General features: G+C 41.1%; 44 protein-coding genes, 1 other RNA gene and 1 pseudogene (1 of these 46 running past the window's edge). 33 read left to right on the forward strand and 13 right to left on the reverse strand.

Annotated features, from left to right (window positions below):
- The first annotated feature begins 526 nt into the window (after positions 1–526).
- The 5 genes from petA (at position 527) to NH454_RS16920 (ending at position 4,262) form a co-directional block, all read left to right on the forward strand.
- Positions 527–1,117 (forward strand): ubiquinol-cytochrome c reductase iron-sulfur subunit, encoded by a 591-nt coding sequence (petA, locus tag NH454_RS16900; RefSeq protein ID WP_054554178.1) that lies wholly within the window; start codon positions 527–529, stop codon positions 1,115–1,117.
- Positions 1,117–2,382 (forward strand): cytochrome b N-terminal domain-containing protein, encoded by a 1,266-nt coding sequence (locus tag NH454_RS16905; RefSeq protein WP_135923447.1) that lies wholly within the window; start codon positions 1,117–1,119, stop codon positions 2,380–2,382. Before petA ends, NH454_RS16905 begins: the two co-directional genes overlap by 1 nt.
- Positions 2,379–3,116 carry a cytochrome c1 gene (locus NH454_RS16910; RefSeq protein ID WP_135923448.1) on the forward strand — a complete coding sequence of 246 codons (738 nt, stop codon included), beginning with the start codon at positions 2,379–2,381 and terminating at the stop codon, positions 3,114–3,116. The genes NH454_RS16905 and NH454_RS16910 overlap by 4 nt, the downstream gene beginning before the upstream one ends.
- 79 nt (positions 3,117–3,195) lie before the next feature.
- The gene (gene sspA, locus NH454_RS16915) at positions 3,196–3,822 is read left to right on the forward strand and encodes a stringent starvation protein SspA (protein ID WP_054554181.1); all 627 of its coding nucleotides are present in this window, start codon (positions 3,196–3,198) and stop codon (positions 3,820–3,822) included.
- Entirely contained in the window at positions 3,822–4,262 is a 441-nt protein-coding gene (locus NH454_RS16920; protein ID WP_135923449.1) for a ClpXP protease specificity-enhancing factor, read from the forward strand. The genes sspA and NH454_RS16920 overlap by 1 nt, the downstream gene beginning before the upstream one ends.
- Positions 4,263–4,325: 63 nt before the next feature.
- Here the strand turns inward: NH454_RS16920 and dolP are convergent, their stop codons facing one another.
- The 4 genes from dolP to NH454_RS16940 are packed head-to-tail and all read right to left on the reverse strand — an operon-like array spanning position 4,326 to position 7,785.
- Positions 4,326–4,892 (reverse strand): division/outer membrane stress-associated lipid-binding lipoprotein, encoded by a 567-nt coding sequence (gene dolP / locus NH454_RS16925; RefSeq protein ID WP_135923450.1) that lies wholly within the window; start codon positions 4,890–4,892, stop codon positions 4,326–4,328.
- Complete coding sequence (locus tag NH454_RS16930) at positions 4,892–5,479, reverse strand: SIS domain-containing protein (RefSeq protein ID WP_135923451.1); 588 nt, start codon at positions 5,477–5,479, stop codon at positions 4,892–4,894. Before NH454_RS16930 ends, dolP begins: the two co-directional genes overlap by 1 nt.
- A 30-nt stretch (positions 5,480–5,509) precedes the next feature.
- Positions 5,510–5,881 carry a YraN family protein gene (locus NH454_RS16935; protein WP_135923452.1) on the reverse strand — a complete coding sequence of 124 codons (372 nt, stop codon included), beginning with the start codon at positions 5,879–5,881 and terminating at the stop codon, positions 5,510–5,512.
- 26 nt (positions 5,882–5,907) lie between these two features.
- Positions 5,908–7,785: a penicillin-binding protein activator gene (locus NH454_RS16940; RefSeq protein ID WP_253039721.1), complete on the reverse strand. Its 1,878-nt coding sequence runs from the start codon at positions 7,783–7,785 to the stop codon at positions 5,908–5,910.
- Between the two features lie 61 nt (positions 7,786–7,846).
- On the opposite strand from NH454_RS16940, the gene rsmI reads away from it, so the two are divergent.
- Positions 7,847–8,704 carry a 16S rRNA (cytidine(1402)-2'-O)-methyltransferase gene (gene rsmI / locus NH454_RS16945; RefSeq protein WP_135923454.1) on the forward strand — a complete coding sequence of 286 codons (858 nt, stop codon included), beginning with the start codon at positions 7,847–7,849 and terminating at the stop codon, positions 8,702–8,704.
- 42 nt (positions 8,705–8,746) lie between these two features.
- Positions 8,747–9,098, forward strand: an RNA gene (gene rnpB / locus NH454_RS16950) — RNase P RNA component class A.
- 496 nt (positions 9,099–9,594) lie between these two features.
- On the opposite strand, the gene NH454_RS16955 is transcribed toward rnpB, so the two are convergent.
- Together NH454_RS16955 and NH454_RS16960 are read right to left on the reverse strand one after the other, a co-directional pair.
- Positions 9,595–11,241, reverse strand: a complete 1,647-nt coding sequence (locus NH454_RS16955; protein WP_253039722.1) for an MASE1 domain-containing protein — start codon at positions 11,239–11,241, stop codon at positions 9,595–9,597.
- A 17-nt stretch (positions 11,242–11,258) separates the two neighbouring features.
- A complete protein-coding gene (locus NH454_RS16960; protein ID WP_253039723.1) occupies positions 11,259–11,804 on the reverse strand; it encodes a hypothetical protein in 546 nt (181 codons plus the stop codon).
- A 145-nt stretch (positions 11,805–11,949) separates the two neighbouring features.
- On the opposite strand from NH454_RS16960, the gene NH454_RS16965 reads away from it, so the two are divergent.
- The 7 genes from NH454_RS16965 (at position 11,950) to NH454_RS16995 (ending at position 21,075) form a co-directional block, all read left to right on the forward strand.
- Positions 11,950–12,588 carry a response regulator transcription factor gene (locus NH454_RS16965; RefSeq protein WP_135923457.1) on the forward strand — a complete coding sequence of 213 codons (639 nt, stop codon included), beginning with the start codon at positions 11,950–11,952 and terminating at the stop codon, positions 12,586–12,588.
- A 268-nt stretch (positions 12,589–12,856) separates the two neighbouring features.
- A complete protein-coding gene (locus NH454_RS16970; protein ID WP_253039724.1) occupies positions 12,857–14,335 on the forward strand; it encodes a S41 family peptidase in 1,479 nt (492 codons plus the stop codon).
- Between the two features lie 4 nt (positions 14,336–14,339).
- Complete coding sequence (locus NH454_RS16975; RefSeq protein ID WP_253039725.1) at positions 14,340–15,026, forward strand: response regulator transcription factor; 687 nt, start codon at positions 14,340–14,342, stop codon at positions 15,024–15,026.
- A 14-nt stretch (positions 15,027–15,040) separates the two neighbouring features.
- Positions 15,041–16,339: a histidine kinase dimerization/phospho-acceptor domain-containing protein gene (locus NH454_RS16980; RefSeq protein WP_253039726.1), complete on the forward strand. Its 1,299-nt coding sequence runs from the start codon at positions 15,041–15,043 to the stop codon at positions 16,337–16,339.
- Between the two features lie 78 nt (positions 16,340–16,417).
- Positions 16,418–17,557, forward strand: coding sequence for a type 1 glutamine amidotransferase domain-containing protein (locus NH454_RS16985; RefSeq protein WP_253039728.1), 1,140 nt, complete (start codon positions 16,418–16,420; stop codon positions 17,555–17,557).
- A gap of 626 nt (positions 17,558–18,183) precedes the next feature.
- On the forward strand, positions 18,184–20,304 hold the full coding sequence (locus NH454_RS16990; protein WP_253039729.1) for a methyl-accepting chemotaxis protein: 2,121 nt from the start codon (positions 18,184–18,186) through the stop codon (positions 20,302–20,304).
- Between the two features lie 249 nt (positions 20,305–20,553).
- A complete protein-coding gene (locus tag NH454_RS16995) occupies positions 20,554–21,075 on the forward strand; it encodes a hypothetical protein (RefSeq protein WP_253039730.1) in 522 nt (173 codons plus the stop codon).
- Positions 21,076–21,085: 10 nt separating this feature from the next.
- Here the strand turns inward: NH454_RS16995 and NH454_RS17000 are convergent, their stop codons facing one another.
- Positions 21,086–22,651 carry an MASE1 domain-containing protein gene (locus NH454_RS17000; protein ID WP_253039731.1) on the reverse strand — a complete coding sequence of 522 codons (1,566 nt, stop codon included), beginning with the start codon at positions 22,649–22,651 and terminating at the stop codon, positions 21,086–21,088.
- Positions 22,638–23,267 (reverse strand): response regulator transcription factor, encoded by a 630-nt coding sequence (locus NH454_RS17005; RefSeq protein ID WP_135923462.1) that lies wholly within the window; start codon positions 23,265–23,267, stop codon positions 22,638–22,640. The genes NH454_RS17000 and NH454_RS17005 overlap by 14 nt, the downstream gene beginning before the upstream one ends.
- Positions 23,268–23,517: 250 nt before the next feature.
- Here NH454_RS17005 and NH454_RS17010 point away from each other — a divergent pair, with 250 nt between their 5' ends.
- From NH454_RS17010 to NH454_RS17020, 3 genes are all read left to right on the forward strand, one after another.
- Positions 23,518–23,760 carry a DUF465 domain-containing protein gene (locus NH454_RS17010; RefSeq protein WP_135923463.1) on the forward strand — a complete coding sequence of 81 codons (243 nt, stop codon included), beginning with the start codon at positions 23,518–23,520 and terminating at the stop codon, positions 23,758–23,760.
- Positions 23,761–23,942: 182 nt separating this feature from the next.
- On the forward strand, positions 23,943–26,189 hold the full coding sequence (locus NH454_RS17015; protein ID WP_253039732.1) for a S46 family peptidase: 2,247 nt from the start codon (positions 23,943–23,945) through the stop codon (positions 26,187–26,189).
- Positions 26,190–26,328: 139 nt separating this feature from the next.
- Positions 26,329–29,007 (forward strand): M14 family metallopeptidase, encoded by a 2,679-nt coding sequence (locus tag NH454_RS17020; protein ID WP_253039733.1) that lies wholly within the window; start codon positions 26,329–26,331, stop codon positions 29,005–29,007.
- A 45-nt stretch (positions 29,008–29,052) separates the two neighbouring features.
- Here NH454_RS17020 and NH454_RS17025 read toward each other — a convergent pair whose 3' ends face one another.
- Together NH454_RS17025 and NH454_RS17030 are read right to left on the reverse strand one after the other, a co-directional pair.
- Positions 29,053–30,879, reverse strand: a complete 1,827-nt coding sequence (locus NH454_RS17025) for a metallophosphoesterase (protein WP_253039734.1) — start codon at positions 30,877–30,879, stop codon at positions 29,053–29,055.
- Between the two features lie 51 nt (positions 30,880–30,930).
- Positions 30,931–33,687, reverse strand: coding sequence for a TonB-dependent receptor (locus NH454_RS17030; RefSeq protein WP_253039735.1), 2,757 nt, complete (start codon positions 33,685–33,687; stop codon positions 30,931–30,933).
- Positions 33,688–33,903: 216 nt separating this feature from the next.
- Here NH454_RS17030 and NH454_RS17035 point away from each other — a divergent pair, with 216 nt between their 5' ends.
- From NH454_RS17035 to NH454_RS17045, 3 genes are all read left to right on the forward strand, one after another.
- The gene (locus NH454_RS17035; protein WP_253039736.1) at positions 33,904–34,467 is read left to right on the forward strand and encodes a sigma-70 family RNA polymerase sigma factor; all 564 of its coding nucleotides are present in this window, start codon (positions 33,904–33,906) and stop codon (positions 34,465–34,467) included.
- Positions 34,468–34,503: 36 nt separating this feature from the next.
- Positions 34,504–35,385: a FecR domain-containing protein gene (locus NH454_RS17040; protein WP_253039738.1), complete on the forward strand. Its 882-nt coding sequence runs from the start codon at positions 34,504–34,506 to the stop codon at positions 35,383–35,385.
- Between the two features lie 71 nt (positions 35,386–35,456).
- Positions 35,457–38,321: a TonB-dependent receptor gene (locus tag NH454_RS17045; protein ID WP_253039739.1), complete on the forward strand. Its 2,865-nt coding sequence runs from the start codon at positions 35,457–35,459 to the stop codon at positions 38,319–38,321.
- Positions 38,322–38,420: 99 nt separating this feature from the next.
- Here the strand turns inward: NH454_RS17045 and NH454_RS17050 are convergent, their stop codons facing one another.
- Complete coding sequence (locus NH454_RS17050) at positions 38,421–39,881, reverse strand: Gfo/Idh/MocA family oxidoreductase (protein WP_253039740.1); 1,461 nt, start codon at positions 39,879–39,881, stop codon at positions 38,421–38,423.
- Between the two features lie 277 nt (positions 39,882–40,158).
- Between NH454_RS17050 and NH454_RS17055 the strand changes: the two genes are divergently transcribed.
- Genes NH454_RS17055 through NH454_RS17080 form a run of 6 tightly spaced genes read left to right on the forward strand, consistent with a single transcriptional unit; the run spans position 40,159 to position 46,865 of the window.
- Entirely contained in the window at positions 40,159–41,424 is a 1,266-nt protein-coding gene (locus tag NH454_RS17055) for a D-tagatose-bisphosphate aldolase, class II, non-catalytic subunit (protein ID WP_253039741.1), read from the forward strand.
- 19 nt (positions 41,425–41,443) lie between these two features.
- Positions 41,444–42,565: an SIS domain-containing protein gene (locus tag NH454_RS17060; protein WP_253039742.1), complete on the forward strand. Its 1,122-nt coding sequence runs from the start codon at positions 41,444–41,446 to the stop codon at positions 42,563–42,565.
- Between the two features lie 17 nt (positions 42,566–42,582).
- Positions 42,583–43,506, forward strand: coding sequence for an ROK family protein (locus tag NH454_RS17065; RefSeq protein WP_135923470.1), 924 nt, complete (start codon positions 42,583–42,585; stop codon positions 43,504–43,506).
- Positions 43,484–44,653 (forward strand): N-acetylglucosamine-6-phosphate deacetylase, encoded by a 1,170-nt coding sequence (gene nagA, locus NH454_RS17070; protein ID WP_253039743.1) that lies wholly within the window; start codon positions 43,484–43,486, stop codon positions 44,651–44,653. Before NH454_RS17065 ends, nagA begins: the two co-directional genes overlap by 23 nt.
- Positions 44,654–44,662: 9 nt before the next feature.
- On the forward strand, positions 44,663–46,357 hold the full coding sequence (locus NH454_RS17075; RefSeq protein ID WP_253039744.1) for a GMC family oxidoreductase: 1,695 nt from the start codon (positions 44,663–44,665) through the stop codon (positions 46,355–46,357).
- Entirely contained in the window at positions 46,350–46,865 is a 516-nt protein-coding gene (locus NH454_RS17080; RefSeq protein ID WP_253039745.1) for a hypothetical protein, read from the forward strand. Before NH454_RS17075 ends, NH454_RS17080 begins: the two co-directional genes overlap by 8 nt.
- A 20-nt stretch (positions 46,866–46,885) precedes the next feature.
- On the opposite strand, the gene NH454_RS17085 is transcribed toward NH454_RS17080, so the two are convergent.
- The gene (locus NH454_RS17085) at positions 46,886–48,217 is read right to left on the reverse strand and encodes a sugar MFS transporter (protein ID WP_240704494.1); all 1,332 of its coding nucleotides are present in this window, start codon (positions 48,215–48,217) and stop codon (positions 46,886–46,888) included.
- 157 nt (positions 48,218–48,374) lie between these two features.
- On the opposite strand from NH454_RS17085, the gene agaR reads away from it, so the two are divergent.
- From agaR to tatA, 3 genes and pseudogenes are all read left to right on the forward strand, one after another.
- Positions 48,375–49,139 carry a transcriptional repressor AgaR gene (agaR, locus tag NH454_RS17090; RefSeq protein ID WP_135923474.1) on the forward strand — a complete coding sequence of 255 codons (765 nt, stop codon included), beginning with the start codon at positions 48,375–48,377 and terminating at the stop codon, positions 49,137–49,139.
- Positions 49,140–49,467: 328 nt separating this feature from the next.
- Positions 49,468–52,290 carry a TonB-dependent receptor gene (locus NH454_RS17095; RefSeq protein WP_253039746.1) on the forward strand — a complete coding sequence of 941 codons (2,823 nt, stop codon included), beginning with the start codon at positions 49,468–49,470 and terminating at the stop codon, positions 52,288–52,290.
- Positions 52,291–52,366: 76 nt separating this feature from the next.
- Positions 52,367–52,516, forward strand: a pseudogene (gene tatA / locus NH454_RS17100) (twin-arginine translocase TatA/TatE family subunit); the annotation flags it as partial.
- A gap of 19 nt (positions 52,517–52,535) precedes the next feature.
- On the opposite strand, the gene NH454_RS17105 reads toward tatA, so the two are convergent.
- The gene (locus NH454_RS17105) at positions 52,536–53,609 is read right to left on the reverse strand and encodes a mechanosensitive ion channel domain-containing protein (protein ID WP_253039747.1); all 1,074 of its coding nucleotides are present in this window, start codon (positions 53,607–53,609) and stop codon (positions 52,536–52,538) included.
- Between the two features lie 122 nt (positions 53,610–53,731).
- Here NH454_RS17105 and NH454_RS17110 point away from each other — a divergent pair, with 122 nt between their 5' ends.
- From NH454_RS17110 to NH454_RS17125, 4 genes are all read left to right on the forward strand, one after another.
- Positions 53,732–54,697, forward strand: coding sequence for a YihY/virulence factor BrkB family protein (locus tag NH454_RS17110; RefSeq protein ID WP_253039748.1), 966 nt, complete (start codon positions 53,732–53,734; stop codon positions 54,695–54,697).
- A gap of 218 nt (positions 54,698–54,915) precedes the next feature.
- Positions 54,916–56,535 carry a HAMP domain-containing sensor histidine kinase gene (locus NH454_RS17115; RefSeq protein WP_253039749.1) on the forward strand — a complete coding sequence of 540 codons (1,620 nt, stop codon included), beginning with the start codon at positions 54,916–54,918 and terminating at the stop codon, positions 56,533–56,535.
- Between the two features lie 126 nt (positions 56,536–56,661).
- Complete coding sequence (locus NH454_RS17120; RefSeq protein WP_253039750.1) at positions 56,662–57,504, forward strand: pirin family protein; 843 nt, start codon at positions 56,662–56,664, stop codon at positions 57,502–57,504.
- 9 nt (positions 57,505–57,513) lie between these two features.
- Positions 57,514–57,671: the 5' portion of a glutathione S-transferase family protein gene (locus NH454_RS17125; protein WP_135923481.1), read on the forward strand. The gene runs 814 nt beyond the window's last position; only the first 158 of its 972 coding nucleotides appear in the window; it begins with the start codon at positions 57,514–57,516; its stop codon lies off the right edge, out of view.

Below are 57,671 nucleotides of genomic sequence, written 5' to 3' on the forward strand. Positions count from 1 at the left end.
TGATAGCTGATAGCTGATAGCTGATAGCTGATAGCTGATAGCTGATAGCTGATAGCTGATAGCTGATAGCTGATAGCTGATAGTAAAAACCCTACCTTTTTTCGTTCGATATTTAACCGCTGATAGTAATTACAGCGTATTACAGTAAAAAAACTTCACGATTTAGCGAAATTAGCTTAAATCCATCAGTTAATTGATGAATTTTTTTGCTACAATTGGGGGGCAAGTAATGTGAGTGAGTTCAACAACAGCTAATACAGAATTCTGTTTCCTCTTAGTGAGGTTGATCTTGGTCAGTATATTGTTTTTTTATATGCGTTATCATAACCAGCGGCTTCATGCTCGAGCTGGCCCTAATTAATCAACTATTAAAATGGGTTTATTCGAGCATGGGACTGTGAATAACCTTGTTTTAATCAAGGCTTTTAATTATGATCGCGTCTATTTTAAAATTTCTAAAAATTAACCTGCTGTAACTGATGTTCTCAATATGGCAAGTGTTGGGAATCATAGTGGAGATAAGTGGATGAGCAATGCGCCTGTAGACAATGGCCGACGTCGCTTTTTAACCATAGCTACCTCTGTTGTTGGTGGTGTTGGTGCGGCTGGGGCTGCTGTTCCTTTTATTGCGTCTTGGAATCCAAGTGAGCGAGCTAAATCTGCGGGTGCGCCTGTAGAAGTAGATATCAGCAAGCTTGAGCCAGGACAATTAATACGTGTTGAGTGGCGAGGAAAACCTGTTTGGGTTATTAATCGTACACCAAGAATGCTTGAACAGATGAAAGAACATGAAGGTCAACTTCGTGATCCTGCATCTGAAGAGCCTCAACAACCTGAATCATCAACAAACGAATACCGTTCTCAACGTCCTGAGATCTTCGTTGCTGTTGGTATTTGTACGCACTTAGGTTGTTCTCCTAGCTTCCTACAAGGTGGCTTTGGTGAAAAAGTAGAGGGCACAGACGACGGTTTCTTCTGTCCGTGTCACGGTTCTAAATTTGATATGGCGGGTCGTGTATTCCAATCTGTACCTGCACCATTAAATCTAGAAATCCCTCCGTATACCTTCCTTGATGACACGACTATTTTAGTCGGTGAAGAAAAAGGAGTGGCGTAATGTTTGGTAAAATTATTGGTTGGATCGACGATCGTATTCCAATGACACGTGTTTGGAACATGCACATTGCACAGTATCCAGCACCAAAAAACTTTAACTTCTGGTACTTCTTTGGCTCTCTAGCCATGTTAGTACTTGTTAATCAAATCGTAACTGGTATCTGGTTAACAATGAACTTCGTACCGTCTGCTGAAGGTGCTTTCGCATCGGTAGAATACATCATGCGTGATGTTGAATACGGTTGGTTACTACGTTACCTTCACTCAACAGGTGCATCAGCGTTCTTTATCGTTGTATATCTGCACATGTTCCGTGGCATGATCTACGGTTCTTACCAAAAACCACGTGAACTTCTGTGGTTATTCGGTATGTTCATCTTCTTAGCGCTTATGGCTGAAGCTTTCATGGGTTACTTATTGCCTTGGGGACAAATGTCTTTCTGGGGTGCACAGGTAATCATTTCACTATTCGGTGCGATTCCGGTAATTGGTGATGACTTAACGCTTTGGATCCGTGGTGACTACGTAATTTCAGGTGCAACGCTTAACCGCTTCTTTGCACTACACGTAATTGCACTACCTTTAGTTATCGTTATCTTAGTATTCTTACACATTGTTGCACTACACGAAGTGGGTTCAAACAACCCAGACGGTGTTGAAATCAAACGTAAGAAAGGCACTGTAGCTGAAGAAGACAAGCCTAAATTTAAATTCCACGAGTATTACACCAACAAGAAAGACATTGTTGATGCAATCCCGTTCCACCCTTACTACACAGTGAAAGATATTGTGGGTGTGGTTGGTTTCTTAATCTTATTCTGTTGGGTTGTATTCTTTATGCCTGCGATGAATGGTTTCTTCTTAGAAGCGCCAAACTTCGAAGCAGCTAACCCTCTGAAAACACCTGAGCACATTTTCCCTGTTTGGTACTTCACGCCATTCTATGCGATTCTGCGCGCTATCCCAGATAAACTAATCGGTGTTATCGCGATGGGTGCATCTATCGTAGTGCTTGCGTTACTACCTTGGATTGACCGTGGTTCGGTTCGTTCTATTCGTTATCGTTGTGGCTTACACAAGTTAAACATTGCTCAATTCGTGGTAACGTTCGTTATCTTAGGTTGGGTTGGTGCAACTCCACAAACTGATTTCAAAACGCTGTTATCACAAATCACGACTGTGACATACTTCATGTTCTTCGTATTGTTATTTGTTTACAGTAAGAATGAGAAAACTAAGCCATTACCAACGAGGTTGACGAAATGATGAAAAAGCTAATTATCGGTTTATTCGCATTGTTGCCATCGTTGACAATGGCAGCGGGTCCTTCGGTTCCTTTAATGGATGCCAACATTGACCTTAAAGACAATGCGTCTTTACAGCGCGGTGCTAAATTGTTCATGAACTACTGTCTTGGTTGTCACCAAATGCAGTATCAACGTTATGAGCGTACGTTCCGCGACATCGGTATTCCTACTGAGATTGGTCAAGAGCAACTGATTTTTGATGGCTCAAAAGTAGGTAGCCACATCAAAAACGCGATTGATAAAGATGACGCAGCTAAATGGTTTGGCGCAGCGCCACCAGATCTTACGCTTGTAGCGCGAGTTCGTGGTACTGACTGGATCTACACTTACCTGAAGTCATTCTACAAAGATGAATCTCGTCCGTTTGGCGTAAACAACGTTGTTTTCCCATCGGTAGGTATGCCGCACGTTCTTCAAGAACTACAAGGCTTACCAACACCAATCACTGAAGAAGTGGAAGAACACGGTCACACTGTGACTAAAGTTGTTGGCACTGAAACAGATGGTTCAGGTGAAATGAGTGTTGACGAGTATGACCAAGCTGCTCGTGATTTAACTAACTTCTTAGCTTACGTTGGCGAGCCGTCACGTTTAGAGTCAGAAGCGTTAGGTCTTAAGGTAATTGGTTTCTTAGTGATTCTATTTATCTTGGCATTCATGCTGAAGAAAGAATACTGGAGAGATGTTCACTAATTCTGGACGTTTTGAAAGGTAATTTTGTGATAGGGGCTTAAGCCCCTATTGCTGTTTTTGTAATATAATGGAGGTAGGCATGGCCGTAGCTGCCAATAAGCGCCCTGTAATGACCCTGTTTTCTGGTGCTAACTGTATGTATAGCCACCAAGTACGTATTGTACTTGCTGAAAAAGGTGTAAGTGTTGACATTCACCTGGCTGAAAAGGATAACCTGCCAGAGGCACTTCATGAAATTAACCCTTACGGTACAGTACCAACACTGATCGATCGTGAGCTTGGTTTATATCAGGCAAACATCATCATGGAATACCTTGATGAACGTTTTCCTCATCCTCCACTAATGCCAGTATATCCGGTTATGCGTGGCCGTAGTCGTCTGATGATGCACCGTATTGATACGGATTGGTATAGTCTAGCGAATAAGATCACTAGCGGTAGCAGCGAAGCAGCACAAGCACGCAAAGAGCTTACTGAAGCGTTACTTGCAATCGCACCTATCTTCTCTGAAGCTCCTTACTTTATGAGCGAAGAGTTCAGCTTAGTTGATTGTTACTTAGCGCCGTTATTATGGCGTTTACCTGAGCTTGGCATTGAACTTAATGGTGCTGGTGCTAAAGAGCTTAAAGAATACATGTTGCGTTTATTTGAGCGTGAATCATTCCAAGCTTCATTAACTGAAGCAGAGCGTGAGATCCGTTTATAATGACGCCTAATCGTCCTTATTTACTACGCGCTTTCTTTGATTGGATTGTTGATAATCAATGTACACCTCACTTAGTGGTGAATGCTGATTTTCCTGCTGTACAAGTACCAACACAGTTTGTTCAAGACGGCCAGATCGTTTTAAACATCAGCCCATCAGCGGTCACGCAATTTGCTATGGATAACCAGCAACTGAGCTTTAATGCTCGGTTTGGTGGTCAACCTATGCAAGTGTATGTACCTATGGGTGCTGTGCTCGCAATTTATGCACGTGAGAATGGTGAAGGGACTGTATTTACTGCAGAAGAATTCATCGAGGACGAAGACGATTTTGCTCCGGTATTAGAAAGTGTAGACACGCCTGACGATGTAACGCCAGATGATGAACCACCAACTAAACCAGAGAAGAAAAAAGGTGCTCACTTACGAGTGATCAAATAGCCTTATTAAAATCGAAAAACCCGCTTATAAAGCGGGTTTTTTATTATCAACTTACAGTTCGTATTATAGATATTCAAACACTTTAATTACACGCTCAACACCTGATACGTTTCGTGCCACATCAACCGCCAAGTTGGCTTCTGTATCACTCACTAAGCCCATTAAGAAAACCTCTCCATTCTCTGTTATGACTTTAATGTTGTTACTGCTGATATTCTCAGTGGTGAGTAATTGGGTTTTCACTTTTGAGGTTAACCATGAATCGTGTGTTTGTGTGCTCATGCCAATATTAGAGCTGATGCGAATTTGGTTATGAATTTTACGAATACCATCAACGCCTTCAATTGCACGTTGTGCTTGCTCTTTCATTTCTTGGTTAGGCACTTGACCAATCATTAATACAATACCGTTAACGCTAATAACGTTCACGTTAGCAAATTTGTGTAAACGTTCAATTTCACTGATAGCGATTGAACTTTTAATTTCGATGTTGTTATCGTCAATTTGTGAGCCAATTGTACGACGATCATTTGCTGCTGTGACTGCGCCTGCAGTGCCTGCAACAACTGCTGCAGCACACCCTTGTAGTAATAATACGGTACTAATTACAAGTAGAGACTGTTTTAACATTAATTTTCTTCCTGTGGGAATAAGGTTAAATCAATAAGCTCACTTAAACAGTGTAAGTTCACTAAATGTGATTCAACAATACGACTAGGGCGCTTTGATGGCACGCGAATTTCAACATCATTGGGGCCCAATAATCCAACTAATTCACCGCCGTCATCACCGACTAATACTATGACTTTCATATCGCGAGTAAGTGCCGCCTCAACCGCAGAAATAATGTGTTTTTCATTGCCATTAATCGCGATAGCTAAAAGCAGGTCACCTTGCTGGGCAAACGCACGAATTTGCCTTGCAAAGGTTTCGTGCTCATCTGTTTGGTTTGTCGAGCCTAAATTAACCTGCTCTTGCGCGAGCGCAACAGCTGGTAGGCATGGACGCTCAGTTTCATAAAAGTTAATTAATAGCCCAGCCATATGTTGAGCCAGCATGTGGCAGCTTGGCGTGCCGCAACAAAGCAATTTATTACCATTAATTAGACTTTGCGCAATGGTAAATGCGGCTGATTCGAGGGCGCTTGGCAGTACTTCACCTGCGGCAATTTGAACTTGAATATTTTCGGTAAAGATCTTTTTTATTGTTTCTTGCATAACCTACCAATTAAGCTGACGCCATAAGCGTTAGTAAACATTTTTAAACCAGTTAATTGCACTGTTAGTCTCGCCGGTAATGGCCAGATAATCTAATCGCATAGCCTGGTTTGATATTTTTTTCTCTGCAAGATAATGGGCAATTGTTCGCCTTAATCGTTGCTGCTTTTGTTTGCTGAGTGCAACGTTAGCACCCCCTCGAAGGGTGTTTTTTCTAAACTTCACTTCAACAAACACTAAAGTTTGTCCATCACGCATAATGAGATCAAGCTCACCATACTTACACAGATAGTTACGCTCAATAGCAACTAATCCATGCTGTATTAAATACTGTTCGGCCTGTTTTTCATAATACAGGCCTTTTTCGCGGCTATTTTGCCACAATTGCTTAAACCACGACATAGCTTCATCCTTGAGCATGCGTTAATTTAATCAGCTGAGTTATACCTCGATACTGATTGCATAAATAAAGGAATAGGTTGTTCTGTTGGTAAATCAACAGCGATTATTTGCTTATTTTTGTATTGAGCCCAGTCTAGGCTGCGGGTTACATAGCCATTACTGGCAATGCTAAGGTCACCGCTGATTCCTGTAAAGCGTTTGCCTTGTACCATACTAAGTTGTTTTACTTCACCCAGCATACTGGTTGCATCGAACGCCATAGCAAAAAGGCGTTGGTTGATGTCAGCATGTTCAGGCCACAAGCTATCATATTGTTGGCGCAAGTTATGTTGTTGAATTTGACCTTCGAGCATCCAAGGAAGCTCAGTAAAATAAAGGCCATCTAAATCGCCTTTATCGGTTCTATCAATTTGTTTACTGTGACTTTTTGAGCTGGCGTAAAGCGGAATGCGGTCAGCAAAAGTACTTACGTTAACGTCTAAATAGGGTTTAATTAAACGTGTTTCGGTGGCATCACCTAAAATATAAATTACATCTATATCGCTACGAGAACGGGTTTCACTTTCAACTTCTTGCTTAAATAATGATTTAACAACATTAATGCGCTCTTTACTTTGGTCTACCTCAAGCAAACCGGTAATTGTTTTAGGCATATCTGCTTTATCAGAGTAAAAGCCAATTTGCGGTTTTACTTCGCTGTAACGCTGCCATTGAGTGTTAAAGTATTCAACCAAGCGCTGACCATTATTATTATTAGGTGCAAGTAACATGGGCTTTTGGTAGCCCGCAGTTAAAAAGCGTTCTAAAGCTTGTTGAACTTCATGTTCAGGGTTAAGAGCAAAGAAAAAGTGCTGCTGTGAGATCCGTTCGCCATCAAAGCTGTTTAAGTGCATCACCGGGTAATCAACCAGCGTTTGTGCCGTATTCAATTTTTCAATATTACTTTTAAGCAATGGGCCAATAACAAAGTCAGCTTTAAACTCGCTTAACTTAAGTGCTATCTCTTCTGCCGGTAATGATTCATCAATAAATAGGGTTTCTGTTATTGCTCTGTTATCAAGTGCCGCAAGCACGCCTGCTTTTAATGCGTCGCCCAAACGTTCATTGGCACCCGATTGCGGAATAAGTACCACTAAACGATTTACTTCTAATGGTTCGATTTGCACAAGCTCTGTGACCTTTTTTGGCAAAACTTCTGCCGCAGGGTGGCCAGGGTAACGGCGTAACCAGTTATTCATTGCTTGATGAAGTTCTACCGGTGCACCTAAATAAACTTGATGATAAAGCGCTAAGTTAACCCAACCTTGTTGTACAACAGAACCTCGGTTAAAGCGCTCAAGAGCATAGGATGAAAGCTGAGTAAGGCTTTGCCACAAATCTTTATTTAAATTAGCGACAGTAAAATTGTTTTCACTGCTTAATATTGATGCTGCAAAGTAAAATGGCATAGCTAGTTTAGGCATACCTTGAGAAGCATATACCCGTGCTGTTAAATATTTGTGCCATGCTTGATGCTCAGGCTGCGTTAACTGAGGCTCAAGCTGTTGTAGTTGTGCTAGCGCTAAGTCGCTCTTACCTTGTTGCTCTAGGGCAAGGGCGATATAAAGTTTGTTTTGAATTTGATCGACACTTGGCGTGCTTTCAAGTTCAAGGCAGATCTTTTCTAACAGTTCCCAGCGCTCTTCGTTAATTGCAGCATCGCGAGCAGTATAAAGAAGTTGGATTTTATCGGCACCTTGGCGGAGCAGTGCCGTTTGATACATTGATTGTGCGTCGGTTAGTTGTGATAGTCCAAGCTCAGCTTGGCCTGACTGATTTTCTGAAGTATTTAGTTGTTTTTCGGTTGTGCTACAAGCCGATAACCCCGACAATACAATTAATAGACTAACAAGTTTAAGTCGCACAATGATTTCCCAATACGTTAACGCGATTTGCTTATATTACTGACTGACGCAGGAGACCTCAATGTTAAATGAGGACAATTCAGATAAAATCGGCACTCTTTACATTGTTGCCACGCCTATTGGTAACTTTGATGACATCAGCCAGCGTGCCATCCAAACCCTATCTGAGGTTGACTTAATAGCCGCTGAAGATACTCGTCACACAGGAAAGTTGTTAAGCCACTTTAATATCAAAGCAAAAACCTTTGCTTTACATGACCACAACGAGAAACAAAAAGCGCAACAAATTGTCGACTGGCTAGAGCAAGGAATGAACATTGCGCTGGTATCTGATGCCGGCACGCCACTGATTAGCGACCCTGGTTATGCGGTGGTCAATTTATGCCGTGAACAAGGCGCGCATGTTACGCCAGTGCCGGGAGCGTGTGCTGCAATTACCGCTGTATGTTGTTCTGGTTTACCGACAGATCGTTTTCAGTTTATTGGTTTTACACCTGCAAAGAGTAAAGCAAGGCAGACCTTTTTTATCGAAGCGGTTAACTCAGGTATTACTAGCATCATGTATGAAAGTACCCACCGCATTATGGCGAGCCTTGATGATTTAGAAGCAGCGCTCGGTGCAGAGCAGCCAGTGGTATTTGCTAAAGAGCTTACCAAAACCTTCGAAACTTTTTTCAATGGCACGGTTGCCGAGTTAAAACAGTTTTTAACGGATGATCCAACTAAGCAGCGCGGTGAAATCGTATTGATGTTACCGGGTAAAGCAAAGCAAAGTGACGACATTCCAGAAGATGCACGCCGCATGCTCGGTTTACTCGAAGCCGAAATGCCACTGAAAAAAGCCTGTGGTGTTGTGGCTGAGTATTTTGGTTTGAAGAAAAACGCACTTTATAAAGCAATTATTGACGAAAAAGACTAATTCTTTACTGCATAGACGTGCGCGCTCAGGTATACTGCGCGCCGAGTCAGCCGAGATAATCGCTGCCTGCAACGAAAATGCGCAGGGGGAGGAAAGTCCGGGCTCCACAGGGCAGGGTGCCAGCTAACGGCTGGGGGGCGCGAGCCTACGACAAGTGCAGCAGAGAGGAGACCGCCAACTTCGGTTGGTAAGGGTGAAAGGGTGCGGTAAGAGCGCACCGGGCCACTGGTAACAGTTGGTTGCAAGGTAAACTCCACCCGGAGCAAGACCAAATAGGGTTCCTTATGGCGTGGCCCACGTTGGAACCGGGTAGGTTGCTTGAGCCATAGAGCGATTTATGGCCTAGACGAATGATTATCCACGACAGAACCCGGCTTATTGGCTGACTCACCAAATCATATTAAAGCCCGTAGTGAATGCTACGGGCTTTTTGCTTTTTAGGGCGGAGAAAAACCACTCCGCTCATACAAAACAGCGGCTTACTGGCTGACTCACCAAATCATATTAAAGCCCGTAGTGAATGCTACGGGCTTTTTGCTTTTTAGGCGGAGAAAATCCACTCCGCGCATATAAAACAGCGGCTTACTGGCTGACTCACCAAATTACATAAAAAGCCTCGCAGCAATGCGGGGCTTTTTGCTATCTACATGGACACAAAATTAATAAAATCCACTCCGCGCATATAAAACAGCGGCTTACTGGTTGACTCACCAAATTAAAGAAAGCCCACAGTGAAAACTGTGGGCTTTTTGTTTTCTAAAAGAAAATCCACTCCGCGCATACAAAACAGCGGCTTATTGGCTGACTCACCAAATCATATTAAAGCCCGTAGTGAATCTACGGGCTTTTTGCTTTTTAGAGCTGATTGCTATTGTGGCCTAACCATTATGCTAAATAGTGAAATTTATCATTATTGTTAAACCACCACATTCACCATTTTTAAACTGAGTTTTACCTTTGAGTACTGAGACACGCTCGACGATCCCTAATACACCAAACCCGCCTTTAGAATTTGAGTTTTTATGTTCAGGCAGGCCTATGCCGTTATCACAAATAATTATCTCAAGTTCATTTTCTTGGTAAGTAATATCGATTGAAAACTCAGTGGCTAGAGAGTGTTTAACAGCATTGGTTGATGCCTCTTGGCAAATGCGAAAGATGGCGATTTTAAAATCATCATTTAAGCTATCTATCGGTCCACTTATTTTGCATTGATAAGCTATTCCAGCTTCATTTAGGTGCTCAGAGAATAACTCGCTTTTTAATGCTGCTTCTAAACCTAATTCGTCTAATAGACGAGGTCTCAGCCAGTGCATTAACCTGTATACCGAGTCATACATATGGCTTGAAACGTTTTGGAGTCTTGTAATTGTCGATGCTAACTCGTTATGGTTGGCTGTTTTCTTTTCTAATATTGCAATATTTGTTTTTAAAGCTGTCAGGTTTTGACCTATATCATCATGTAATTCTTGTGAAAGCTGGCTTCGCTCAGATTCTTGAACATTAACAACTTTAGTTGCTAAGTTTTGAGTTAACGTACTAAGTTCAATTAATTCTTTATTTTGCTCTAATAATGCGGATTTAGACTTATTTAATTCAGTAACAAATGCACTGAGCAAAAGAGCCAGAACGCTGTAACTTATTATGTAAAGTTGCGTAGTCAGGAGTAACTCGGTTTCATTCACACCATAGACGTTAATGAGTAAGGATATAACAGTTACACTTGCATAGCTCAGAGCCCCTAAGGCCCCGTATCGATAGCTAAACCATATCAACGGAAATATAGCGAGCATTCGCAAGAGGTAGAGTGATTTAGGTTCAAACAGGTAAACCCCAATGAAAACAGTGAGGCAAAAACACAGCTGCACTAAAAGCGTACTAACCTCTTTAGTTATGAGTTTATTTAATTGCTGGTAAATTGTTTTAGCATGAAACGCGAAAAGCAACATGATAAGTGTCGTTATGATACCGCCAAGTTGATGGGCTAACATCATTTCAAAACGATCTTCATCAGCAATAAGCCGGTACTTATTTTGGCTATCACTCGGTAAGATAATGAGCATTGATCGTATAAAGCGATATGAAATTGCAATAAATAATACTGTAACAGCACTTTTAACAGTTTGAATATCTAATCGAACTTTGAAAAGCTTTGCCAGCAGAAGAGGAGTAAGAATCAAAAACTCTCGGCATGCAGAGCTAACAAGTCTATAGGGGATATCATCAAGAGGAACATCATAAAAATACCAAACATAACTGATTTGTCCTAATGTAAAACCTACAGCTAATGCAGGCCAATAACGTAAAGGAAAAAACAGATAACAAACTACTCTGAAGCCAACCGGAAAGTACCAACTAACAAAGTCCTCGTACACTACATAGTTAAAAGAAAGCAAATATAGGCTGTTTTCGATAACTGGTGCTATTAAAACTATTAAGCACGAAAACAGTACAAACTTTACTATGTCACTGCGCTGTGTGCTCTTCAAATTGAGGGCTAGCGGAACAAAGTAACTTTTGTTGAAAACTCTATCCATGAGTAAGCATAACCTTTTTATAATATGTAAACTTGCGTCGTATCAAACTGTTGTTTGGCGCTAGGGTTACACAAAGTATAACGTTGTGTAACTTGAATTTCAGCTTTATTTCCAATAAGTTGTAATAAATGCCCTTTTGCAATATCTGACATATTACGCTTATGCTTTACAATTACTTCACGACCTAAAGCTCCTTGCAAGCGTGGTTTCGGGAAAGCTGTTTTGGTTACCGGCTTGATATGCTCGCACTGAGTAAAATAATCTAAACATTGCTGTTTTGCTTTATTGATGGTCTCATCGTTGCTTTTGATTATGTCTACATTTTTAATGAAATGAACAAACGCGGCATTTCGTGAAGTAAAGTTAGCCGTAACATTAGCTAAGGCTTTTGATTCTGGCCATTTACGCATGACTACATATTTATTTTTACCTGTTTTGACTAGGTTAGTAGACCCTTTTGTCATTTTACTTGTCCACTCAATACGATAATTTGACTCACCAATGCAATGTAGTAATACGGTGATGTTGTGAAAGTGGCTTGTTTCCCCTGCGATCTTCTTCATGGCTATTTCCTTGTCATTTTGGGTAAGCTTACAAGGAGATAAACAATAAAATTATTTCCACTTTTCTTAGGCTTATAAGAATTTTTCTTACCTGAGTGCGTTTTTACCGCGTTATAATGGGGATTAATCAATACATGGAGTTGTTATGAAATTTGCACTTATTGACGATCATCAAATGGTAAGAGAGGGTTTTAGGGCTCTCATCGAAGAGGAAGATCCTGATTGGCAAGTTAGCTTTGAAGCAAGTAGCTACAATGAGTGTCTACAAAACTTAGGTGATATTGATATAGATTGCTGCGTTATTGATATTTCGCTACCAGATAGAAATGGGTTAGAAGTAGCTGAGTTAATAGGCGAGAAGCTACCAGGTGCTAGGCGTATAATTTTGAGTATGTACGAGGAAAAATCTTACATTCAAAGAGCGTTAGACATAGGTGTTGATGCTTATCTATCGAAACGAGATGCAGCTGAAGAGTTAATAACAGCAATACATTCTATCTTTAAAAACCAACTATTTTTAAGCCCTTCAATTAACACGCATTTCTTAAAACCTCAAAAAACTGACAGTGTATTAAACAAATTAACGCCAAGAGAATTAGAAGTTTTTAAGCTACTTGCACAGGGCTTTAATGCGAAACAAGTTTCACAACTGATTGATATAATGCCTAAAACGGCTCATGTTCATCGTGCAAGCATTATGAGTAAACTGAACTTAACTTCGCAAATTCAAATTACTAAACTAGCTCTTGAAAAAGGGGTAATTCTTATTGATGAAATAGGCTAGTTTTAAGACGCTATTAAATCTCAAAAAACATACTGTTTTTAACTAGTTAGTCATATATACCAGGCTTAAACTCATTCCAAAGCGATGGAGCAATGACACATTAGCCTTACAGTTGAGCTCGAAGGACTGTCATATCAGTGCTAAGAGCTGCACTTGCCAGAGTCTTCCTAAATAAAATCTTCTGCTGAACAATCCGCTTAAATACTACGACAAAGTCTTCACACTAAATTTGATAAATTCACTGTATATCTATAAAGCAGGTTATTTCATGAAGACGTTAATATTATTTATTTTGACATTAATTTTTCTTAGTGGCTGTAAACAAAGTCATTTAGATATTTTCCCTGAGCTCTCAGGTGAGCGGTTGCTGTTGCAAGAGCTTTCGGTCGCACAAATGAAGGCTGATATAGATGCTTTGTTAGAGGGGGTGATCAAGCGCCATCCTGACATAGAGGAATATGCAAACCTAGCTGTGCTAAGAGCCAAAGCTGAACAGCTTAAAGCAAGCCTAAACAAGCCACTTAATCGCGTGGAGTTTTATCGAGTGGTCGGTAGCTTAACGTCCTATTTTCAAGATGGACATTCATTTCTCATATGGCCTTATCAAGAATTAAATAAGCTGCGTGAAGCAGGGCATAATACGTTTCCACTTGCTGTAAGTGTTAATGAGAAAGGCAAGCTGCAGCTTAAACACGCGTATAGCTTAGGTGAACAGCGTATTCCTATCCTGTCAGAAATAATCTCAATTAATGGTGTAAATGCAGACCTTCTTTTATCACAGCTGGCGCTCTATGCTGGTGGCGAAACCGCTTTATTGCGTGAGCACGCTGTGGCGATGAGGTTTGGAATCGCTTTATGGGCGCGCTACGGTTGGTTAGATAACTTTGAGGTTCAAGTTTCCACCCCTGAGGGGATTAAAGCCTTTCACTTTGAATCTCAAAAAAAGTGGCCTAAAGTAGATGAAAAAGCACAAGGATTTGTTGCCAGTTACTCAGATAAAGCACATTATTACAAGCAGTTGTCTAATGATGTTGGGTTTATTTATTTAGGCCATTTCGATATCGAGCCACGTGAGTTTGAGCGCTTTATTGATCAAACATTTAGTAAGATTAAACAGCAAAACGTGAAGCAACTGATTATCGATATTCGCGATAATCCCGGGGGCAATACAGATACTGTTACTTATTTATCACGGTATTTAGCTGACAAACCTTTTAGGTTAATTTCAAAGCTTAAAGAAAAGTTAAATGAAGAGAATAGAGGCTGGTTCAACAACAAAGGAGAAGTTGGTGATATTGTGGTAACTGATTGGGATGATTGGGAATCACCAATAAATAAAGCGCAGCGCTTTGATGGCGACACCTTTTTATTAATTGGGCCTGTGACTTATTCAGCATCAATAGTGCTAGCCACCACTTTAAAAGACAATGGATTTGCAACTTTGGTAGGTGAGACAACCGGCGGGTATGCTAATCAGTCTGCTCAAGGGAATCTGTTTAACTTACCTAACTCAGAGTTACGTGCATATGTAACAACAAGAATGCTAGTTAGACCTAATGGCGAATTGGCACGTCGTGGTGTTACACCACATTACAGTTTAAGCGACTACAATTTAAATGCCTGCAAACATGTGCAAGCAGATAATGCCTATGCATTTACTAATGCTAACCAACAAGATAAAGCACTTAGATTAATCGGCTTGCTACTAAGCGGAGAGCTTCAACAATGCGAACAAGAAGTTGAGTAACACGATGACACATCGCACTAGTTCAGTATTAGTCGTAGAAGATACACATGATATCGCTATTCAGCTTTGTGACTTTTTAGAGCAAAAAGGTTTTTTGGTTGATTATGCCGCAACAGGAAAGCATGCGATTAGGCTTGCAGCAGAACATAATTATGATGTGATTGTGCTAGATTTAATGTTGCCAGATATGGATGGTATACAGGTTTGCAAAGAAATTAAGCAAACCTGCGATACTCTAGTGCCTATTTTGATGTTAACTGCTCGAGACAGTATAGAGCATAAAATTGAAGGGTTCGGGTCGGGAGCTGATGACTACTTAACAAAGCCTTATGTTCTTGAAGAGGTTTTTTTACATTGCCTCGCTCTTACCCGTCGCAATAAGCTTCATCAAACAAAAGTGATGGAAATAGGTGAGTTAAAAATAAATATTAGTACCAAAGAGGTTGAACGTCAGGGGCAGGAAATCAAACTATCAAGTAAAGACTTTGAAATATTATGTCTTATTGCTGAAGCCTATCCTAATGCGGTGAGTAAACGCCATATCGTTGAAAAAGTGTGGGGTTCAGATGCACCAGAAACGGATGCGGTTAGAAGCCATATGTATACCTTAAGAAACGCCATAGATAAGCCATTTGATACCCCGATAATAAAGACGGTCCATGGTATTGGCTTCAGACTTATCGCTAAATGACCAAAAGAAATGCAATGAAGCACAAAGCAAACACTCATATTTCTAATGCAATTACTAAACTGGTGTTTGCGATCACGCTGACATTAACACTCCTTTACAGCATCTTCGTACTAGGTTACTCCTGGGTGATTGAAGATAATATCTTCAATCGTCTTGTCGCGCAGCAGGCCAGTAGCATTAAGCACAATTATCACATGACTGGAAAAGTCGATGTATCAGATAAACAAATATATCAATTGTTTAAAGGTTGGCAGCAAGTACCCACAGAGATAAGAGAAATAGTGAAGAGTGAGCCAAATCGTGTTGAGTATCGTCTTGCTGATGGAAAAACTTACCACCTGACACGATTTTATTTAGGTGACAATGAGTATGTGCTGCTTGCTGATGTAGCAAGGTTTGAAGTAAGCCGAGATTATTTTAAAGGCATGCTTGTGTGGTTGGTTGGGTTTAGTGTTATTGCTTGTTGTTTGGTTGCCTTGTTAGGCTGGCGAATGGGACGGAAAATAGCAAAGCCGCTCGAATTGTTAGCGTACACAGTGAAAAAATTAGAAAAAGGAGGTGAAGCAGCGTTTCAGCAGTCTATTAAGCATATGCCAAATAATGAAGTTGGCCAGTTGGCTGATGCGATTGAACATAGCTTTAAGCAACTTAATGATGCACTCGCCAGAGAGCGCGACTTTACTAAAGATATAAGTCATGAAATTAGGACACCAATCAGTGTGTTGCAAAATGCCCTTAGTTTAGGCTCTGATAGTGCCACACTAGCAGAGCAGCAAAGCGATGAAATATACTTTTCTGAGCAGGCTGTAAAACAAATGCGCAGTGCAACCCAAAAGCTAACCCAAACAACAGATGTGTTGTTAGCGCTTGCACGAAATGAATCTTCTATCGCGCAATCAGTGTCACTCAACCGGCTTATCGAAGACTGTGTACTGAATCATTTTGCATTGAACCATTCGCAAAAGGGTCTATCGCTTGAGCTTGAAATTGATATGCCTAATGACGAGGTGATTATTGCCAACCGTAATTTGCTTGAAATCTTAGTGAACAATTTGCTGTCGAATGTCGTTGCTCATGCAAGTGAAAAAGATGTTCAACTGCGCATTAGCAAATCAAGTATTCGAATGACCAATTACTTTGCACACCCCTTACCGCTAAACCTTACATCAAGTGGCAGTAAAGCCGCTAATAGTACAGGTATTGGCCAAGGTTTAAGTTTGATTGAGCGTATTTGCACGGCATGCGGATGGACTATGAATGTTGAAATAGACACTGAGCAGCAACGTTTTTCGGTAGTTATCAATCTTAAATAGTAAAAATAAATCAACTTTCTTCACAAAAGCGCGACACACCAGAACGTAAAATTTATCTCATCAACTAGGAGATATATTATGAAAAACGTTCTGATAATCATAACTTGCAGCATCATCATGCTTACGAGTGTGTTGTTACCTTCTCAGTCAAAAGCAGCCACATCAGTTGAGGTGCAAAAGCCAAGTAAAAAAATAGCGATGTTAATTTCTGGCCACGGACATAGTGACCCTGCTTTATCTTACGACCTAGAGGAGTTGGTGCAAAGTTATCTTATTTTTCACCGCAATAATGTCGAAATAGACATTGTTTCACCTAAGGGCGGTGCAGTTTTGGTCAAAAATAATAAGGATAAGCTTACTCATGTTAGCGAGTTCAAAACCAAAACGTCAGGACTTGATAAGTTAGCTAATACCTTATCTGCAGAGCGTGCAAGTGACAATGACTACGATGCGCTGTTTATTGTTGGTGGGGATGGCGCTGTATTTGACTTGCCTTTCGATGTAAATACTCAACGCTGGATCACCAAGTTCGCTAAGACTAATACGCCGATTGCCGCTGTATGCCATGGTCCAGCTGCGCTCGTAAATATACAACTGGATGATGGTCGGTATTTTGTTGCTGATAAATACGTAAATAGCTTTACATATTTAGAAGATCACGCTTTTAAAAAAGAGAACATAGATAAGTACCCAATGATCGTTCAAACCGAGCTTGAAGCGCGTGGTGCTCACTTTATTGCAAATAGCCCTATGCTGCCTTTTGTATCGCGTGACGGCAATTTGATCACCGCGCAAAACCCAACCTCAGTGGCGAAAGCGGCGGAAGCGCTTTTAATTACCATCGGTATCACCCCCGTTGCTCGTGAAGCGTTTAAAGATGAAGCGACCATGGAGTTAATCGCAATGGCGCGTAGCATGGGGGTGTCGCAATTAGATATCGCGATGAGTAAAAACCCCGCTCGCTACGACACCATGTATTTAGCACTATATGGATTATATGGATATAAGTTGGCACAAACGGCTCAAGATAAAGCACTTGAACTACAGTTAATGGAAAAGATTGCCGAGTATTTTAAACATCCACAGTATGCAACTCACATGATCAGTACCTATCTAGAAATAGGGAATAAGCAGCAAGCAAAACGACACTTTAACATTGCTAAACAACAGTTTACTGACTTTGAGTTACCTGTAAGTTTAGCCGATAAGTTAGACTGATAGCACAAAGACTCAAAGTTATGAGTATAAAAATCGAGTAAATAATATAAAACTTCTCGAATGAACGAAGCCAAAATCAGTCTACGGCTAGGTTGAGTAGAGCTCTCTTAAACTTGCTTGAGTATTCAAAAGAGCGTTATTAATGTTAAGAATAGGCTTAAAGGCCTATTCTGCCTTACATACGGCTACGATAGTCGAGCTGGCAAACACAAACATACTGGCAAAAATCCTTTTGTATTCAGTATTCTTTATGAGAAATATGACTATTTAAGTAGAGCAAACTCTGATTTCTAACTCACTATTGCGTTTAAAAACAGCATAATCTATCACCCACTGAATTAAGTTAATGCTTTGTTACATATTTTCGATTTTGTACTAAGCTTAATCTCACAACTTAATTTAGTATTTTATTCTTAATATGATGGCAATTTATTAGTGGCTGCACAGTTCTTATTACTGTAGGTGCATGCTGCAACAGTGTTTAAGTCTGTAAAAAACTACCTAATGCCCACCTGTGAAGTGTTGGTTCTGTCTGAAGATTATTGACTGAGTAATATGTCGCTATTACGGCGCGAACGATAGAAATATGTATTTACCTGTAAGGTCTTAATATAGGGGTTAAGATTATGATTCAGTCCATGCTAGGAACCATAAAAGGTAGGCTAAGCGCAGGGTTATCATTGATGTGTATGCTGATCGTGTTATCAGGAATACTCTCTTTGTATTACGTTAATCAGCTTGAAAATCAGCTTAATCAACTCAGTGATGAAGTTGTGCCAGTGATGGAAACTACGGATGATTTGATTGCAAATTTGTGGGAGTCCGCAAAAGTCGCTAACGAGATCTTAGCAAGTGAAGAAATCCCCGAATTAAAAGCCCGAACCGCTGAAATTAAAGAGCTAGCAAAGCTATTTGATGACACAGAGCAAGAGCTACTCACTTTAATTAGTAAACCTGAGCAAGTAGCGTTAATAAAAAAAGCGTCTACCGAGCAAGATGAGTTTTTATCTCATGCGCTAAAAATGTCTGAACAGAAGCTAATTGAACTTGAAAAAGAAATCATCTCTGAGAAATTACTCGATGAGTTTGATAGTTCAGGTGCAAAGCTGATCAGTATGCTCGATGAATTTGCAGTTGAAAATGAAGAAGAAATGCAAAAAGCAGAAGATGAAGGCGATGCGCTTGTCGCTCGAGGCGGCTCTGCGAGTGCCGTGAATGATGTGCTTGGTTCTTTATTTGAAAGTGACTACCCAGTTGTTGAAGCCGCTTTAAAGTTACAGCGTTTGGTTATTGAAATGCAGGATACCTCGGGTGAGTATTTAGCTGAGGAAGACCCAGCTAACCTTCCTAATATTCAAAAAGAATTTGAAGCCCTAGCTAAACAAGCTGATGAATATTTTACTGTGCTTACTAATTTAGCTGAGTCAGACGAAGATAAGGAAGATGCAAAAGTACTGATCGCTTCATTTAATAATTGGGTAACTAGCGCAAATAATGAAGATGCCTTATTTGATTCTTATCGAGATCAGTTATCAGCAGAAGCGCTTGCCGATCAATTAACAGAAGAATTAGAAGTTGATGTTGATAATGCCGATGCTTATTTTGAAGAGATAGCCGAAGAGGCTGATGCTTTTTCAGACAACGCAGATGAAAAAGCGGCAGAAGTTCTTAATCAAGCTTTTTTTGGCATTCTGTCTTTAACAGCCATTGCTATTGTCATCGGTGCTCTTGTCTTGATCGTTTCTTATAAAACGGTATTAGCACCAATAGACACTTTATTAAATAGCATGGAGAGTATCGCTGAAGGGGAAGGAGATTTAACTCAGCGAGTTGACGCATCATCGCAAGATGAACTCGGGCAGTTAGCTAGAGCATTTAATCAGTTTGTTTATAAGGTGCAAGTTCTGGTACAAGAAATTTCGACTGCTACCAACGAAATTGTTGATTCAACAGATAGGCAAAGAGATATAAGTGTCCGTTCAAAAGAGGCTATATTACAACAAGGTACAGAGACTGATTCAGTTGCTACGGCAATGAATGAAATTACAGTGACTGCGCAAGAAGTTGCGCGTAGTGCAGCAAATGCGGCGCAGTCAACCGATGAAGCAAGTAATGAAACGAAAGCGGCTAAAAGTGTGGTACAGCAATCTATTTCTTCTGTTCAACAGCTAGCCAGTGAAGTAGAGAAGTCTTCTCAAGTAATTGGGGCGTTAGCCACTGATGTGGTTGAAATTAGTAAGGTACTCGATGTAATAGGCGGCATTGCGGAGCAAACAAATTTACTTGCGCTAAATGCGGCAATTGAGGCTGCTCGAGCAGGAGAGCAAGGCCGGGGATTTGCCGTTGTAGCAGATGAGGTTCGCTCGCTTGCAGCGCGAACACAGCAAAGCACAGCAGAAATAAACGCGATGATTGAGCGTTTACAAAAAGGCTCTCAAGGAGCAGTAGACGCAATGAAACAAAGCAAAGAATTTGGTAACTCCTCAGTAGCAAGTTCACAAGAAGCTGGTCAGTCGCTTGATGTTGTTTTTTCGTCAATGGATACGATTAACGATATGAATACGCAAATTGCGACAGCTGCTGAAGAGCAAACCACAACCATGGAAGATATCAATAGAAACATCAATTCTATTGTGCAAATTTCTCAGCAAACAATGGAAGCATCTGAAGAAAGTATGGAAGTGAGTCAAAGTCTCGCTCGATTAGGAGAGCAATTAAGAAGCTTGGTTAATCAATTTAAATATTAATCTTCTGCAAGCCTGTGGTAAGTGCCATAGGCTTTTGTATATGAGCGCAGGGTAAGGCTTTTTACTTTCTCAAATAAAATCCACTGTGTTCACATTAAAACTGAATCATAATTACCTGCTCTTAAGTCGTTTCTCACTCTTAGTAAACTAGGAATTTTTCTTAGCCATACTAAGAAAGTCTCTCATTACTATAACGGCTTGTTCTTTATATCCTTTGTATAAAATTTACTTATGCTTAAAGGATTGAAAATGAGTGTTATTGAGGGAAGTACTAGGGAGTTTGGCAATACGACTATACTCCTTCACAGCTTGGGCTCTTCTTGTTACAGAATTGAATGGTATAGCCGGATGACGGGTGCATCGACGAGTTTAGCAAGGCTCAAGCAAGGCAAGTACGTTGTTATTCGTAAGTGGGCGCAAGTAAAAAATATGTCTGATGTTTCGAGTGAATTTAGTAGTCGAAATAGCGCGTTGATCCATTTTTTAAATAACGTTGATATTGTTAAGTCCCATGATGAATGGATCAGTGCCGCTAAGCAGCATTGTCTAAATTTGTTTGTTGAAAATGAGGGGCTTAAACCTGTAACTAAAGCGAGCTTTCCTAAACCGAGGTTGCAAGGTGCAATTGGTAAAGAAGTTGTTGTTAAATCGAAGTTGGGTGAAAAGGAAATAGCGCATGGTTTGTTGTTACAGCTTATTGGTAATCAAGCTGAAATACAGCTTGCGAATAATAAGAAAAAGTATCTCACCAAGCAGGTTTATTTAAGGTAAGTGTAAGTATTCAAATATCAAAGTACACTTCAATTTTAAATCCATCTACTTCAGTAACAGTGTATGTGCCGCCAAGAGCGATAACTCGCTCTTCAATGAATGATAACCCGTAGCCACCAGACTCTTGCTGTGTGGTCTTGGTTTTTCCATTATCCGTAATAGTAAGGCGTATATACTGTTCGTGAGTGTTTAAGCTAAGCCTTAGTTCAGTGGCTGTGCTGTGTTTGACGCAGTTTGTAACCGCTTCTTGGCAAATTCTGTAAATAGCTGTTTGGTGTTCATCTGATATTGCTGAACTTAAGTTTATTTCAGCTACGTATTTGATCGATGCTTTACTTAGCAGAGAGTTAAAGCGTCCTTCTTTAAGAGCTTGCTCTAGCCCAAGCTCATCAAGCTCTCTAGGTCTTAAGTGATGCATAATTTGATAGACAGAGTCATACATTGCTTTTGCATTTTCTTTTAGGCCTTCTACGAGGGCATTTTCATTATTTTGTTGCGCTATCGACAGTACCGTCAGGTCAGTTTTAAGTGCTGTTAGATTTTGGCCTAATTCGTCATGAAGTTCTTGAGACAAGTACTTTCGCTCATTTTCTTGCACAGTCACCATACGTTTAGCAAGTTGTTTATTTTTCTCAAGAAGCGCAGTGAGTTTTTCGTTGCTGGCTTGTAGCTGATTATTTTTGATCTTTAATTCGTTAGTGGCGGTTCCTATTAGTAAGCCAGTTACTGAGTTAGCGAGGATAAATAATTGGCTAATGTAAGTATTGGTCGCATCTTGGGTGATGCCAGCTTGTGCAGCGATCAGAGCATTACTTACCACAGCACTTGCTATCGCTCCTTTAATACCAAATTTATAAGAGAACCAGATTACAGGTAGAAGTGAACAAAGGCGTAGTAAGGGGTAAAGATCCGAGTGGTTTAGGTAACTTACTATATAAAGAAATGCTAGTGCTAATAAGCTTAATAAAATAACCGCATGATGACGAGAAAGCATTCGGCTATAACTTTGGCTTAGTAACAATAATGCCGGAGTGACTAATAATGTCCCCGTCAAGTCACCTAAAGTCATATTGAGTTGATATTGTAATACTTGCTTACCTTCTAACCAGGTTGTGAATTCAAAGGCGCTCGAAAATAAAAACCATTTTAAAGAAGCTGAAATAACAGCAAGTAGAATTAGCGACAAAGAACCTGAATTAGAGGTAACTTTTGGCGGCCAGCGGCTTTTCTTAAAGCTGTAGACAATAGCCATATAAGTTAACTCTTGGAAGAAACCGTGAAATAAATCAAAGCTCCATTCGCCATTGTAATAGACACTTAAATACGACGCATAAACTCGAAAAGCAATCCAAAGCATTGGCCAAAAGCGCACAGGCAAAATAACAAAAAATGCAAGCTTCACTCCTGCAGGAAGGTAAATGGCGCTACTTTGGGCAACGGTTTCTAAATGATTGCTCACCCAAGAGGATAAATATAAGGCTAAAAAGTAAAGCGCAAACACCAATAACTGGTTAAATACTTCAGTTATAAAGCTATGTGAAGAATACTTTGTTGAAACGAGCTTATGCCAGTTCATCAAGTGTGATCATCCCGGACTCTATAGCAATTTTTAATAATTCAAATGAATTAGTGACTTCAAGTTTGTTGTATATATTCGTTTTATGTACGTGGGCTGTTTTGGGCATCATATCGAGTTGTTGCGCTACTTGTTTAGCATTTAGCCCTTTGGCAAATAAGGGAAGTGCCTCTTTCTCTCTTGGCGTTAAAAAAGAAAGTTTGCTTGCAGGGGAAGTGGTATTAAACTTCACATCTTCACTGATATAGCGCCCTCCTTTAATAACTGAATTGACCGCATCAATTAAAGCTTCAGATGCTGAGCGTTTAGAAACATAACCTTGAGCGCCGAGCTTTAAGGCGTTGCTAACGTAAGGCTCGTAGTCATACATAGAAGCAACAATGGTTTTTATGTCGGGAAAGTGAGTGTTTAAATAAGCTAGAAATGCGAGCCCGTTTTCACTGTCATGCATTGAAATATCTACAATAAATACATTCGGTTGCTCTAAGTTAACAGCAAGTTTTGCCTCAGTGACTGAGCAGGCTTCTATGATAACTTGCCACCCGCTTTGTAGCTCTAATAGTTTTTTAAAGCTATCTCTAACCAGTTGATGATCTTCAATGATTCCAATTCGCATAACCCCTCCATAGATTTTTATTATATCCTCAATTCAATGAGTTATGTCTAGGAATTATTCTTATATAAATTAAATACGCGTTGATATGCCGTGATTTTAACAGCACTAAGCTTTAGGAAAGTTTCTAGTTTAAACGCTATATTTTCTGAATCGTGGTAATTATTGATCTCGGACAAGGTTGCTGCGTTGACTCTGTTTGTTGCAGTGATAAAGTGAAGTTGAACCTTATTTTTAGTCAAAGGAGTTGCCCATGCTAGGTGAAAAACACTCGTTGTTAAATGAGTTTCCAGAGTTTAATGAATTAATCCACAGTCTTGTGAAAACTGACGCTCATTTTAAAAAAACGATGCAGCGTTACGATGATATGGATAAAGAAATCCGTGAGCTTGAATTGCAAAACTCACCCATTGAAGATGCTGACATGCATGAAAAGAAGCATCAACGTGCCGTGCTAAAAGATGAGCTTTATGACTTTTTAAAAGCAAATGCTTAATAAATCATATTAATAATGATACCCCTTGCACTCAGACTCTCAGCAAGGGGTATTTCTTTTTTACTTTCACTCCCTAATCGTTGTTAATCGCAATATCCCTTTACTCAATCAAGGTTATGGTAGTCTTAGCGCGATTTTTTCAGGTAACAATGGAATAGTGCTTTGCACTGACTAGGATTAACATGATTAAAAAAAATATGATTACAACTTCATTAGCACTAATGGGTGTTGTCGCTGTAGGTAGCGCGCACGCTGATGAAGGGCAGTGGCAACCGCATCAATTAAAACAATTACAAAGCGAGTTTGACCGCGTTGGTATCGAATTACCGGCTTCACAAGTGGCAGATCTTAACCAGTATCCACTCAATGCAGTGGTTGGTTTAGGCTATTGCTCTGCATCATTTGTGTCACCAAAAGGCTTGGCGGTAACTAATCATCACTGTGCTTATGGCGCGATTCAAAATAACAGCACACCAGAAAATAACTTAATTGACAAAGGCTTTTTAGCAGCTGACTTATCAAAAGAGCTACCTGCAGGCCCACAAGAGCGTTTGTATGTCACTGAACAAGTGGATGATGTCACTGAGCGCGTACTGGGTAACTTACCCGCAGATCTACACGGCAAAGCGCGTTATGAAGCGATTCAAGCAAATCGCAAAGCCTTGATCAGCGAGTGTGAGTCAGATCCTAACTATCGTTGTACGGTACGTGATTTCCACCATGGCTTAGAGTACTTCATGATCAAGCAACTCATGATCAAAGATGTGCGCTTAGTGTATGCCCCGGCAGAAGCGCTGGGTAACTTTGGTGGTGACATCGATAACTTTGAATACCCACGTCATACGGCCGATTTTACCTTTGTACGTGGTTATGTTGGTAAAGATGGAAAACCTGCTGATTACAGCGAAGATAACGTACCTTATGAGCCAAAATCTTTCTTAAAAGTGAATACCAGCGGCGTAAGCTTAGGTGATGGCGTGCTGGTGGCAGGTTATCCGGGGCGTACTAGCCGCTATAAGCTTGCAGACGAAGTAAACTATTCAGCGAGTTGGTATTACCCAACATTGCTTAATACTTACAACATGACCCTTGATGTGATTGCCAAGCAAAGCAAAGGCGATGAGCAAGCACAAGTAAAATACGCCTCTCGTGTAAAAAGCACTAACAACCGTTTAAAGAAACTGGAAGGCTTACAAGATGGCTTTAAAGTAACGGATATTCCGGGTATTAAAGCCGCACAAGAGCAAGAGTACCTAGCTTGGTTTGCACAAAGTGATGAACGTAAAGCTTACGCAGATTCATATCATGCATTGAAAGCATTGTTAGTTGAAGCACATGCTCAGCAACAAAGTCACTTTTACTTTGATTATGCAAAACGCGCAGACTTACTAAGCACGGCGATTCGTTTATACCGCTTAGCAAAAGAGAGCGAAAAGCCTAATGCAGAGCGCGAAATGGGTTACCAAGAGCGCGACCTTCCTATGCTTAAAGCCCGTTTAGAGCGCTTGCAAAAGCAATTTACGCCTGAGGTCGATAAAGCCTTATGGTTAAGCTACTTAGGTAACTATTTAGCGCAAGATAAAGCAGCCCAAGTTGCGGCATTAAACGACGGCTTAGGCATCACAGATACCACTACCCAAGCCGAGCTTGAAGCGATTATTGCGTCTTTCTATGCTAAAACTGAGCTTACAGATGTAGCAGCACGCGTTAACTGGATTGGTAAATCTGTCGCAGAGTTTGAAGCATCAAACGACCCATTCATAAAGCTTGCTGTTGCCCTATACGATACCAACATGGCACAAGAAGCTGATGAAAAAGAAATGGCCGGTCGTTTAGCTGAAATTCGTCCGCAATATATGCAAGCAGTGATCGCTTTCAACAACGCTAAAGGTAAGCCAGTTTACCCAGATGCAAATGGCACTTTACGCGTAAGCTATGCACAAGTTGATGGTTACCCAGCAGCAGATGCTGTGTATAAAACACCTTTTACATCACTACGTGGTTTAGTAGCTAAACACACAGGTGAAAAACCATTTGTTGTTACAGATAAAGTACTTAAAGCATATAAAAAGCAAGCGTTTGGTGCGTACTACCGCGGTGACTTAGGTTTACCAGGTGTCAGCTGTAGTTTATTCAGCTTTGGTTGTGAGCCACAAGCGGCGAAACCACTTGAAGTAAACTCAGTACCTGTAAACTTTTTAAGTAGCGCTGATACCACTGGGGGTAACTCAGGTTCGCCAGTAATGAATGGTAAAGGTGAATTAGTAGGCCTTAATTTTGACTCGACTTATGAATCAATCACCAAAGATTGGTACTTTAACGCCAAGATCACCCGTGCAATTCACGTTGATATTCGATACATGCTTTGGTTAATGGAAGAAGTTGATAACGCAGGTTACCTACTAGATGAAATGACCTTAGTTAAATAACTAAGCTATGTGAATAATAACCGCAGCAATCGCTGCGGTTTTTTTATGTCTCTATTTTATGCCAGTCTAACGTTTTTAATTTGTTTATTTTCAATACTTTTGTAATGTACAAAGCAGATACTTTTACTTGGGAAAAATAATGAGCGCCAAACAAATAATAAACGCCATTTCAGTCAGTGTTGTGGCAATAACGGCAAGCTTTAATGCCAGTGCAACGAATACCGAAGCAATGTGGCCGGGCACCGCTTACAATCAGCAAATTCCAACATTTAAACAAGTGCTTGGGTACGATGTAGGTGAGCGCATTACCAATTACAGCGATATGCGTCGTTATTTAAGCGCCCTTGAACAAGCTGCGCCTGATCGTATTAAAGTGTTTAAGTACGCAAACAGCTGGGAAGGTCGTGAACTGGTTTATGCAGTGGTTGGCACTGCGGATCATATTCGCTCATTAGAAACCCTCGCCAATAACACCCAAGCCTTGGCTGATCCGCGTATTACCTCTGAAAAAGAAGCTAAGTCGCTAATTAAAAATTTACCGACGTCTGTGTGGCTTCAGTATGCCGTGCACGGTAATGAAATTAGCTCAACCGATGCTGCATTATTTACTGCATATCACTTACTCGCAGCCCCGAATGATGCTGTTAACAGCAAAATTTTAGATAACACAGTGGTGTTTATCGACCCATTACAAAACCCTGATGGCCGTGAGCGCTTTGTTACTCGTTATTATGCAACTGTCGGTCTTGAGCACAGCGCAGACAGGTTAAGTGCAGAGCATAATGAGCCATGGCCAAGAGGCCGAACAAACCATTATTTGTTTGATATGAACCGTGATTGGTTAGCGCTTACTCAGCCTGAAAGTAAAGGTAGGGTGGCTGCAATCAATAAGTATAAACCGCAAGTGGTGGTTGATATTCATGAAATGGGCGGCGACCAATCTTACTACTTTGCACCGGCTGCTCAGCCATTTAATCCGCATATGACGAAAACTCAAATCGCTAACATGGATGCGATTGGGCAAAATCACGCGAAGTATTTTGATGAGTTTGGCTTTGATTATTTTACCCGTGAAATCTTTGATGCCTTTTATCCAGGTTACGGTGATAGCTGGCCAGTATTTTATGGTGCATCAGCATCAACTTACGAAGTAGGCTCAGCTCGTGGTCATGTATTTGAGAAAAATACCGGCGAGCTACTCACTTATTTTAATACTGTAAAACGTCAGTTTGTGGCCTCAATTTCAACTGCCGAAGGGGCTGCCAATCAGCGTGAAAAATTATTGGGTGATTTTTACCAATATCAAGTCGATGCGATTGATTCGGGTAAAGATAGCAAAGAGCGTGTGTATATCTTACCTAAGCAAAGTAACCGTGAAGGCGCTCATAGACTAGCAACCTTAATGGCTGAGCATGGTGTTGAAGTTAAGCAAGCAACCGAAGACTTCAAAGCCTGTGGCGTTAAGTATAAAGCGGGTAGCTATTTTATTGATACCGCGCAGCCGCGTGGGGTATTTGTGCGTACCACCTTTACCGACCAAGTAGATATGGCAGAGGCATTTGTAAAAGAGCAAGAAAGACGCCGAGCTCGTAATCTGGATGATGAAATTTACGATGTAACAGGTTGGTCACTGCCAATGATGTTTAATGTTGATAGCGATAGCTGTGGTCGTGCTGTAAGCGCAGACAGTAAAGCGGTTAAGGCCGACGACACATTGCTTGGCAAAGTGAATAACCCTGAAGCCTCAGTGGCTTATATTGTTGCTTGGGGTGATACGGCTGCAGCACGCTTTTTAACCTCAGCACTGCAAGCTGGCATTAAACTGAAAAGTGCTGACCAAGCATTTGTATTAGGTGATAAAACTAACTACCCCGCGGGTAGCTTAGTAATCGAAAAGCGCCTAAACGATAAAGACCTACTCAGCAAAATTAGCCAAATTGCTGAGCAAACAGGTGCAATAGTAAATGGTGTTGACTCAAGCTGGGTGATTGAAGGCCCAAGCTTTGGTAGTAACAAAACAGTGCCAATGGTCGCACCAAAAGTGGCGATTGCATGGGATGCACCGATCAGTGAGCTAAGCGCCGGTAACACCCGTTTTGTTATTGAAAGACAGCTTGGTTACCCCGTCACAGCGATTCGTACGCCAATGCTTGCATGGGCTGATTTAAGTGATTACCAAGTGCTTATTTTACCAGAAGGTAATTACGAGCAAGCACTCGGTAAATCGGGCGCGGCTAATTTAAAAAGCTGGGTTGATGCCGGCGGCGTGTTGATTGCCCTCGGTAATGCTAACCGCTTTACCACAAATGCTGATTACGGTTTATTGGATGTTAAGCGCGAGAAAGCTTACCGAGAAGATAAAGCCGACAGCAGCGATGATAAAAGCAGCAAAGTGGCAGGGCAGTTATTCACTTCTCGCGATGATTTAAAAGCAGCGAGCATTGAGCCACATACATCGCCAGACTATGTAGCTGGTGTACTTGCGAATGTTGAAGTAGACCAAGAGCATTGGTTAACCGCTGGAGTTGATAAAAGCTTAGTTGCAGTGGCTTACGGTAATGATATTTACACGCCAATAAAACTTAACTCAGGTAAAAACTTAGCATGGTTCACAGCTAAAGACGATGTGCTGGCAAGTGGTTATCTGTGGCAGCAAAATAAAGCACAGCTTGCGTATAAGCCATTGCTTGTTCACCAACCGCAAGGCAAAGGCATGGTGATTGGTTTTACACAATCACCAACTTATCGTGCTTACCTTGAAGGTATGAATGTAATGTTAGCTAACACGATTTTCCGTGCTGCAGCACATGCTCAGTAATTACTAAGCACAATAAAAATGGCACCTACTTAGGTGCCGTCTTTGTTAAGGGCGACATGCTTTTGCTGGTTTGTTTGCATTTAAGTTTAGATCAATCATCAAGCAGCGATCGTTTTCACCATCTGCTAGCTTTTCAAAAATCATAAGCGCTTTGCTAAGACCTACCTGTAGCGTACAAACATCAACGGTTTGTGCTATTTTCCCCACATCTTTGGGTATACATTGCCCCATTGTATTTAATTGCTGGGCCATGACTTTGTATGCTTTTAGGTGTGTTGTAGGAATGTCTTCAAATGCCAAAGTCCCTGCATTTCTGAGTAAATAAAAATCGCGTATAAAATCAAATAGAGTGACTCCTTTTAGTACGCGCTCAGAGTGTTGTGTTAAAGGCTTATTTATTGGACTTTCGTATAATCCTAATAGCTCGTGGAAACTGAATGAGAGTAACACGCTTCTAAAACTTTCCGGCCATTCCCTTGGTATAAAACGCCAACGCGTAAGGCCAGCGAGATGCCGCAAAGTAAACTGGTGATAGTCTTCACTATCTAGGATATCCGCAAGCCATTTCTCATCTGGATTATGCTCTGCTAAGTAACTGTATTCTTTTTCATAGGCAGGAAATAGTGTGTCAAAGCCAGCAATAGAATCAAGAAGTACGGTATCAACTTTGGCTTCACTGCCTATGATGCTGACCAATTTGTACGCCGGACGGTATGCACTTATTGAAGGAGCTTGAATGTTATAAAGGGTATTTTTTGCAGTTTTGATCAAGCTGGTGTCATTCATATGCATATGGCCGCCTATATGCAAACGTAGTCCAGTTTCCGCTAAGGTCGCTTGTGTATTGTTAGTTGGCTCTCTAGTGAGCTGAAAAGCATCGCTGCCATACAGCTCTTTAATCGATGCACTTTGTTGATCGTAAAACTCACCCATCGGAAAATGGCTAAATGCAATAAGCGTTTTATTTTGCTTTTTTGCTGCACTGACAATTTGCTTTATCCAAGTTATTAAATATGGTTTTTCAGTAAGTACTTTATTGTATCCAGCATTTCCAGAGCCTTTGAATGTTAGTTGATTGTTTTTAAACTCAGGTAAATACACATTGGCATCTATGGCTAAAAGCCATAATCCAGCAACGGGTTCCACTAGATAACTGGTGTCGGGGAGCATTGCACAGTGTTTTTTATCCTCGCTACACTGTTGATATTGGCGTTCTGACAAGGCTGCATGATCACTTGCAAAAGGTGTTTGCCAAAGCAAATCTTGGCTACTAGGCATTAAACCAAAATCAGCCATAGCAGAGACTATCTCTTGATAGCCACCATGAGCAATGCCATCATCGCAAAACAAAGTGTCGGTCTGTGACGCTTTACAGTTTTTATGATCTCGGCTAAAAATAGCAACTTCGCGTCCTTCATCGTTCAAAAAGTCAGACTTACCTGCTGCGGTTTTTATAGGTTTAACAGGATCATGGTTTCCTGGAATAGCAAAAAAACGCATGTCGTAGCGTTTTGTGTAATCATTTAATAATGCTTTTAGCCCCTTTAGGTGAGCAGGCTGTCCATCGTCAGTAAAATCTCCGGGCAAAGCGACTAATTTCACACCGCGTTCGGCAATATCATTTAAAGCCGCTATCAGAGCAAAGTAGTTTTCATTAAAAAGTCGCGTTGAGTGAAGCTGTGCTTTCATGCTGCGAATTGCAACGGGTTTGGTTTGGCTATCTAGTTTTACCCCTTTAAAGCCGCTTTGGCTAAAGTCAGCATAGATATCGTGAAAATGAACATCGGGAATAAATGCAATTTGTGTGTTTAGCTCTTTGCCATAGGTTTGAAGCGCCACAAAAAGCAGTGAAAATAGCGTTAATAATCGCATTTAAGTTACCTTGCTGAAAAAAATTGGGGCACAAAGGCCCCAATAATGTATTTAGAAATTGCCGCGTAAGCCTAATGAGAAGCGACGACCTGAGAACTCATACATAGTTGGGAAAGCCGGAGCAATAGTGTAGCCCGTTGTTTCTTCATCTGTGATATTGATCCCCTCAAGAGTGACTTTAAACATGTCGTTTATTTGATAGCCTAACGAGATATCTGTTTGACCGTAGGCATCGCGGTAAACAGGGTACATATCGCGTTCAATATACTCTACATACTTGTCTTTATAGTTGTATGAGATACGCGCATCAAAGCTGTCATTTTCGTAGTAGAAAGTAATATTGTAGGTTTCGTCAGCTAAGCCTTCTGGTGGTGTTGGAATCGCTAAATCAGAGGCACCTGTAAGTGAGTTATCAAGCGTCGTATAGTTAGCGTTAATACCAAACCCCTGTAACATTGGGTGAAAACGTGCAAATGGAATTTGTGCAATGAACTCGATACCACTTACATCGTACGAACCATCTGCATTTACTTTTTGATAAACATCAAAGTCGTAAACGCCATCCACAGTACCATTGTCATTATATTTAGTTACATCAGTAACAACACCTGTTAGAGATTCACGCACTACGCCTTCAATTTCTTTTTCGAAATATGAAACAGCAAGTAAACCACCTTCTTCTAAATACCACTCTAGGCCGGTTTCCCATTGATCTGCATAAGTTGGTTTTAAATCAGGGTTACCATCACGGTATTTAAATTCACTTAAACTCACAGTACGTTTATAAGCAATATCCGTTAATGCAGGGCGGATAAAGGTTTCTGATGCTGCCGCGCGGAATAGTAAGTTGTCAGTAAGCTCTAAGCTAAAGTTAATGCTAGGTAGAGTTTCTTTATAGTTACCTTCTTTTGAGATAGGTGCTGGCGTATAATTTGTGCTGCCATCATTAGCTTGCACTTGGTGATATCCTGAAGAATCTACATTGGTATCAATGTAACGAACACCGGTATTTAAAGTGGCAGGTAAGGTGCCAATTTCAAATGCAAAATCAGCCATCGCATAAATGGCGGTGGTTTTTTCTGACACTTCGTAGAATTGATCTGGTGCGTAGTCAACGCCGAAACCATCGTAACGTAATTCATTACGCGCATAGCTATTTGAAATTTGACCCCAGTCTTGTTTAGACGATACGTCAGATAAATACTCACCACCTGACACTAAATCTGAAATAGTATGTATTTCGCTATCAGCTAAGGTACGTGTGCCTACCCACGATGAATCACCCGCGCTAGGGCCTGTGATTCGGTTGCTACCATAATTACGTTGTTTTGATTTATCAGTATAACGCGCACCAAACTGAACTTTTGATAATGCAGGGAAGAAATCTAGTTGAAAATGGCGGCTAAAATCGAGTTGAGCTGCATATTTGTCATCAGAGATATCTTCAAGATTTACTTCATAGTAATCAAATGTATAAGCTTCAGGAGAATTATACATATCGAATGTGTCGGGGTTATCGCTGGCAATGGTTTCACCGCCTGTTGATGTGTAACGAGTGCGAGTAGGGCCATAAGCAGTGTGCTTTAAATTAGTTGTCTCAGCTAACTTATCTGCACCACTGTAGCCAACGACACCGTAAACTTCCCAGTCACCTATCATCCAATCAAGGGTTAAGCTAAATTGCTGGTAGTCTGTATCGCTACTATTTTCTTTGCTTAAAAACTCATGCTGCGTTGCGGCATAGTTAACATCAGTTAAAACGGTAATACCATAATCTGCAAGGGTGGTGTTATCGTAACTGTTTATTTTTTCTAATGCACTGATACTTGAAGCAGAATAGGCCGCGGCATCATACTGGTCTTCATGATTATCAAAGTTACCCAGTAGCGCATCAAAAGTGAGGCTAAATTCACTGCTCGGTTTGTATTGTAGTGATAAAGTTGCGCCCCATTTTTCTTGTTCAGTTAAGTAAGCTCTGTCGCCGACTTTATTTATAAACACAACGCGGCTGGTTTCATCTTTGTCGAAGCGATCATTGATAGTGATCCCCGTATCGCGCTCTAAAACGTCAACAGTTTGGTCTGATTGCCATTGTGATGAACCTGATTTTTCTGTCCAACGTGACAGAGGACGAAAATCAATACCAGAGTTACTATCTGTTCTATTTGTACGCTCTGAATAAGCGAATGAAGCAAGCGCGCCCCAATCACCAAAGGTATTACTCGCTAAAAACGCAAACTTAGGATCGCTTTGCTCAGAGATATCGTTATATGCGCCTTCAACCGATGCCACTATTTGACGACCATCATAGTCAAATGGGCGAGCAGTCGTAATTGCAACAGAGCCTGCAATACCACCTTCTTCATCTGCGGCTGTTGGCGATTTTTTAACGGTGACACTTTGAATAATTTCTGACGCAAACATATCAAATTCAACATCACGGCCACCACTGCCTGAGGCTGTCGCAAGGTTGTTAATAGAAACAAAGGTAAATTCAGACGGTAAGCTACGTACATTTACTTTTTGACCGAGGCCTTTATTACGCTCAATCGTAACACCCGGCATACGCTGTAAAGCTTCTGCTAAGTTTTGTTCTGGGAAATCTGCGATATCAGACGCGACAATTGAATCTGAGAAGCCAATATTAGTGCGTTTTAAATCAATCGCTTTTTCTAAGCTTTTTATGTAGCTGCCAGTGACAACAATTTCTTCCATTGGCTCTGGGGTTTCTTCTGCGTAGGTGGGAGCAATTAATAATGAGCCAACAGCAAGCGCTAAAGGTGATAATGAAAATGCACGGTAAGTCATGAGGGTTAATTCCTGTTAAATGCAATATTTGGTTTAAATTCGCCTCTAAAGACGCTGCATTAACAAAGAAGGGGACCTATTTTTTAATGAAGCTTTCATGACAGTTTTAAGTCGATAGTTACTTAAAACTGTAACGAAATGATCATCAAACTGCTGTCCCCTTTAGGCTAGCATTTACGTCATACTCAGATAAATAAGCTAGCCTTTAACTTAAATATGTCTTTACCTTCAATGACTAACGGCTTTGATAATAAGATCACAGAGCAAAGCAGAGCACTTTTACAATGCTTCATAGCAAATCAAGACGCTTTAAAAGGCTTTTTTTGCAAAGCAGTGGCAGAGCGTGCTGATGCGGATGATTTATTTCAGAAGCTACTTCTCAAGGCACTTAGATCAGAACACCTAGATGTGATAGATAATCCGCTCGCATATGGTTATCGGATGGCTCAGCACTTGATAATAGATCACCACCGTGAGCAGAAAAAAACACCAGAAAGTTTAGAGCATGAGCCTCATAGTGAGGCGTTATCGCTTGAGTCCGCACTTGAATATGAGCAACGTATTGAACTTTATCAGCGCGTTTTGTCGCAAATGCCGGCATTGCGCAGAGATGTGTTTATTCGTCGCCGTATTAAAGGCCAAACACGAGCTGAGATTGCAAGTAGTTTGGGGATCTCAGAAGAAGCAGTTAAAAAACATATTTCACGGGCAATGGATATGCTGAAAAATGCCATGGCTGAGTATTTTTTAGTACATGAATGTCCCCGTCATGACAGTTAATCCGTCATATTAGTATTACCAGCAATTGAGACAACGATGAATTCTTCACACCAACATGATTATGAATCTGATAATGCGCTAGAAAAGGCTATTTGGGACGACCCTGCATTATTAGCCGCGCTTGAGCTGGTGGATGCACAACAGAATGAACAACTTGAACAAGCTAAAAAACGCCGTCGTTTAGCGCAGTATTCTTGGGGGGGCGGTGCTGTAGCAGCATGCTTTGCTATTTTCATGTGGACTTTAATGCCAGTGAATGAACAGCCGCCCATATCGTCCTCTGATCTTGTAGCTGTTCAACAATTTACTAGTGGTAAAGCACAACAAGTGAATTTGTCTGATGGTACACAGGTCGCAATGAACGTGAATACGCAACTTGAGTTCAGTGAGAATAGTCATGCTCGAAAAGCAACCTTAGCAAATGGCGAAGCATATTTTTCTGTACATCGTGATGAATCGCGCCCTTTCACAATTGATACGGGCAATGCCACGATCGAAGTTCTTGGTACGGCTTTTAATGTGGACAAAACATTGCGAGAAACATTAGTTGATGTTTTTCATGGTAAAGTTTCAGTAACCAGTTTAGATGGAACGCAGCACGTTGAATTAGTGAAAGGGCAGCGTGCCCGAGTAAGTGATTCTACAATACAGGTCTTGCAATTTAATGCCTCACAACCTGATTGGCAGCAAGGATGGTTGGACTTAGATAACGTGTCTATCAATGATGCATTATTTCAGTTAAATCGTTATAGCGAAAAACCTGTGGTATTAAGTAATGTACCAAGTGATATACATGTAAGTGGTCGCTTTGCTGTTGATGACATTCTTGGTGCTGCAAAGCTCATCGCTCAGCTAAATGCACTTGATGTAAACCAATACCCCGATAGCATTGAGCTAAGTAAAAAGGCTGAAAACTGACATGATGTTGTCATAAACCTTTCATTGAAAATAGGCACAATATTTTCCTCTAGCAATGAGGATGTAAGTTAATGTGGCGTATTTTCTGCTGTGTTTTGATGCTGTTTGCTTTGTATGCCAAGCAGCTGTTTGCTGCACAAAGCACTCTAAAAACAGCGCTTAATGATCTGGCTGAACAGTACCAAGTTGCAATTATTTATCCAGACAACCTAGTAAGCTCAGTTATCTTAAACTCAGCTACGTTACCTAGAACAGTTAGTCTAGAGGCAAGCCTTGATGCCCTGTTGCTAAAACATGGCTTTATTTGGCAACAAACATCATCGGGCATTATTATTTCTAAACCAAGCCAGACACAACATCTCTCACCGTCACAGCCCTATATAGAGGAGGTGACCGTGAAAGGTGATAAAAACAATCAGGCTTCTTCTGTGGTTTATGCTCGCGATTATCAACAAAGTGCCGATTACGCGCAGCAGCAAAAACAAAACTACATTGGTGAGGCTGACTTTGCTAGCGGCACAATGCTTTCTCTTCTACCTGCTGAAAATTTGGCTGAAGCACTACAAGCAATTCCTGGGGTAAGTATCTCAAGAGACCGCGGAGAAGCACTTAATATTAATGCGATGGGACTAGGCCCTGAGTATCAATTAACCTTGTTAAATGGGCACAGATTAGCAAATACTGAAAACGTTCGTAACTCGAATCAATATGGTCAGCAGTATCGTTTTGATACATTCAGCGCCGAGCTTTTTTCCAATATTGCCGTATATAAACTCGCTGATGCAAGGTTACCTAGCGGAGCAGCTGGAGCGACAGTCAACTTGATCAGTGATGATCCGCTTTCATTTGATGATGATCACCTAAAAGTAACCTTAACCAGTGCAGCCCTTGCAGGTGAGCGTAACTTTCAACCAAGCTTTGGTTTAGTTGCCAATACTATTTCAGCTGACAATAAGTTAGCTGCTGTCGTTAAGTTTAATTACGAAAACCGCTTACAAAGGCAATTTCAATTTGAAACGTGGCATTGGGGAAATAATGGTGGAGCACCTGCAGCATATCAGTGGCAAGGGCTTGAAAATAATAGCTTAGTTCCCACCGATACGTTAGCACTTACTATCGAACATGAAGATAGAACTCGTGCAAGCTATTACACAAATATTGCTTGGCAGCCTAATCAGCGATTTGAATTAAATACACTTTGGCTTCGTTCAGACACCGATTTTACCTACGATGAGCACCGGCTCTCAATTAATCCATCAAGTGATGATGCAACAGCCATATTAGGTGAGCATCAAAACAGTATTCAAACGGTGCAATTTAATGCGGCAAAAAGTAAATCTTCACGCGAAGAATCAGGCCTTTACTACCATACGCAAACCTTACAAATATTACCTACATGGTATGCAAAAGATGGCAGCCACTGGCAAATAAGTCCATTTTACAGCCACAGTGAATCGTTGAGTGAAACGCAAACCCCAATCACCCGAACTCATGTTGAATTAAAAGCTGTACCTGCAGAGATTTCTATTTCAGGAAAACAGCTTGCCTACTACGAATTGGACAGTAATTTAGCTCTTGTTGATAGTTACTCACAGTTATCACAATTAAGCCGCCGCCAGATTGAAGTAAACGATGAAGTAACAGAATGGGGGATAGATGGCACTTGGCAAATATCATCTATTTGGGGATTGTCGAGTTTACAGTTTGGCGCGGTAAAGTCTACGCACTCTCATCAGTATCTTCGTCAAGATGTAAGTTTATCGCAAACACAGTTAACTGATTTACCAGCCCTTGATGGCCGTTGGTTAGAGCCATTAAATACGGCATTTGAAGCCGATTTTCTGTCACACCCTACACAAGCTTGGCTGATCCCAAAACGTGACCTTTTACAGTTGTATGATATTGATTTACCTTTTTCCGAGCGGCAAGCCAATGATTACTTAAATAGTTATGAAACCGAATTTACTGCCTATGAAAGCTATATTCACAGTGTATGGCAAATACCAGAACTTAAAAGCTTAACGACGGCTTTTGGACTTAGACACAGCTATGTAAAAAGTAAAACATTAGGGCATCAGCTTAATGAGAATAGCCAATTAGAAAAGCTTTCTGAGCAGGTTAATATTTCTACTTGGTTACCTTCTTTGAATTTCAAATGGCAGTTGTCTGAGCAATGGCTTGCTCGCTTAGGCTATAGCCGTGCAGTGAATCGGCCTAACTATTCTGATTTAAACCCTAAACTACATGTTAATTCTGGCGGTTTACCCTATGCCGAATTAGGAAACCCAGCTTTAGAGCCTGTAGTAGCCAACACCACAAGCCTATCTTTCAGTTGGTCAGGAGAAGAGAGTAGTTTGCAATTGATGGCCTTTAATCATCAGCTCGATAACTTTATTGTTGAACAAATCAAAAACGTAACCTATCAACAGCAGCAATACCCTGCTTTACAGGCCAATAATGATGGGCAAGCAGCAATTAGTGGGCTGCAATTTAGTACTGACTTGAAACTACCCGTGTTATCAAATGCTCTACTGCAAAGTCGAATGATATCGAGTGTTAGTCAGTTATTGGACGCCAAATTAACGGCGGAGCAAATCGACAACACAGATATCGAAGGGGTATCTGAATTAACTGCAAATCTGCGTTTACTGTTTAATGCAAAGAAATGGCAAAGCGCAGTTAACCTGAATTACCGGAGTGATTTTTTAGAGCAACGAGACTTATCAAATAATGCAGATGTTTATGTCGATGATTTTACAAGTGTAGACCTAAGTTACAGTTGGTTTTTCTCTGATTTAGTTGCGTTGCGGTTTGATATTTTTAATGCCACAGATAAGAGCCTAGTTAGAGAGGTGCAAACAAACGACGCCTCATCACTTATGAAAGTCGAGCAATTTGGTCGCCGCTTTGTACTGAGTCTTTCATTAACCCTATAAATGATCATCAAAGCATCATATGGATGAATAACGTTGTCTATTAATAAAAAAGCCCGCAGGGCAAAGTGCGGGCTTTTGAGTTATCCAAAAAAGAAAGTGTTAAGACACAATCCCTAATGGCTTACCAGTTTGCCAAGCGCCACGGGTAAAGTCTGGAATCGTTTTGCTGTTACTTCTATCTGCAACCGATGCCATGCTTTGCGGGAAGATGGATGACCATGCTGCGGCATCGTATACATCTTGATCGAGTGGCTCATTATTGCGTAAGCAGTAGATCATGCGCCACAGCATAATGAAGTCCATACCGCCGTGGCCGCCGTTCTTAACCGCTTCTTCACCCATGCGTCTCCACAGAGGATGATCAAATTCGGCACGCCATTTTTCCATATCTTGATCCCAGCTATGGAAGTTTTGTATATATGGCTTACGGCCTTGCGAACCCGCTTTTTCCCATGCAGCTAACTCAGCTTCATATTGTTTTTGATACACTTTTGCAATCGCTGGTGGTACATCTTCAAGGGCAATACGATTCGGGAAACCAGCAAAAGTACCATTAGTCCCTTGAATTAGATTATGACGGCTGTAAGGGCGAGGGCTGGTGGTATCGTGCTGTACCATAATGCTACGACCTTTCACTGTTTTAATAATACTGGTGTTCATATCGCCAGCAACAAACTTAAGCGAACGTCGTTCGTGACCTGCTGGAAATTCACGTTCAGCATAGGCTGCGCGGCCAAGTGCAGGTGAACTGACTGATGTAACAAAGTCAAAACGATCACCACGGTTGATGTTCATATACTGGGCAACCGGGCCTAAACCATGGGTTGGGTATAAGTTACCGTTTACTTTGGTATGCCAATAAGTACGCCATGAACCGGTGCTACGGTTAATCTCTTTCATTTGCCAGCGCAGATCATGAATATAAGCTGCTTCACCATGCAGTAATTCACCAAATATACCTTTGCGAACCATGTTTAAAACCATTAACTCATCGCGACCATAGTTAACGTTTTCCATCATCATGCAGTTCTTTTGTGTGCGCTCTGCGGTATTAACTAACTGCCAGCACTCTTCCATGGTGGTTGCTGCAGGTACTTCTACAAAGGCATGTTTACCGCTTTCCATGGTTTCAACACTCATCGGTGTATGCCATTGCCATGGTGTTGAAATGATCACAATATCAATATCTTGTCGAGCCAGCATGTCTAAATAAGCTTTATCAGAACCAGTATAAGCCGTTGGTTTAGGCAAGCCTTTTTCAACAACATAGTTAACTGACTTATCTAACATCACCTGATCAGTGTCACAAATAGCTTTAATTTCAACACCGTCTATATGGCAAAGGTGTTTAACATGGCCGCTACCACGTTGACCAACACCAATAAAACCAACACGTACTACATCCATCGCTGGCACAGCTAAGCCCATTACGCTTTTACCTTGTGCGGCCAGCGTCGGTTGTTGATTGTCACCTTGTTGGCTTTTCGCACAGCCAGTCACGACTGTCGCAGCAGTGATTGCTGCGGCAGATTTTAAGAAACTACGTCTATCAATTGTCATAACGATACCTAATTCACTGAGATTATTTTTTAATATGGGTTTCAGTTCTTTCTGTTATATCTCAACTTAAAGCTAATTACAATGAATTAGGTTTCACAAGCTTTCGATTTTAATCTTTTTAGCGAGTTTATCAGGATTTTATTGATTTTTACCCATTCATAACGTTTGCTTTCTTACTTTCATTACCTTTCGTTTTATTGCGAATCGTTTCGTTGTGTGATACCGTAATTTCAAATCACGTATTTAACATTAGTGCAAGCTGCTTGGAGAAAACACCATGAATGCATTGAAAACAATTATTAACAATAACCGAGCAGGTCAAGCGCAGGGGATTTATTCTGTGTGCTGTGCGCACCCGCTCGTAATTGAAGCTGCGATGCTGCAAGCAATAAAAGATGACTCTGAGTTATTGATTGAAGCAACTGCGAATCAGGTTAATCAATTTGGTGGCTACACGGGCATGCAGCCAAAAGACTTTGTTGAATTTGTTCATGAAATTGCGGACAAAGTAGGACTAGATAAACACCGTATTATTTTGGGTGGTGACCATCTAGGGCCTGTTTGCTGGGTTAATGAGCCTGCAGAACAAGCGATGCAAAAAGCCGTTGATTTAGTTAAAGCTTACGCAAGTGCGGGTTTTAAGAAGATTCATCTTGATGCCAGTATGTCATGTAGCGATGATGAAGTGTGTTTAGCCGATGCTGAAATCGCTAAGCGTGCAGCACTAATGTGCCAAGCAGCTGAGTCTGTATGCCAAGAGCAAGATATTTTATATGTGGTAGGAACTGAAGTTCCTCCACCCGGTGGTGCAAAAGAAGATCTTGAAGTGATCGAAGTAACGCATGTTGAGGGTGTACAACAAACGATAAAGTTACATCAAGATGCTTTTAATGAATTAAATATCGCTGATGTTTGGTCTCGCGTAATTGCGGTTGTTGTTCAACCGGGTGTTGAATTTGATAATCATCAGGTTTTTGATTACCAACGAAGTGAAGCACAACAACTGAAAGAGTTTATCACCCGTGTTGATAATCTTGTTTATGAAGCTCACTCGACGGATTATCAACCAGATCATTGTTACCACGAGTTGGTTCAAGATCATTTCGCTATTTTGAAAGTAGGGCCACAGCTAACCTACGCATTACGTGAAGGGTTATTCGCATTATCGTACATTGAAGATCAACTTATTGAACCATCGCGCCGTTCTAATATTCGCGCAGTTTGCGAGCGAGTTATGCTCGAAAAGCCAGGTTACTGGAATAAGTTTTATCCGACTGACGAGCCAGAAGCGGCAATTTATCGTGCATATAGCTATAGTGATCGTATTCGTTATTACTGGCCTGAAGATGAAATTAAGTACGCTGTAGAAAGCTTATTTGCGAACCTAGAAGCGCAGATCATTCCACAAACGTTACTCAGTCAATTTATGCCAATGCAATATAAAGCATTAATCAAAAGAGAAATTACCTCGTTACCGCGAGAGTTAGTGATCAATAAAATAATGGAAGTAACGAATACTTATTCGCTTGCTTGTAATCAATAAGTTATGTGAGAGAGAATGAATGATGACGCAATTTTTATCATTAGATGTAGCCGATCTTAAGCAACAAAATGCTTATTGGACAGCAAAAGAAATAAGCCAGCAACCAGAATCATGGTGTAATACAGCTGCTATTGTTGAAAATCACCGTACAGAAATTAAAAACTTTTTAGCCCCGATCCTTGCACTGAAGAAACTGCAAATTGTATTAACAGGTGCAGGAACATCGGCGTATGTGGGTGAAGCGCTTGTTCCTCACTTAACTGCAAAAACAGACCTTGATGTACGTGCAATAAGTACCACTGATATTGTTTCTAATCCATTGGGTTATTTGCAAAAAACCACGCCTACATTGTTGGTATCTTATGCGCGCTCGGGTAACAGCCCTGAAAGTGTCGCTGCGGTTGATTTGGCCGATGAAGTGCTTGATCAATGTTATCACTTAGTGATTACCTGTAATGAACAAGGGGAGCTGGCAAAACGAGCTAATAATCAAGAGAATAGTTTTTGCCTATTAATGCCTAAAGAAACGCTTGATGAAAGTTTTGCAATGACTAGCAGCTTCTCTTCAATGCTAATTTCTACCTTGTGTATTTTTACACCCGATGTGAATCAATTGGCGCATTTAGCAACACAAACTGAGCAGCTTATTGAAACGCAATTGCAGAGTATTAAAGCATTTGCAGATTCAGATATGGAACGACTGGTTATTTTAGGGGCTGGCTCGTTATTAGGTTATGCAAAAGAAGCTGCATTGAAATGTTTGGAGTTAACTAATGGCGACTTAATCAGCTATTTTGAAACACCACTTGGTTTTCGTCATGGCCCTAAAACAATTATTAATGACAAAACAGCCGTGTTGTTAATGTCATCAAGTGATAAGTACAGCAGCCTTTATGATACGGACCTATACAATGAGCTAGTCAATGACCAGCAATGTTCAGCGGTAAAAAAATTAACAGTCGATAGTGAACTGGTCGAGCTAGATGATGTTTGGCAAGGCCTGTATTATATTGTCTATTGTCAGATTTTTGCATTTTTCAAATCAATTTCACTCGGTTTAACACCTGACAACCCTTGTCCTACGGGCGAAGTTAACCGTGTTGTAAAAGGGGTAACTATTTACCCATTAACTTCTCGCTAAGCGACGTTGGGTAGAATATGGCTGTTTATGGACTCGATATTGGCGGAACGAAGATAGAAACCGCTATTTTTAATGATATTTTAGAGCAACAGCAGAGTTGGCGAATTTCGACGCCAACTCAAAATTATCAGGAGTTTTTAGAAGCAATTCATCAGCAAGTGTTAAAGGCTGATCAACTCAGTGGTTGCAAAGGGGCAGTTGGCATTGGTATGCCAGGAATCGTAAATGATGATGGTAAAGTTTTATCGGCAAACGTGCCTTGTGCATCTGGTCGAGTTATTGCTAATGACTTGCAAGCATTGTTACAACGACCTGTCGCCATACTGAATGACACCCGCTGTTTTGCTTTATCTGAAGCCAATGGTGGAGCCGGCGAAGGGTATAGCCGTGTTTTTGGTGCTATTGTTGGCACTGGCGCTGCAGGTGGCATGTGTATTAATGGCGAGCTGTTCAATCAAGGGTTAGGTATGTCGGGTGAATATGGTCATTTACCACTTTCTGCCTATCTACAACAAAAATACCAACTGCCGGTTTTAAAATGTGGCTGTGGTTTGAATGGCTGTGTTGAGAGTTATATCGCAGGGCCGGGTGTGCAGACGCTTTATAAGCATATTACTCAATCTCCTAAGTCAGCGATTGAGTGGGCTAACGATATTAAGCATGGCGATGAGCAAGCACTGGCCGTGCTCGGGTGTTATTTAGATATTCTTGGCGAGACCTTTGCGGCCGTGAGTAAAAGTCTTCATCCCGAAGTTATAGTATTAGGGGGTGGCTTGTCTTTAATTGACGCTATCGTTGAAAAACTCCCTGATGCGATTCAGTCGCACCTGTTTTCTGGTTTTACAGTTCCAGAGGTAAAACGGGCAAAATTTGGTGATTCTAGCGGCGTAAGAGGCGCTGCAATAATAGGAAGTGTTCATGCTATTTCCTCAACATCTTGATTGTTATTACTTAAAAGCTGCTAAGGTGATCACAGCCGAGGCAGTGTTAAATCATCATGCTGTGCTTGTAAAACACGGTAAAATTATGGCTATTACTGAAGATTGCGAGCCAGGTATTGAGATTATTGATTTAGGGGATCAGAGTATATTTCCGGGCTTTATCGATTTGCATATTCATGGTCGGGAAGGCTGCGATATTATGGACGGCACCCCAGAATCTCTAGAGACCATTTCTCGCTCTTTAGCTAAGCACGGTGTTACCGGTTTTGTCGGCACAACAGTGACCGCAGATTGGGACGTATCAATACAAGCTTATAAAAATATGGCGAGTGCCTACCAAAAAGGCCTGACTGGTGCACAGCTACTTGGTGCTTATAACGAAGGATTATTCTTCGCTGAAGCGCATAAGGGAGCACACAATGAGTCATTCTTTTTAGAGCTTACAAAGCAGCGTTTTGATGAGATTTATGCTGCTTGCGATGGCTGTTTAACCTCTTTTGCATTGGCGCCAGAGTTACTTGAATCGTCCGACATGATCCGCTATATCACCGACAAGGGAGTGCGGGTAATGCTAGGCCATACTGATGCCAGTTTTGATCAAACGACACAAGCACTAGAGCATGGTGCATGTGGCGGGGTACATATTTTTAATGGTATGCGCGGTATTCATCATCGTGATCCCGGTTGTACCGGCGCACTGTTGATGGACAACGATGCAATGGTTGAGCTTATTCCGGATGGAATTCATTTGCATCCGAGCATAATGAACATGGTTTATCGTTTAAAAGGGGCAGATAAAATAGCTCTTATTACAGACTGTGTCAGCGCGGGTGGCTTACAAGATGGTCGTTATCGATTAGGTGAGCTTCCTATTTTGGTTGAACAAGGTGTTGCGCGAACCGAAAGTGGCTCTTTAGCAGGCAGTACATTAACGATGGAAGTGGGCGTTGAACGTTTTTATAACTTAACCGACGCAAGCTTAGTTGAAGCGACTAATATGGCCAGTTTAGTCCCGGCTGAATTTTTAAATAAAGCCGACTCTATCGGAAGTATTGCTGTAGGAAAAGTGGCAAATTTTGCTGTGCTCGACAACAGCTTTACTGTTCGTGCAACCATCTGTGCTGGTAAGCAAATATACGAGAACTAACATACACGAATGCAGGCAAAAGTGTTTGATGCCATTGTTATTGGCAGTGGTATTACTGGCGGCTGGGCTGCTAAAGAACTGACCGAAAAAGGCCTTAACGTGCTGTTACTTGAGCGCGGCAGGCAGGTTGTGCATGGAAGCGATTATATAACGGCTTTTAAAGAAGACTGGCAACTGCCATTTCGTGACAGACCCAGCCTGCTAGAAAAGCGGAATCAAGCTAAACAAGCGCGCACTGGCTATGCTACTAAGCAATCAATAAAACATTGGTTTGTGAATGATTTGCAGCATCCTTACCGAGAAACGCAGCGCTTTGATTGGATCAGAGGCTATCATTTAGGCGGGCGTTCTTTAACTTGGGGACGTCAGTGTTTACGCCTCAGCGATCTTGATTTTGCTGCTAACAAACAAGATGGCCACGGCATTGATTGGCCTGTTCGCTATCAAGATATTGCGCCTTGGTACGATAAAGTCGAAGCTTACATCGGGGTTATTGGTGAAGCACTCAATTTACCGCAATTACCCGATGGCCCCTTTTTACCGCCTTTCCAACTCAATGCCGTAGAGCAACATCTAAAACGCAGTTTATTAAATCATTATAAAAACCGTCATGTAACAATAGGGCGTGTCGCTCATTTAACACAGGCAAAACCTGAGCAAGGTCGTGCCCCATGCACCAAGCGCAACCGCTGTATGCGAGGTTGCCCAACCGGTAGTTATTTTAGTAGTTTAGCCTCGACCTTGCCTGCTGCAATGCGTACTGGACGACTGACCATTCAGGCTCACTCCATTGCCAAAGAGATTATTTACAACCCAGAAACTAGGCAAGCCACAGGTGTGAAAGTGATTGATGCTGAATCTAAAAAAGAGCGTATCGAACGGGCGAATATTATTTTTTGCTGTGCATCAACTGTGGCAACAACAGCCTTGTTATTAAATTCAACTTCTGCACGTTTTCCTAATGGCTTAGGGAATGATAGTGGAGAGCTTGGTCATAACCTAATGGATCATCATTTTCGGGTTGGCGCCACGGGTGAGCCGAAAGGCTTTGCTGATGATTATAATGATGGCGATAGACCCGTTGGCTTTCATATCCCACGTTTTCGAAACCTTGATGATAAAGAGCAACATAACTTTATTCGTGGCTATGGTTATCAAGGGTACGCGACACGTAAAGATTGGCGACGCGGTTTTAAAGAGCTCAGTTTTGGCAAGGCCTTTCGTGAAGAGCTTGCCAAACCAGGGCCTTGGCAAGTTGCTTTGATAGGTTTTGGGGAATGTCTGCCTTATCATCACAATAAAATGAGCTTAGACCCAGTATTAAAAGATGAGTGGGGGCTGCCATTAGTTAATTTTGATTGTCAGTTTGGTGAAAACGAGCTGCGTATGCGAGAAGATATGAAAGCACAGGCAGTTGAGATGCTAACAAAGGCCGGTTACCAGAACGTGCAACCCTATGATAAGGGATCTGCACCGGGACAAGCGATCCATGAAATGGGCACTGCCCGTATGGGGCAAGATGCTAAAACCTCTGTTCTTAATCGCTATAACCAAATTCATAGTGTGCGTAATGTCTATGTTACTGATGGCTCATTTATGTGCTCATCAGCTTATCAAAACCCCTCTTTAACCTATATGGCATTTACTGCTAGAGCGGCGGATCATGCCGTTAAGCATTATCACAATGGAGTGTTTAATGGCTGATCTACAAAGGCGACAGGCTATTAAATATTTATCGGCATTATTAGGTGTTGCTATTACGCCAGTGGCCGCTACTCAGTTGTTTGATAAAATGGATGACAGCCATTTTGAGGTGCTAAAAGAAGCGGCGCATCGGGATGTCGTCAAGCAGATGCAAGCGGTTATTTTAGAGTTAGACCCCGCCGAACAGCTATATTTTGATTTAGTGGCTTTTACAGATTTGATGTTGGCTAACACCGTCACAGCTACTGAACGGATGCAGTGTTTACAAGGCGCTGAATTAATTGCGCAGGGTAATTCCTGTGCACCACAGCTGGCTAACAAATTAAAACGCTTGTTCACTATCAGTGAACAGCAGTATCAGCAAGTAATTGAGCTGCAAGGGGTACCGATTTCACAGGTAACTCCAGCTAAGCATGACGAATACTTAATGTATAAGTGTATCTTCACCGTACGCGAGTTTTTATTATTAGGGTATTTTACATCAGAGAAAATAGCAGGCTCTGCTTAGTGGCATCGCCTGCGAACGATTTATTTACGCCAACTTGTTAGCTTGTGACCAATCAATGCGTAATAAAGAATAAATCCATAACAAGGTAATAATAATAAGTATGCTTGCTGAGCATTCCCTGTAAATTCTGCAAACACACCATATACAAGCGGCAGTAATGCTCCACCAGAAATCCCCATGATTAACAGTGCGGCACCCGTTTGGGTTTTACTCCCCAAGTTTGCCAGCGCCATAGGCCAAATAGTGGGCCAAACCAGCGCATTTGATAAGCCAAGCAGGGCTACAAATAATACCGTATCAGGGAAACTGTTATCAGCGAGCCAAAATAGTAGAATATTGGAGAGTGCTGTTTGTTGCGTGTCTACAAAAATAATACCGAGTGAAAATACGCAGCCACTCAATGCTGAGAATAGCAGGGCTTGTTGCTGAGTAAAAAAGCGCGGAATAAGCACAATCCCTAATACATAGCCTAGCACCATAAAACCCATGGTGTATGAGGTGAGTTCAGCAAACTGTAGTATGCCTTGCTCCTTACCATATAGACCTATGGTATCACCGGCGATAACTTCTGCACCGATATAAAAGAATAAAGCAATCACACCTAAAATTAAGTTTGGAAATTGCAAAATAGATTGCTCTTCGCTGCTACTAATTGCTTGAGGTTGTTCAATATCAGGTAATGGAGCAAACATAATTAACGCAGCTAAAATTGCCAGTGAAATCGCCATAGCCATGTAAGGGCTAATTAAGCGGTTTGCTAATTCTTGTAATTGAAGTTGTTTTTGAAGGTCACTGAGTTGTGCCAAGACTTCAGGGCTAAAGTTGGCAATATCACTGAACACGATGGCAGAGAAAAGTAATGGAGCAACTACACCTGCACTTTTGTTCAAAATACCCATGATACTAATGCGCACCGCCGCTGTATCTTTTGACCCCAGCAACACAATATACGGGTTAGCAGCTGTTTGTAGTAAGGTCAGACCGCTCCCTAATGTAAACAAGGCGACTAAAAATAACCAATAGGCTTGTGTTTGTGCTGCCGGTATAAATAATAAGGCGCCCAAAGCCATGATGGCCAAGCCAAATGACATACCATGCTTATAGCTGAATGCCTGTAAAATTTTCGCGCTGGGTAATGCCATTACCGTATAGGCAATATAAAATACCAGTGTGACCATATAGGCTTCGATGTGATTGAGATCACAGACCATTTGTAAAAATGGGATCAAAGAGCCATTAAGCCAAGTAATAAAGCCGAATAAAAAGAACAGTCCGCCAATAATCACCATTGGAAGAAGCTGGCTGCGAGCGATATATTGTGGCTGAGCTATGAGTGAACTTTTTGTTGTCATTTTTTTCATCAAGGTGGTTTTTTTTATTCACTATAAAACAAAATTCGTAAGTTTTGAAAGTTTTATTTTATTTCGAAACTAATTTTAGCTTTACAACCGTAAAGTGTGTAGTATTGATGTATTACTTTGAAAGCAGTTTTAAACCAACAGGGCAGTTATGCTAACCACAATCGAAAGAAGACAAAAAATCGTCCTTATGACTGAAGAAAAGGGCAAAGTTAGTGTGAAAGATCTGGCTAAAACCTTTGATATTTCAGAGGTTAGTATACGCCATGATCTTAATGAACTAGGTAAGCGCGGCTTAGTCGTGCGTTCGCGTGGTGGGGCAATCGCTTGCGATAAGCTTGCCAAAGAGCTTTCGGTAAAAGATAAACATAACGAAAACTACGCAATTAAAGTTCAGCTGGCGAAAGCTGTTGCAAATTTAGTTGAAGATGGTGATTCATTAATTATTGACTCAGGTACCACCACTGAAGAAGTTGCCAAAGCACTCACAAGCAAAAAAGCGCTAACGGTGATGACTAATGGTTTGAATATTGCGCACGTATTAGCCGATATCGACGATGCAAATGTATTTATGCTCGGTGGCCAATTACGCAAGAAATCCTTGTCTTTCTACTCCAATGAGGTTGAGCAAGCACTGAGTAAATATAACTTCAAAAAGGTTATTTTAGGTGTTGATGGCATCGATTCTGAAGCGGGGATCACCACTCATTACGAGCCTGAGGCAATGTTAAATAGAACCATGTGTACTCGCGCAGACAAAGTCATTGCAGTGACTGATTCGAGTAAATTTGGTAAACGTGCCTTGTATAATGTCCTACCGCTTAAATCAATAGATGTTCTGGTTACTGACAAAAATATGCCAACTGAATTTGTTGAATCTTTAACAAACCTAGGCATAGAAGTGATCATCGTTTAATACAAAAACAATAGAATACTGTAAACATATTTCTAAAAGGCAACCTTAGGTTGCCTTTTTTGTTGCCTAGTTAATACGATTTTCTTGTTCCTTTCAAAATAATTAAAAAAATCCTTCCTGTAGATTTCGAAATTAAACGTACGCCATTAAAGGCTTTTGAAGCGATTGATGACTATTTTAACGCTTTTTTCGTAACAATCGAAAGTTTCACTAGGTAATTATTTGTTGATAGGTTGTTTCATTTTGTTATAAATTAAGTGTGAGGCCTTACTTAAGTACTATTTTTTATAGTCAACAAATCAGAATATTAAAAAAACAGGAAATCACCATGGCAACAACAGCTAGAAAAACATACCTGAGCGTATTGATAAGCTCGATACTGGCTTCGTCAGTCAGTTTCGCAGCCTCTGCACAACAGCAAGAGAATAATAACAATAACCAAGTCGAAGAGGATGTTGAGGTTATTGAGGTTACAGGGATACGTAGCAGCATTAAAGAATCAAACTTTCGTAAAAGAGAAGCAACAACGGTTGTTGATGTTGTAGTTGCGGACGACATTGGTAAGTTTCCCGATGAAAACTTAGCTGAAGCATTACAGCGTATTCCTGGTATCACCATTACCCGTAACGGCGGCGAGGGGCAAAATATTTTAGTACGTGGTTTAGGTGGTGGCTACAACATTACCACCTTGAATGGCCGTAAACTGGCGTCTGAAAATTCAGGCCGCGACTTTAACTTTGATACCATTGCCTCAGAATTAGTCGGAGCACTGCAAGTTTATAAATCACCAGAAGCACGCTTAATTGAAGGGGGGATTGGTGCGGTTGTTGATATCGAAACTCGCAAACCACTTGATCAAGACGGTTTCACTTTAAGTGCTTCAGCAAAGGGGATTTATGAATCGCGCACGGGAGATGTACACCCGCATGCTTCATTCATCATAGGTGACAACTTTAATGATGATACCTTTGGTGTGCTTTTCTCTGGGGCCTATTCAAAGAAAACCTTACGTGCAGATACATACTCTGCAAGCGGCTTTTTTGATGAAGAAGAGGGCTGGGGAGCAGACAGTGCCGGTGTGCCAGTCGATATGAATGGCAACGGAGAAATTGACGGGCAAAGCGAAATATTTGCCTCAAAAATTCCGAGTTACATGTATTTTGCCAACGCGCAAGATGTGCGTGAACGCGTCGGTGCGACGTTAGCAATGCAATGGCGCCCAACAGATACCCTAGATATTAACTTTGATGCCTTATATTCGCGTTACAACACCGATGGTCACCGTTATCAAATCGGTTTTGTTAACTACGACGAAAGCTGGACGCCAGGCACGCCCGTTTTTACCGATGCACAATTTGATGACTCAGGCCGAGTGGTATCAATGACGCAAACCGGTAATACTATGGTGGAGTTATTAAACTTAACCAATCCTCGAAAAACAGATACGTATCAGTTTGCCCTTAATGCCAAATGGTATCCAATGGATGGCCTAACACTGGCTGTGGATGTTGCGCATTCAAAAGCGAAAAATGAAAATGGTGGTGATAATCGCTTTATTGTTGCCCGTGGTTTTATTGACTCGATTGGCATTGATTACACCACTGGTAATATGCTGCCAGATGTTACTTTATCGCCGGGCTTAACAGCGGATCAATCATACGGTGCGCACTATAGCCGTAATACAGGTACCGGGGTTGAAGACACTATCAATGACTTTAAGTTTACCGGTACATTTTTGCCTGAAAGTGATTTAATTACCCGTATCGATTTTGGCTTAACATACCTTGAGCAAACCAAGAGCCAACTGGAATATGCTTCAAAAAATGCCAGCCAATTTAGTAATGGTGGCCAATACTTAGATCGTGACGGTTACGAATTTGATGACAGCACGGTAGTAAATGTAGGTGACTTTAACCTGTTTGAAATCCCAAGTGACGTGTTTGTTGAGGCGAATTTCGATAACTTCTTAGAAGGTGAAAGTAGCATTACACCTGAGCCATGGCCAAGTTTCGATTACGATAAGTTACTTGCTTATTATCGTTCAATTAATGCTGAAGCTACAGACAAGAGCATTGTTGCCTCGCTTAATTCATCGGGTACTTATGAGGTAACCGAAGAAGTTCTTACCGCGTATGCGCAAGTGACGCTTGAAAGCACTGTTGCAAAAATGCCGTATATGCTAAATGTCGGTATTCGTGGTTCACAAACAGAAGTGAGCTCTAAAGGGTCGGTGTATGATTTATCGTTAATTGACTTACAAGAAGATGGTAAACCACTTGAAAATGGTTGGCGCGAAACCGTTCAGCAATCATTTGAAGGGGATTACAGCAATATTTTACCAAGCATGAACTTTAAGCTTAGCATTACTGATGATTTGATTTACCGCTTCTCTGCCGCACAAGTTATTAGTCGTCCATCATTAGCCTATTTGCGTCCATGGCTTGCGCCAAACTTTGATACTTATCGTGAAGGCTTACCACAACTTTCTATGGGTGATTCATCGTTAACACCTGAAGAAGCTAATCAAGCAGACATGACCTTAGAATGGTACTTTGAAGACAGCAGCTCGTTAAGTGGTGGGGTGTTTGTAAAAGACCTGAAATCATTTATCGATTATGTAGAAAGCCCAGTTGAAATCGAAGGCGTGCGTTATTTTGCCTCTTACCCGGGCAAGAGTGAGTATGGTGCCACTATTAAAGGCGCTGAGTTTGCTTATCAGCAATCGCTCGAAAATTTACTACCTGAGCCCTTTAATGGTTTAGGTTTTCAGCTTAACTATACCTATGTAGACAGTAGCTACGATGAGCCAGAGCTAAAAGAGTCAGGCTTGCCATTTAGAGGTATGTCGAAAAACTCATATAACGCGGTGGTTTACTATGAGCAATATGGTTTCCAAGCGCGTTTAGCCTATAACTGGCGTAGTAAATTCTTATCGGATCCAGATGCGTGGGGTGGCCCTTATTGGATCTCTGATTATGGTCAGTTAGATGCCAGCATGAGCTATAACATCAGTGATCAATTCACTGTGTTTGCTGAAGCAACTAACTTAACGAATGAGCGTTATTGGGGTTACACCAAACGCACTGACCAAGTGAGTTACCTTGAGCGCTTTGGTACTCAGGTCGCATTAGGTATACGTGCTAGCTTTTAATCTTTGTATTCCCAGTTGTTAGTGTTGTTCAAGCGCCTGCAAAGGCGCTTTTATTTTTAAAAAAAATGAGGTTGTTATGGCAGGAATTAGTGTTTGGCAATTAGTCATTATTGCCGCAATTGTGGTGCTGTTATTTGGCACAAAAAAGCTCTCTCGAATAGGTGGTGATTTAGGGACGTCAGTTAAAGGGTTTAAACGCGCTATGCACGATAAACCCAATGATGAAACTTAGTTAGCAATAAATTTTAGATAATATTACTGCCTTGTTCGGGGTCGCGAGATTGATCAGCTTGTTCGCGTATATCATCGGCATCACTGCTGACATCATCTAAGCTATGATCGGTGAGTGTTTTTGATGTTTGGGTAGGTGTGCTCGAATTACTATTTATTTGCTCTGTTTCGGTATTTAAAATGATTCGCTCGCGGGCATCATCAGGCATACTGACTTGCTCTGACAAATAGGTATTGACCAACTCTCGCATCAATTGAGATGCCACTTTAACTGTGCTGTGCTCATTGCTATTTACCCAAAAATAAATAGTTAGATTTAGTGTTGCTGAGCCTAATGAATCAATTAACACTTGGCTTGGCGGATCACTAATAACAGCCGGGTTTTGCTTAACCACTTTCATTGCTAATTGCTGGGCATAGCGAATGTCATTATCGTAACCAATGCCAACGTTAAAGTGACCTCGCATTTTAGGATTTGCGGTGAGGTTTTTTATGACATTTTTATACACAGTCGCATTCGGTATTTGAATGTGATTACCATCAAAATCAACTAAAGTTGTGGCGCGAGCCGTCACTTTTTTAACCACCCCTAAACGACCATCAACTTCTATCACATCGTCAATACGAAAAGGGCGCTGGACACTGAGCAGCATGCTTGAGATAAAGTTTTCGGCAATATCTCGAAAAGCAAAACCTAAAATAAGACCCACTAATCCAGTACCACTCATAATAGCTACAGCAAAATCGGTAAGCCCTGCAAGGCGCAAAAATAAGTACACCCCAAACAAAATGATAATGATGCTAAAAAATCGTCGTGTTACAACATGTAATAGCTTGCTTTCACTTACAAAACCAAGCGGTTTTATCAAGATATATGACAAAGGGCGTGCCAATAAATAGCAAATAATAACAGCTACGAGGCCCAACGTAAGGGCTGGTAACATTTGCCAAGTAGTGTGTAAAAACTGCGTAACTTGTAGGTTTAAGTCTTGCCAAGCAATGCTGTCGGTGGATGTCTGTGTGGTAACAAATAATTTAGGTGAAACCAAACTAGCTAATTGATTTTTATATAATAAATAGAGGCTCATTGCACCACTCCATGGATGGTTGTTTTGTTACAGTAAGCTTAGCTTAGTGCAATTCAAGCGCCATAATTAATGGCAAGCTGTTTGCAGCTTTAAAATTAATAAAGCAATGTATTAGGTCAGATATGGCTCAAGATAAGCGCGGATTTCAGGCACATTCACCGTTGGAGATCCCAGTTAGAGGCTGGTGGGATATTATCAAACGCGTGTATCACAATTTATCACAAGACAATTTATCGTTTGTGGCGGCTGGGGTGGCATTTTATGCTTTGCTTGCGATCTTTCCTGCATTAGCCGCGACAGTCTCTGTTTACGCTTATTTTGCGTCCCCGACCGATATCCATGAGCAACTTGATAAAGTCACTGCTATTTTACCAACAAGTAGTCGAGACATTATTTTGCTACAGGTTGCAGAGGTGACTCAGCAATCGCAAAAGGTGTTAAGTGTTAGTGCCATAGGGACTTTATTGTTAACGATTTGGAGTAGCAGCAAGGGCTGTCAGGCGCTAATAACAGCCTGCAATATCACTTATCATCAGCATAACAAACGACAATTTTTTATGGCGTTACTGGTGCGCTTTTTATTTTCGCTAGGTGCCATTGTTGTTGCGCTGGTGGCCTTATTGATCATAGGTATTTTACCGATTGTGCTTAACCTAGTTGGTTTAACAGAGCTGATTGATTTGTTGATCAAGCTTATTACTTGGCCACTGCTTGCGATTATTTTTAATTGCGCGTTGGCATTCTTATATCGCTATGCGCCACATCGAACAGCAGCAAAATGGCGCTGGATCACACCAGGTTCAATACTGGCTACTTTGTTATGGATTATCGCATCAATTGGTTTTTCATATTATGTCTCACAATTTGCAAGTTATAACGAAACGTATGGCTCATTAGGTGGTGTAGTGATTATGTTGATGTGGCTCTATATCAGCGCATACATCATTATTTTTGGTGCTGCGATTAATGCCAGCATTGAACAACAAACTTTAGTCGATAGTACTGTGGGCCCCGTGAAAGACGTTGGAGAGCGAGGAGCAACAGTGGCTGATAGATTAACCGAAAAACAGCGACAGCAGAAAAAGTAACTTAAGCATGCCATCATTGCTCTTGTTGAGTGCCAATAAATCTTAGACAAACGTAAGTCATAAATTGACTTTATTAGGATTGACTTCTAATTAGTTAGTTAATCCTAAAGTTTTGCTTTTTGTTTGCCGTGGTCAGTGATGTGACTCTTATGCATCTATAAATCAGAAAGTTAAATTTTTTTGTACAAAGCTAATAATCATAATTTCTAGGTTTTAGAATGCAAAAAGAGCTCCAGTCAAATATCAAAAGTTTGTCATTACTCAATTTGGTCGCTGTAATATTAGCAGGATTAACCGCTTTATCGGTTTACTTCATGTACGACAGTTTAAAAACCATAGAGTCTGAAATTAAAATGAGGTATCGATCTTATGTTTTGGCGGAGCAAGTAAGGCAAAGTTCAGATCAGTTAAGTTTAATGGCACGAGCATATACGGTAACGGGTAATTCAAAATTCTTAGTTTTTTTTAATCAAATTCTAGCTATTCGAAACGGCGAAGCTCCTCGGCCAGAAAATTATCACCGTGTTTATTGGGATATGCTAATGCCACAAAGTGGTAAGGCTCCATTTCCGGATGGTGAAAAAAAAGCACTCAAAGACATGTTGAGCTCAATAGGTATCACTCATGAAGAAATGCAACAAATTAAGCTTGCTGAAAAAGCATCAAATGATTTAACAAAAATTGAATATGCAGCTTTTCAAGCCGTTGAAAATGAAGCTGAACTTTCTCTAACGAATGAGCGGATAGCAGCGATATTAAGTTTATACAGTGACGAGTATTTTACGGCTAAATCAGAAATTATGAGTCACATAAATAACTTTTTATTTATGCTAGATTATCGGACAGAGCAGCGCCTCAATTCTGTGACTCGCGAGCATTATTTAATATCGCTGTTTTCTTTTTGCTGCTTTATCACAATCTTAATAGTGCTGTTTTTTATCAGCCGACTTCGAAAATCACTTAATTATTTATATGTCTCCTCACTTGAAGCTGAAGTAGCAGAAAAAACAGCTTCCTTAACAGAGAAAAATCTACAGCTCGAAGAATCCATGGACTTAATGGCAAAAACTCAGAAGTACTTGATGGAAGCTGAAAAAACAGCCGCTTTAGGTCGACTTGTTGTTGGGGTCGCACATGAGGTAAATACACCAGTCGGAATTTGTATTACCGCTGTTAGTTACCTTGAAGATGAAAATAAGAGAATGGGAAAAGTGTTAGCTGATAAACGGGTAAGTAAGGGGTCACTCGAAAAATACGTACATACCTCTGAAGAAATTAGCTTATTACTTCATTCAAACTTAGATCGTTTAGCTGAGTTGATCACAAGCTTTAAACAAATAGCCGCCGATCAGCACTGTGATGAACTAAGAGTTATTAAATTAGATGACCATTTAAATGATATTGTTAAGTCATTAAAGAGCGAGTCTAAACACAAAAACATAGAGGTGGTTTCTGCTATTCCTGAAGGTCTGCAAGTACAGAGCTTTCCGGGGACGCTTTGCCAAGTCATGACTAATTTATTATCAAATGCAATTTTTCATGCCTTTGATGGAGACTTTGACGAGCCTCGAATAGAGATCTCAGCTAAAAGCGAAGGATCAGCAGTGCTTATTACTGTAAAAGATAATGGCAGTGGCATTGCTGAAGATATTCAAGATAAAATTTTTGACCCTTTCTTTACGACTAAACGCGTGCAAAAAAATACTGGTTTAGGTCTTTACGCAGTCATGAACCTAGTGACCCAAAAGCTAAAAGGAACAATTACTTTCGAATCCTGTGAACAGCTAGGTACTACTTTTTATTTAACTTTGCCTAATCTAAATGATGAGCAAGTTTAATAACGTGATAATAGAAACGAACAGCTAAACATTCTTTTTTATAGAACGATTGACGCTAATTTTACTCATGGTTGTTAGTTAAATTAGCGCCTACAATCATTTCATACAATTTACGGGAGTAAAGTTATGAAAGTGATTCAACAATTAAATAGCCATGCTACACAAGATGGTGATGGTGTAAACATCAGCCGCATTCCCGGCTTTGACGGTAAGTATTTAGACCCTTTTTTAATGATCGACGAGCTTAAATCAGATGATCACAGTGATTTTATGGGCGGTTTTCCTGCGCATCCTCACCGTGGTATCGAAACCTTTACGTATATTATTAAAGGTGGCTTTGAGCACCAAGATCAAATGGGCAACAAAAAAGCGATTCGTGCTGGTGACGTGCAGTGGATGAGTACCGGCTTTGGTGTGATCCATAGTGAAATGCCATTAGCAGATGCCAAAGAAGGCATGCATGGTTTTCAGATTTGGCTCAATATGCCAAGTTCCGAGAAGCTCAGAGCACCACGTTACCAAGATACCACTGAAGCGCCTGCGCCGACGACACGAAATGAACAGGGTGTTGAGCTTAAAGCATTAGCTGGAAGCTGGCATTTTGCCGGTGAAGAGCAGGTATCAAGCCTTCAAGATCTTGCTGCTAATGGCATGCTGGCTGATGTGACCTTACCTGCAGGAACTGTATTTAACCATGCGCCTTTAGCGCAAACCAAAGTGATGCTTTATGTTCATACTGGTGAAATACACACAGAGCAAGGTGGTCCTGTAAAAGCGGGTAGCTTACTCATTCTTGAGCCTGGTAGTGACATTGAATTTAACTCACAAACAGGGGCTGGAGTTTTAATCCTTGCTGGAGAACCACTCAATCAGCCAATCGCGCACATGGGTCCGTTTGTGATGACTACCCAAGCTGAGTTACAGCAAGCGGTTAGAGATTATCAGTTAGGAAAATTTGGCACACTATAGGAGGTTATTGTGGGATTACTTGTAAACGGTCAATGGCAAGATAAATGGTACGACACCGATAACAACCAAGGTGAATTTAAACGTGAGGCGGCCCAGTTACGAAACTGGGTTACCGCTGATGGTAGCGCTGGTCCAAGTGGTGATGCAGGCTTTAAAGCTGAAAAAGA

The sequence above is a fragment of the Pseudoalteromonas sp. Ps84H-4 genome (assembly GCF_024124645.1).
In the GTDB taxonomy this organism is placed as follows: Bacteria; Pseudomonadota; Gammaproteobacteria; order Enterobacterales; family Alteromonadaceae; genus Pseudoalteromonas; species Pseudoalteromonas lipolytica_C.

Excerpts from the sequence above, each read along its gene's own strand:
- NH454_RS16990 (WP_253039729.1), top strand. The coding sequence starts at position 18,184 with ATGATTCAGTCCATGCTAGGAACCATAAAAGGTAGGCTAAGCGCAGGG.
- NH454_RS16920 (WP_135923449.1), top strand. The coding sequence starts at position 3,822 with ATGACGCCTAATCGTCCTTATTTACTACGCGCTTTCTTTGATTGGATT.
- NH454_RS16980 (WP_253039726.1), top strand. The coding sequence starts at position 15,041 with ATGAAGCACAAAGCAAACACTCATATTTCTAATGCAATTACTAAACTG.
- NH454_RS16975 (WP_253039725.1), top strand. The coding sequence starts at position 14,340 with ATGACACATCGCACTAGTTCAGTATTAGTCGTAGAAGATACACATGAT.
- NH454_RS17035 (WP_253039736.1), top strand. The coding sequence starts at position 33,904 with ATGTCTTTACCTTCAATGACTAACGGCTTTGATAATAAGATCACAGAG.
- rsmI (WP_135923454.1), top strand. The coding sequence starts at position 7,847 with ATGTTAAATGAGGACAATTCAGATAAAATCGGCACTCTTTACATTGTT.
- NH454_RS17120 (WP_253039750.1), top strand. The coding sequence starts at position 56,662 with ATGAAAGTGATTCAACAATTAAATAGCCATGCTACACAAGATGGTGAT.
- NH454_RS16930 (WP_135923451.1), bottom strand. The coding sequence starts at position 5,479 with ATGCAAGAAACAATAAAAAAGATCTTTACCGAAAATATTCAAGTTCAA.
- NH454_RS17080 (WP_253039745.1), top strand. The coding sequence starts at position 46,350 with ATGGCTGATCTACAAAGGCGACAGGCTATTAAATATTTATCGGCATTA.
- NH454_RS17020 (WP_253039733.1), top strand. The coding sequence starts at position 26,329 with ATGAGCGCCAAACAAATAATAAACGCCATTTCAGTCAGTGTTGTGGCA.
- NH454_RS16970 (WP_253039724.1), top strand. The coding sequence starts at position 12,857 with ATGAAGACGTTAATATTATTTATTTTGACATTAATTTTTCTTAGTGGC.
- NH454_RS17075 (WP_253039744.1), top strand. The coding sequence starts at position 44,663 with ATGCAGGCAAAAGTGTTTGATGCCATTGTTATTGGCAGTGGTATTACT.
- NH454_RS17115 (WP_253039749.1), top strand. The coding sequence starts at position 54,916 with ATGCAAAAAGAGCTCCAGTCAAATATCAAAAGTTTGTCATTACTCAAT.
- NH454_RS17110 (WP_253039748.1), top strand. The coding sequence starts at position 53,732 with ATGGCTCAAGATAAGCGCGGATTTCAGGCACATTCACCGTTGGAGATC.
- NH454_RS16965 (WP_135923457.1), top strand. The coding sequence starts at position 11,950 with ATGAAATTTGCACTTATTGACGATCATCAAATGGTAAGAGAGGGTTTT.
- NH454_RS16935 (WP_135923452.1), bottom strand. The coding sequence starts at position 5,881 with ATGTCGTGGTTTAAGCAATTGTGGCAAAATAGCCGCGAAAAAGGCCTG.
- nagA (WP_253039743.1), top strand. The coding sequence starts at position 43,484 with ATGCTATTTCCTCAACATCTTGATTGTTATTACTTAAAAGCTGCTAAG.
- NH454_RS17030 (WP_253039735.1), bottom strand. The coding sequence starts at position 33,687 with ATGACTTACCGTGCATTTTCATTATCACCTTTAGCGCTTGCTGTTGGC.
- NH454_RS16905 (WP_135923447.1), top strand. The coding sequence starts at position 1,117 with ATGTTTGGTAAAATTATTGGTTGGATCGACGATCGTATTCCAATGACA.
- sspA (WP_054554181.1), top strand. The coding sequence starts at position 3,196 with ATGGCCGTAGCTGCCAATAAGCGCCCTGTAATGACCCTGTTTTCTGGT.
- NH454_RS17105 (WP_253039747.1), bottom strand. The coding sequence starts at position 53,609 with ATGAGCCTCTATTTATTATATAAAAATCAATTAGCTAGTTTGGTTTCA.
- agaR (WP_135923474.1), top strand. The coding sequence starts at position 48,375 with ATGCTAACCACAATCGAAAGAAGACAAAAAATCGTCCTTATGACTGAA.
- dolP (WP_135923450.1), bottom strand. The coding sequence starts at position 4,892 with ATGTTAAAACAGTCTCTACTTGTAATTAGTACCGTATTATTACTACAA.
- petA (WP_054554178.1), top strand. The coding sequence starts at position 527 with ATGAGCAATGCGCCTGTAGACAATGGCCGACGTCGCTTTTTAACCATA.
- NH454_RS17050 (WP_253039740.1), bottom strand. The coding sequence starts at position 39,881 with ATGACAATTGATAGACGTAGTTTCTTAAAATCTGCCGCAGCAATCACT.
- NH454_RS17040 (WP_253039738.1), top strand. The coding sequence starts at position 34,504 with ATGAATTCTTCACACCAACATGATTATGAATCTGATAATGCGCTAGAA.
- NH454_RS17015 (WP_253039732.1), top strand. The coding sequence starts at position 23,943 with ATGATTAAAAAAAATATGATTACAACTTCATTAGCACTAATGGGTGTT.
- NH454_RS17045 (WP_253039739.1), top strand. The coding sequence starts at position 35,457 with ATGTGGCGTATTTTCTGCTGTGTTTTGATGCTGTTTGCTTTGTATGCC.
- NH454_RS17065 (WP_135923470.1), top strand. The coding sequence starts at position 42,583 with ATGGCTGTTTATGGACTCGATATTGGCGGAACGAAGATAGAAACCGCT.
- NH454_RS17025 (WP_253039734.1), bottom strand. The coding sequence starts at position 30,879 with ATGCGATTATTAACGCTATTTTCACTGCTTTTTGTGGCGCTTCAAACC.
- NH454_RS17010 (WP_135923463.1), top strand. The coding sequence starts at position 23,518 with ATGCTAGGTGAAAAACACTCGTTGTTAAATGAGTTTCCAGAGTTTAAT.
- NH454_RS17060 (WP_253039742.1), top strand. The coding sequence starts at position 41,444 with ATGATGACGCAATTTTTATCATTAGATGTAGCCGATCTTAAGCAACAA.
- NH454_RS16955 (WP_253039722.1), bottom strand. The coding sequence starts at position 11,241 with ATGGATAGAGTTTTCAACAAAAGTTACTTTGTTCCGCTAGCCCTCAAT.
- NH454_RS16910 (WP_135923448.1), top strand. The coding sequence starts at position 2,379 with ATGATGAAAAAGCTAATTATCGGTTTATTCGCATTGTTGCCATCGTTG.
- NH454_RS17005 (WP_135923462.1), bottom strand. The coding sequence starts at position 23,267 with ATGCGAATTGGAATCATTGAAGATCATCAACTGGTTAGAGATAGCTTT.
- NH454_RS17095 (WP_253039746.1), top strand. The coding sequence starts at position 49,468 with ATGGCAACAACAGCTAGAAAAACATACCTGAGCGTATTGATAAGCTCG.
- NH454_RS16960 (WP_253039723.1), bottom strand. The coding sequence starts at position 11,804 with ATGAAGAAGATCGCAGGGGAAACAAGCCACTTTCACAACATCACCGTA.
- NH454_RS17085 (WP_240704494.1), bottom strand. The coding sequence starts at position 48,217 with ATGACAACAAAAAGTTCACTCATAGCTCAGCCACAATATATCGCTCGC.
- NH454_RS16995 (WP_253039730.1), top strand. The coding sequence starts at position 20,554 with ATGAGTGTTATTGAGGGAAGTACTAGGGAGTTTGGCAATACGACTATA.
- NH454_RS17055 (WP_253039741.1), top strand. The coding sequence starts at position 40,159 with ATGAATGCATTGAAAACAATTATTAACAATAACCGAGCAGGTCAAGCG.
- NH454_RS16985 (WP_253039728.1), top strand. The coding sequence starts at position 16,418 with ATGAAAAACGTTCTGATAATCATAACTTGCAGCATCATCATGCTTACG.
- NH454_RS17000 (WP_253039731.1), bottom strand. The coding sequence starts at position 22,651 with ATGAACTGGCATAAGCTCGTTTCAACAAAGTATTCTTCACATAGCTTT.